47 protein-coding genes (1 of these 47 running past the window's edge) are annotated in these 57,671 nt (G+C 34.6%); 36 read left to right on the top strand and 11 right to left on the bottom strand.

What is annotated here, in order from left to right:
• The 3 genes from G634_RS0107320 to G634_RS0107310 form a co-directional block, all read left to right on the top strand.
• Positions 1 to 211, top strand: partial view of a cysteine desulfurase family protein gene (locus G634_RS0107320; protein ID WP_035799282.1) — the end only. 941 nt of this gene lie to the left of the window's left edge; only the last 211 of its 1,152 coding nucleotides appear in the window; its start codon lies beyond the left edge, outside the window; it ends in the stop codon at positions 209 to 211.
• On the top strand, positions 211 to 2,169 hold the full coding sequence (locus tag G634_RS0107315; RefSeq protein ID WP_026504742.1) for a sialate O-acetylesterase: 1,959 nt from the start codon (positions 211 to 213) through the stop codon (positions 2,167 to 2,169). The genes G634_RS0107320 and G634_RS0107315 overlap by 1 nt, the downstream gene beginning before the upstream one ends.
• 103 nt (positions 2,170 to 2,272) lie before the next feature.
• The gene (locus tag G634_RS0107310; RefSeq protein WP_026504741.1) at positions 2,273 to 5,641 is read left to right on the top strand and encodes a glycoside hydrolase family 2 TIM barrel-domain containing protein; all 3,369 of its coding nucleotides are present in this window, start codon (positions 2,273 to 2,275) and stop codon (positions 5,639 to 5,641) included.
• A gap of 101 nt (positions 5,642 to 5,742) precedes the next feature.
• Here the strand turns inward: G634_RS0107310 and G634_RS18395 are convergent, their stop codons facing one another.
• Positions 5,743 to 6,663 carry an AraC family transcriptional regulator gene (locus G634_RS18395; RefSeq protein ID WP_051233755.1) on the bottom strand — a complete coding sequence of 307 codons (921 nt, stop codon included), beginning with the start codon at positions 6,661 to 6,663 and terminating at the stop codon, positions 5,743 to 5,745.
• 357 nt (positions 6,664 to 7,020) lie between these two features.
• On the opposite strand from G634_RS18395, the gene G634_RS0107300 reads away from it, so the two are divergent.
• From G634_RS0107300 to G634_RS0107280, 5 genes are all read left to right on the top strand, one after another.
• Positions 7,021 to 9,156 (top strand): glycoside hydrolase family 3 C-terminal domain-containing protein, encoded by a 2,136-nt coding sequence (locus tag G634_RS0107300; RefSeq protein WP_026504740.1) that lies wholly within the window; start codon positions 7,021 to 7,023, stop codon positions 9,154 to 9,156.
• Between the two features lie 163 nt (positions 9,157 to 9,319).
• Positions 9,320 to 11,332, top strand: coding sequence for an alpha-glucuronidase family glycosyl hydrolase (locus G634_RS0107295; RefSeq protein WP_026504739.1), 2,013 nt, complete (start codon positions 9,320 to 9,322; stop codon positions 11,330 to 11,332).
• 357 nt (positions 11,333 to 11,689) lie between these two features.
• Positions 11,690 to 12,640 carry an ABC transporter permease gene (locus G634_RS0107290; protein WP_035799280.1) on the top strand — a complete coding sequence of 317 codons (951 nt, stop codon included), beginning with the start codon at positions 11,690 to 11,692 and terminating at the stop codon, positions 12,638 to 12,640.
• 33 nt (positions 12,641 to 12,673) lie between these two features.
• A complete protein-coding gene (locus G634_RS0107285) occupies positions 12,674 to 13,540 on the top strand; it encodes a carbohydrate ABC transporter permease (RefSeq protein ID WP_035799278.1) in 867 nt (288 codons plus the stop codon).
• A gap of 48 nt (positions 13,541 to 13,588) precedes the next feature.
• Positions 13,589 to 15,256, top strand: a complete 1,668-nt coding sequence (locus tag G634_RS0107280; RefSeq protein WP_026504736.1) for an extracellular solute-binding protein — start codon at positions 13,589 to 13,591, stop codon at positions 15,254 to 15,256.
• 169 nt (positions 15,257 to 15,425) lie between these two features.
• Here the strand turns inward: G634_RS0107280 and G634_RS0107275 are convergent, their stop codons facing one another.
• Together G634_RS0107275 and G634_RS0107270 are read right to left on the bottom strand one after the other, a co-directional pair.
• On the bottom strand, positions 15,426 to 16,943 hold the full coding sequence (locus tag G634_RS0107275) for a 4Fe-4S dicluster domain-containing protein (protein ID WP_026504735.1): 1,518 nt from the start codon (positions 16,941 to 16,943) through the stop codon (positions 15,426 to 15,428).
• Positions 16,944 to 17,053: 110 nt separating this feature from the next.
• Positions 17,054 to 18,565, bottom strand: a complete 1,512-nt coding sequence (locus G634_RS0107270; protein WP_026504734.1) for a hypothetical protein — start codon at positions 18,563 to 18,565, stop codon at positions 17,054 to 17,056.
• An 838-nt stretch (positions 18,566 to 19,403) separates the two neighbouring features.
• Here G634_RS0107270 and G634_RS18390 point away from each other — a divergent pair.
• The 10 genes from G634_RS18390 (at position 19,404) to G634_RS0107220 (ending at position 33,755) form a co-directional block, all read left to right on the top strand.
• A complete protein-coding gene (locus tag G634_RS18390; RefSeq protein WP_035799277.1) occupies positions 19,404 to 21,461 on the top strand; it encodes a HelD family protein in 2,058 nt (685 codons plus the stop codon).
• A gap of 113 nt (positions 21,462 to 21,574) precedes the next feature.
• Positions 21,575 to 23,506 (top strand): LCP family glycopolymer transferase, encoded by a 1,932-nt coding sequence (locus tag G634_RS20250; protein WP_051233753.1) that lies wholly within the window; start codon positions 21,575 to 21,577, stop codon positions 23,504 to 23,506.
• A 528-nt stretch (positions 23,507 to 24,034) separates the two neighbouring features.
• Positions 24,035 to 25,003 (top strand): nucleoside hydrolase, encoded by a 969-nt coding sequence (locus tag G634_RS18380; protein ID WP_051233752.1) that lies wholly within the window; start codon positions 24,035 to 24,037, stop codon positions 25,001 to 25,003.
• A 13-nt stretch (positions 25,004 to 25,016) separates the two neighbouring features.
• On the top strand, positions 25,017 to 26,582 hold the full coding sequence (locus G634_RS18375; RefSeq protein WP_051233751.1) for a sensor histidine kinase: 1,566 nt from the start codon (positions 25,017 to 25,019) through the stop codon (positions 26,580 to 26,582).
• A gap of 17 nt (positions 26,583 to 26,599) precedes the next feature.
• Positions 26,600 to 28,189 (top strand): response regulator, encoded by a 1,590-nt coding sequence (locus G634_RS0107245; RefSeq protein ID WP_026504733.1) that lies wholly within the window; start codon positions 26,600 to 26,602, stop codon positions 28,187 to 28,189.
• Between the two features lie 164 nt (positions 28,190 to 28,353).
• Positions 28,354 to 30,030 (top strand): extracellular solute-binding protein, encoded by a 1,677-nt coding sequence (locus G634_RS0107240; RefSeq protein WP_026504732.1) that lies wholly within the window; start codon positions 28,354 to 28,356, stop codon positions 30,028 to 30,030.
• 201 nt (positions 30,031 to 30,231) lie between these two features.
• Positions 30,232 to 31,152 carry an ABC transporter permease subunit gene (locus G634_RS0107235; RefSeq protein ID WP_330364786.1) on the top strand — a complete coding sequence of 307 codons (921 nt, stop codon included), beginning with the start codon at positions 30,232 to 30,234 and terminating at the stop codon, positions 31,150 to 31,152.
• Positions 31,152 to 32,039, top strand: a complete 888-nt coding sequence (locus G634_RS0107230; protein ID WP_026504730.1) for a carbohydrate ABC transporter permease — start codon at positions 31,152 to 31,154, stop codon at positions 32,037 to 32,039. Before G634_RS0107235 ends, G634_RS0107230 begins: the two co-directional genes overlap by 1 nt.
• A 171-nt stretch (positions 32,040 to 32,210) precedes the next feature.
• Complete coding sequence (locus G634_RS0107225; RefSeq protein ID WP_242826784.1) at positions 32,211 to 32,957, top strand: AraC family transcriptional regulator; 747 nt, start codon at positions 32,211 to 32,213, stop codon at positions 32,955 to 32,957.
• A 33-nt stretch (positions 32,958 to 32,990) separates the two neighbouring features.
• Positions 32,991 to 33,755: an SDR family NAD(P)-dependent oxidoreductase gene (locus G634_RS0107220; RefSeq protein WP_026504728.1), complete on the top strand. Its 765-nt coding sequence runs from the start codon at positions 32,991 to 32,993 to the stop codon at positions 33,753 to 33,755.
• A gap of 1 nt (position 33,756) precedes the next feature.
• Here G634_RS0107220 and G634_RS0107215 read toward each other — a convergent pair whose 3' ends face one another.
• A complete protein-coding gene (locus G634_RS0107215) occupies positions 33,757 to 34,101 on the bottom strand; it encodes a winged helix-turn-helix transcriptional regulator (RefSeq protein WP_026504727.1) in 345 nt (114 codons plus the stop codon).
• Between the two features lie 182 nt (positions 34,102 to 34,283).
• On the opposite strand from G634_RS0107215, the gene trxA reads away from it, so the two are divergent.
• The 4 genes from trxA to G634_RS18370 all read left to right on the top strand — a co-directional run bounded on the left by trxA (position 34,284) and on the right by G634_RS18370 (position 38,323).
• Positions 34,284 to 34,601, top strand: a complete 318-nt coding sequence (gene trxA / locus G634_RS0107210; protein ID WP_026504726.1) for a thioredoxin — start codon at positions 34,284 to 34,286, stop codon at positions 34,599 to 34,601.
• A gap of 354 nt (positions 34,602 to 34,955) precedes the next feature.
• Positions 34,956 to 35,513 (top strand): RNA polymerase sigma factor, encoded by a 558-nt coding sequence (locus G634_RS0107205; RefSeq protein ID WP_026504725.1) that lies wholly within the window; start codon positions 34,956 to 34,958, stop codon positions 35,511 to 35,513.
• On the top strand, positions 35,510 to 36,436 hold the full coding sequence (locus G634_RS0107200) for a hypothetical protein (RefSeq protein ID WP_026504724.1): 927 nt from the start codon (positions 35,510 to 35,512) through the stop codon (positions 36,434 to 36,436). Before G634_RS0107205 ends, G634_RS0107200 begins: the two co-directional genes overlap by 4 nt.
• Positions 36,437 to 36,550: 114 nt before the next feature.
• Positions 36,551 to 38,323 (top strand): vWA domain-containing protein, encoded by a 1,773-nt coding sequence (locus tag G634_RS18370; RefSeq protein WP_035799275.1) that lies wholly within the window; start codon positions 36,551 to 36,553, stop codon positions 38,321 to 38,323.
• A gap of 276 nt (positions 38,324 to 38,599) precedes the next feature.
• On the opposite strand, the gene G634_RS0107185 is transcribed toward G634_RS18370, so the two are convergent.
• From G634_RS0107185 to G634_RS0107175, 3 genes are all read right to left on the bottom strand, one after another.
• A complete protein-coding gene (locus G634_RS0107185; RefSeq protein ID WP_026504723.1) occupies positions 38,600 to 39,055 on the bottom strand; it encodes a hypothetical protein in 456 nt (151 codons plus the stop codon).
• Positions 39,056 to 39,176: 121 nt separating this feature from the next.
• On the bottom strand, positions 39,177 to 39,464 hold the full coding sequence (locus G634_RS18365) for a DUF6465 family protein (RefSeq protein WP_051233750.1): 288 nt from the start codon (positions 39,462 to 39,464) through the stop codon (positions 39,177 to 39,179).
• 179 nt (positions 39,465 to 39,643) lie between these two features.
• On the bottom strand, positions 39,644 to 40,771 hold the full coding sequence (locus G634_RS0107175; protein ID WP_026504722.1) for a tyrosine-type recombinase/integrase: 1,128 nt from the start codon (positions 40,769 to 40,771) through the stop codon (positions 39,644 to 39,646).
• 500 nt (positions 40,772 to 41,271) lie between these two features.
• Between G634_RS0107175 and G634_RS0107170 the strand changes: the two genes are divergently transcribed.
• Entirely contained in the window at positions 41,272 to 42,138 is an 867-nt protein-coding gene (locus G634_RS0107170) for a hypothetical protein (RefSeq protein WP_026504721.1), read from the top strand.
• Positions 42,139 to 42,142: 4 nt separating this feature from the next.
• Positions 42,143 to 42,517 (top strand): FkbM family methyltransferase, encoded by a 375-nt coding sequence (locus G634_RS18360; protein WP_155830528.1) that lies wholly within the window; start codon positions 42,143 to 42,145, stop codon positions 42,515 to 42,517.
• Between the two features lie 194 nt (positions 42,518 to 42,711).
• On the opposite strand, the gene G634_RS18355 is transcribed toward G634_RS18360, so the two are convergent.
• Together G634_RS18355 and G634_RS22100 are read right to left on the bottom strand one after the other, a co-directional pair.
• Positions 42,712 to 43,002, bottom strand: coding sequence for a DDE-type integrase/transposase/recombinase (locus G634_RS18355; protein ID WP_081676535.1), 291 nt, complete (start codon positions 43,000 to 43,002; stop codon positions 42,712 to 42,714).
• A gap of 15 nt (positions 43,003 to 43,017) precedes the next feature.
• Positions 43,018 to 43,131, bottom strand: a complete 114-nt coding sequence (locus G634_RS22100) for a DDE-type integrase/transposase/recombinase (RefSeq protein WP_442855634.1) — start codon at positions 43,129 to 43,131, stop codon at positions 43,018 to 43,020.
• A gap of 304 nt (positions 43,132 to 43,435) precedes the next feature.
• Here G634_RS22100 and G634_RS0107155 point away from each other — a divergent pair, with 304 nt between their 5' ends.
• The 10 genes from G634_RS0107155 (at position 43,436) to G634_RS0107110 (ending at position 53,936) form a co-directional block, all read left to right on the top strand.
• The gene (locus G634_RS0107155; protein ID WP_026504720.1) at positions 43,436 to 44,458 is read left to right on the top strand and encodes a hypothetical protein; all 1,023 of its coding nucleotides are present in this window, start codon (positions 43,436 to 43,438) and stop codon (positions 44,456 to 44,458) included.
• 61 nt (positions 44,459 to 44,519) lie between these two features.
• A complete protein-coding gene (locus G634_RS0107150; protein ID WP_026504719.1) occupies positions 44,520 to 46,622 on the top strand; it encodes a glycosyltransferase in 2,103 nt (700 codons plus the stop codon).
• 97 nt (positions 46,623 to 46,719) lie between these two features.
• Positions 46,720 to 46,872, top strand: a complete 153-nt coding sequence (locus G634_RS21360) for a hypothetical protein (protein WP_196805300.1) — start codon at positions 46,720 to 46,722, stop codon at positions 46,870 to 46,872.
• Between the two features lie 104 nt (positions 46,873 to 46,976).
• Entirely contained in the window at positions 46,977 to 47,726 is a 750-nt protein-coding gene (locus tag G634_RS0107140) for a 4Fe-4S cluster-binding domain-containing protein (protein WP_026504718.1), read from the top strand.
• Between the two features lie 16 nt (positions 47,727 to 47,742).
• Positions 47,743 to 48,600, top strand: a complete 858-nt coding sequence (locus tag G634_RS0107135) for a hypothetical protein (protein WP_026504717.1) — start codon at positions 47,743 to 47,745, stop codon at positions 48,598 to 48,600.
• Positions 48,601 to 48,623: 23 nt separating this feature from the next.
• Entirely contained in the window at positions 48,624 to 48,800 is a 177-nt protein-coding gene (locus G634_RS21140) for a hypothetical protein (RefSeq protein ID WP_155830526.1), read from the top strand.
• A gap of 138 nt (positions 48,801 to 48,938) precedes the next feature.
• Entirely contained in the window at positions 48,939 to 49,994 is a 1,056-nt protein-coding gene (locus G634_RS0107125) for a hypothetical protein (RefSeq protein WP_026504716.1), read from the top strand.
• Positions 49,995 to 50,005: 11 nt separating this feature from the next.
• A complete protein-coding gene (locus G634_RS0107120) occupies positions 50,006 to 51,307 on the top strand; it encodes a glycosyltransferase family 4 protein (protein ID WP_026504715.1) in 1,302 nt (433 codons plus the stop codon).
• Between the two features lie 62 nt (positions 51,308 to 51,369).
• The gene (locus G634_RS0107115) at positions 51,370 to 52,791 is read left to right on the top strand and encodes a glycosyltransferase (protein WP_026504714.1); all 1,422 of its coding nucleotides are present in this window, start codon (positions 51,370 to 51,372) and stop codon (positions 52,789 to 52,791) included.
• A gap of 47 nt (positions 52,792 to 52,838) precedes the next feature.
• Entirely contained in the window at positions 52,839 to 53,936 is a 1,098-nt protein-coding gene (locus G634_RS0107110) for a DUF4422 domain-containing protein (RefSeq protein ID WP_026504713.1), read from the top strand.
• A gap of 47 nt (positions 53,937 to 53,983) precedes the next feature.
• On the opposite strand, the gene G634_RS18350 is transcribed toward G634_RS0107110, so the two are convergent.
• Positions 53,984 to 54,946, bottom strand: a complete 963-nt coding sequence (locus G634_RS18350) for a hypothetical protein (RefSeq protein WP_051233747.1) — start codon at positions 54,944 to 54,946, stop codon at positions 53,984 to 53,986.
• A 315-nt stretch (positions 54,947 to 55,261) separates the two neighbouring features.
• Here G634_RS18350 and G634_RS20245 point away from each other — a divergent pair, with 315 nt between their 5' ends.
• Both G634_RS20245 and G634_RS20240 read left to right on the top strand, forming a co-directional pair.
• On the top strand, positions 55,262 to 55,582 hold the full coding sequence (locus G634_RS20245) for a hypothetical protein (protein WP_051233746.1): 321 nt from the start codon (positions 55,262 to 55,264) through the stop codon (positions 55,580 to 55,582).
• Complete coding sequence (locus G634_RS20240) at positions 55,560 to 55,871, top strand: DJ-1/PfpI family protein (RefSeq protein WP_051233745.1); 312 nt, start codon at positions 55,560 to 55,562, stop codon at positions 55,869 to 55,871. Before G634_RS20245 ends, G634_RS20240 begins: the two co-directional genes overlap by 23 nt.
• A gap of 240 nt (positions 55,872 to 56,111) precedes the next feature.
• On the opposite strand, the gene G634_RS0107095 is transcribed toward G634_RS20240, so the two are convergent.
• Positions 56,112 to 57,605 carry a transposase gene (locus tag G634_RS0107095; RefSeq protein ID WP_026504712.1) on the bottom strand — a complete coding sequence of 498 codons (1,494 nt, stop codon included), beginning with the start codon at positions 57,603 to 57,605 and terminating at the stop codon, positions 56,112 to 56,114.
• Positions 57,606 to 57,671 lie beyond the last annotated feature (66 nt).

Here is a 57,671-nt window from a genome sequence, read left to right as displayed (position 1 = left end):
AAGAATTCTTCTCGATATGAAGGGGATTTGCGTATCTAATGGCTCAGCCTGCAAAGAAGGCCAAAATACCTCTTCGCATGTATTAAAAGCAATTGGCAAAACTGATGCTATGGCCAAAGGTGCTATAAGATTTTCGCTTGGTAGAGAGAATACAAGACAAGATATAATTGAAGTTATAAATACATTAAAAAATGTAATGGAGGAGTTGTAATGCGTACTATTAATATGCCCAGATTATTCAGCGATGGGATGGTTTTTCAGCAGAAAAAGACAATTCATATCTGGGGAGTGACTGAAAAGTTTTCTGAGATTAGTGCTACTCTTTCTGGAAATGATGATAAAGAGACACAAACTGTAAAATCTGATGGTGATGGTTTCTTTCATTTCTATTTTGTACCGCTTCTTGCTGGAAAAGGATATGAGCTAACACTTGAAGCTTCTGATAATGAGAATACAACTGTTAGAGAAATAAAAGATATTTGTGTTGGAGATGTATTTTTTTGCAGCGGACAATCCAACATGGATTTGATGATAGAGAGAGTTAAAGACAACTATAAAGAGGTTCCTGAAACTTGTGATTGTGATGATATAAGATATTTTAAGATTGCAGAATACACTAATTTTGCCAAAGAGGAATTCGATACACAGACTGGTGAATGGGTTAAGCCGTCAAAAGATACTATTATGAATTTCTCTGCTTCAGCGTATTTTATGGCAAGGGCTCTTTACAAAGAGACAAATGTGCCAATAGGTCTTATTCATTCAAGTCTTGGAGGCAGTAAGATAACTAGCTGGATGAGCAGGGATATGCTTAGTGGTTATGACAAACTCTTAGAGCTAGCTGATATGTATGCTGATAAGAGTTTTGTTGAGAAACAAGTAAGTAAGAATCTTTCAAATTCTGCAAAATGGCATGAAGATCTTGACTCTAGAGATGAGATTTTGACAAAAGTACTTGCAGGTGAAAATGTTGAAGGATATTTCAGTCAGAATAGTAAGAAGCTTGTAGTTCCTGGGTATTTCAGAGATAGCGAATTGAAAAATTTTTGTGGAAGTGTATGGCTTTATCATGAATTTAATATGGATGATAAGTTATCATCTGATGATTATCATTTATGGCTTGGAACTATAACAGACAGTGATACTGTATGGGTTAATGGACACAAGGTTGGAGAGACTTTTTATCAGTATCCTCCTAGAAAATATGAAGTTAACCATGAATACTTATGTGAAGGAAAAAACTCGATTCTTATCAGAGTTGTAGTAGAAAACGGTGATGGACGTATTACACCTGGCAAGAAAATTTATCTTTGGAACGATGAGTATGAAATGGATTTAAGAGGTTTGTGGAGCTATGAAATTGGAGCTAAAACAACAAGAATTCTGCCTACAGACTTTATTAACTGGAAACCGACAGGTTTGTACAATGGAATGACAGCACCTGTCACTCCATATTCAATTGGTGCTATTGTATGGTATCAGGGAGAGTCTAATGCGGATGAAGCGGATGAATATTTTGAATTATCCAGACGCCAGATAGAGGGGTATCGTAAGGCGTGGGGTGATGAATCTCTTCCGTATTTGTTCGTGCAGCTTCCAAACTTTGTCGCTGATTTAAAACCAGAAGATACTTGGACCGATATTCGTGAGCAGCAAAGACAAATCTTGGAGAAAATTCCAAATACCGCTATGGTATGTGCTATTGATCTGGGCGAAGATAACGATCTTCATCCTATGAATAAACAGCCGGTGGGAGAGAGATTGTCAAGACTTGCGCTTCATTTCTTATATCCTGAGAAGAACATTGAATATTCAGGACCGGTTGTAAGTAAGGCTTTTGTTGTTTTTAGAGATAATAAGGGGAAAGTGACTGATGTTGATGATGTATTTACAAAATATGATTCCAGATATCTGATTAAATTGGAATTAGACCATTGTGACGGCAAAATAATTGCTGATGGCGAGGTTAATGACTTTGATGTTATAGACAAATCAGGGCATAAGTTTGTAGCCAGATGCATTATTAAAGGAAATACTATAATTTTATGTCCTATTGAATGCGTCGAAAGACCTGGAAAGATTTTGTATGTTAATCATGCGACTAATACAGGTGCGCTTATATATAACGAGGAAGGTCTTCCTATGGCTCCTTTCAGAATGGAGTTATAAGAAAAAGTAATAAAAATAGAATTAAAAAGTGACATCAGTTACCAAGAATAAGGCAAAGAATTCAAAAAAGTAGGGTTACAAGAATCTTAGGGGGTATAGCTTTATGGATTTATTGTGGAATGATGGTTGGAAATTCAAGGAGTTTCCGGTTGATACTGTCTACGAAGACGCTGTTAAAAAAATAGATGAATTTGAAAGTGTGGAGATTCCTCACGATTATCTCATCTATGATGTAAAAAGGTTATACAGAGACAGTTCGGGTTACTATTACAAGAAGTTTACGTTGGATTCCGAAGATAAGAAGGTATTCGTGTCTTTTGATGGAGTCTATATGGACAGTAAGGTGTATTTAAATGGAAGATGTATCTTTGAATGGAAATATGGATACTCTTCATTTACTGTAGATTTAACAGATTTTCTTATTAGAGGAGAAAATCTGCTTGTAGTTAGTGTATGTCATAAATCGCCCAACAGTAGATGGTATTCAGGAGCGGGTATTTACAGAGATGTGACGCTGCATGTATATGAAAAAACATACATTCCTGTAAATGGTGTATATGTGGTTCCAAGAGTTCTTAACAATTCTTTTTCTACTGATAGGGAAAATGATTTCTTGCTTAGAATAAGCACTGATGTTAAGGGGAAAGACAAGGATTATTCTGTATCTTACTTCTTAAATGGAGAAAAGCTCCATGCAATAAGTTGTGACGATGTAAGAGTAAAGAATACTTTTCCAGTTGAAGATGATTGTTGTGAAAAACTGGAAAATGCAGAATACTTTCTTGTAGAAAAGCCAAAACTTTGGGATGTTAGAAGTCCTTTTTTATATTCTTTAGAAGTAAGATTGTCAGTAGGAGAAGATGTTATACAGAAAAGAAATCTAAAAATAGGCTTCAAACATGCTGTATGTACCACTGATAAAGGATTCTTTTTAAACGGAAGACACATTAAACTTAACGGCGTATGCGAACATCATGATCTTGGAGCTCTCGGAAGTGCATATCACACTGATGCTATGCGCCGTAAGATGATTATGCTCAAAAAAATGGGGGCAAATGCAATCCGTCTAACTCACAATATGGCAGCAGAGAATGTATTAGAACTTGCTGATGAAATGGGCTTTATGCTTGTTTCTGAGGCTTTTGATATGTGGGAAAGTCCAAAGACTGAGTATGATTATGCAAGATTTTTCCAAAAGTGGCATAAAAAAGATGTTGAAAGCTGGATAAAGAGAGATAGAAATCATGTATCCGTAATTCTTTGGAGTATTGGTAATGAAATCTATGACACGCATGCAAGTACAAGAGGTGTGGAGATAACCAAAGATTTAGTAAGTCTTGTTCATAAGTATGATCCTTTGCAAAATGCCAAGGCTACAATAGGTTCTAACTATATGCCGTGGGAAAATGCTCAAAAGTGCGCTGACGTTTTGAAAATAGCCGGATACAATTATTCAGAAAAGTATTATGAAGAACATCATAGGCAGCATCCCGACTGGTGCATTTATGGAAGTGAGACTAGTTCGATTGTACAGAGTAGAGGTGTGTATCATTTTCCACTTTCTGCAGGTATTTTATCAGAAGTTGACTATCAGTGTTCATCGCTTGGTAACAGCATTACCAGTTGGGGAGCAAGGAGTTATGAGGCTTGCGCTTGTGTTGACAGGGATATTCCATATTCTATGGGACAGTTTCTGTGGACTGGATTTGATTATATAGGAGAGCCAACCCCTTATCATACCAAGAATTCGTATTTTGGTCAGATTGATACAGCAGGATTTCCTAAGGATGCTTACTATGTATGGCAGTCAGCATGGACTAGTAGTGATGAACATCCGATGGTGCATATTTTTCCGTATTGGGATTTTAATGAGAATCAGATGATTGATGTCAGAGTTTGCTCTAATCTTGCTTTTGTTGAACTTTTTTGTAATGGAGAAAGTTTTGGAAGGCAGAAATTAAGCCATGCTGTAAATAGTGGGAATCATCTTATAGCCGATTATAGGATTCCTTACAAAAAAGGTGTTCTTCGTGCGGTCTGCTATGATGAAAACGGAGTAGAGAAAGCTTTTTGTGAGAAAAAGTCTTTTTCAGACACAAAGTCATTTAGAGTAACAAAAGAAGATTTGCCAATTGAGTTAAAAGAAAATGGCCTTTTATTCTATGACATTGAAGCTATCGATGAAGATGGAAATGTTGTAGAGAACGCTTGTGATAAGGTCAAGGTAAGTGTTGAGAATGGTATTCTTGTAGGTCTTGATAATGGCGATAGTACTGATGAAGATGAGTACAAGGGTAACATTAGAAAGCTTTTTTATGGGAAGCTTCTTGCTATTGTAAAAGTTACAGATGTTAAAGCCGACGTGAAAGTTAATGTTGCTTCATATGGCAAAGTACCTGCAAGAAAAGTAGAACTTAAAGCACTTGGTGGATGTTTATTTACTGCTGATAAAAAGGTTCTGAAGGCAGAAGCTATGATTCATCCTTTAAATGGAGAATATAAGGATATTGTCTTTGAGGCAGTTACCAAAAAGGGTGTTAAATCAAATCTCGTTGATATTAATGTCTCTGGAAATGAATGTATTATGACAGCAAGAGGCGATGGAGAGTTTATTCTAAGATGCTTGCTTAGAGATTCTGACGATAAGGTGTATTCAATTTCAATGCTGGAGTATACTGTGGAGGGTGTTGGAAAAGGCTGCGTCAATCCGTATGAATTTGTTTATGGTATTGAATATTCTTCTTCTATCGGAGAGGTTGCCAACGGAAATGAGAAGGGATTTGCAACTGCGAGAGATGGTGAAACGGTTGTAAGCTTTGAAAATATCGATTTTGGAAAGATTGGTTCTGATGAGATTACGATACCGATATTTGCATTAAACGATGAAAGGCAGCAGATAGATATCTTTGAAGGAATACCAGGATGCGAGGAATCCAAGCTTTTGGGGACTTTCTATTATGAAAAAAAGCCAATCTGGAATGTTTATCAGGATGCAGTATGGAAACTTCCATATTCACTTACAGGGATAAAGACGTTAAGTTTTAAACTCTATAATAAGCTGCATATAAAGGGCTTTTCGTTCAAAAAGCCTGAAAAGATGTGGATGAGGTTGACTCCGAATTTGGCTGATGAAATATATGGCGATTCTTACGAGATGACAAATGAAGGCGCAATAGGCATTGGCAATAATGTGTCATTTGCTTATAAAGATATGTATAATACAGAAAATGGTGAAATCTCGATAAAGATTCTCGGAAGATGTGATATTCATAATACTATTCATTTGAGATTTTCCAGGGAAAACGGCGAAGACGAGATTAAACATGTATTAGAGTTTGATAAAACAAGCGGCTGGGAAGAAAGAGTATTTAAGCTTCCTGCTGATGACTATAGCAGATTTGATATGGTGACTTTACTGTTCTTGCCGGGTAGTTTATTTGATTTGAAAGAGTTTAGGTTCTTTAAGAAATAAGTGTTAAATAACAAAGCAATCTACTAAATGTAGCAATTAATATTTTTAATTACAGAAAAGGACTGTGAAAAATTAAGATTTTTCACAGTCCTTTTTAAGCATTACCCAAAATTTACTGAGTTTTTTCGCTTTAGCTCCCCGCTATGCTTTGATGTAAAGCCATTTTCTTTATTCATCTGTCTATAATCAGAAGGAGAGCAGTTTTTGGATGCTCTGAAAATTCTGTTGAAGGTTGAAAGCGAATTGAATCCGGATTTCATAGCCACATCTACTATCGATAAATCAGGCTCTCTTAGTAGTCTTTCTGCCACCATTATCCTTTGTTCTGTTACGTACTCATGCACAGACATATTTGTGAACTTTTTAAACAGTCTTGCGAAATGGAATTTTGAGAAACCACTCATTTCTGCAAGAAGATCCGGTGATATGTCTTCTGTACAATGTTGAGATATGTAATTGCAGATATCCATGAATTTACCGATGTATTCGTTTCTCTTATCAGAACTTTTTTTAGAAAAATTCTGCCTTTTTTCTAGATTAATACGTCCTACAGAAACGAGGAATCGTATTAAAAGAGAGTATAGACATGCGCCCGCAAATGGAACATTGTTCTCGTATTCATCAATGATTCTATGGATGTACCCCCATAACTTTTCGTTTAATTCTTTATCCTGGTCTTTCCTGATGTCACAAAAAGGCCCAAGAGAGTGAATAAGTGTTTCAAGTGAACTGACGTTTCCCATCAGACTATAATCAAACATTAGAATCCATCGTTTGCCATGTTCTGGAGCAATAAGTTCGTGGAGTGTTCCAGGAAGTATTACTCCAATGTCACCTGGGTTTAAAATGTATTGATGAGAATCAATTATGACCGTATATTCATTTTCGATTGGTGCGATGATTTCAACCGCTGTATGCCAATGAAACGGATAAGATTCATTTTCTTTGTTGTGATAAAGACGTATACCCTGAAAAATATCATATGAAACAGTTTCTCTTCCATGTTCTAATATAGGAATCATTTGTTTTCGTATCTCCCCAAAAAATAGCAAATATTGAATACTCAAAAGCAAAAAACAATAAGATATAAGATAGATTTTATCATAGTATATTTGTATGGTCAAAAATGAATTATTACTAAAATTTATTTTGGTCGATTAGGCATTGTGTTGCTTGTTTTGTGTTTTTGGCAGTAAAAAGCTGTTTTTATAACCAAACATATGGGACTTTCATATGGTGAAAGAACCTGCTCAGGAATTGCTATTTTTGAGCAATGGGCAAATAGTAAAACAAACTAAATAGGGACGTTACTGTGGAAGTATGCAGTTTTAAAAAATGTAACAAACAATTTAGTAGTTAAGAAAGGAATATTAAATTAGATGGAACTTATTCATAACGACAAAAAACAGAAAGAATACGAAGATAGAGCAAGAGAACTTGTATCCAAGATGACTCTTGATGAGAAAGTTTCTCAGACACTTAACCACGCAGCAGCTATTGAACGTCTTGGTATCAAGGCATATGATTGGTGGAATGAAGGTCTTCACGGTGTTGCAAGAGCTGGTGTGGCTACAGTTTTCCCACAGGCAATTGGTCTTGCTGCCACATTTGATGAAGATTTGGCTGAGGAAGTTGCAGATGCAGTTTCTACAGAAGCTAGAGCAAAATATAATATGCAGCAGAAGTACAATGATACAGATATTTATAAGGGACTTACATTCTGGTCTCCTAATGTAAATATTTTCCGTGATCCAAGATGGGGAAGAGGTCAGGAGACTTTTGGTGAAGATCCTTATCTTACAACTCGTATGGGTGTTCGCTATGTTGAAGGTCTTCAGGGACATGACGAGAATTACCTTAAGGTTGCAGCTTGTGCAAAGCACTTTGCTGTTCACTCCGGTCCTGAACTTCTTCGTCATAAGTTCAATGCTACATGTTCAAAGAGAGATTTGTGGGAAACATATCTTCCAGCATTTGAAGCCTGCGTAAAAGAAGCAAAGGTTGAAGCTGTAATGGGTGCTTATAACCGTACAAATGGAGAGCCTTGCTGTGGTTCCAAGACTCTTTTACAGGATATTCTTCGTGATATGTGGGGATTCAAGGGCCATGTAACATCTGACTGTTGGGCTATCAGAGACTTCCATACAGGTCATATGGTTACGTCCAATGAAGTTGAGTCAGTTTCTATGGCTATGAACAATGGCTGCGATATTAACTGTGGTGATTTGTTCGTATATCTTAAGCAGGCAGTAGAAGAAGGCAAGGTTTCAGAGCAGCGTCTTGATGAGGCGTTGACATACCTGTTCACATGCCGTATGAAGCTTGGAATGTTTGATGGAGAAGGTGCTACTCCATTTGATAATATTCCATACACTGTTGTTGATAGTGCTAAGATGCGTGAGCTTAACTTAAAGACAAGTGAAAAGTGTATCGTTATGCTCAAGAACGAGAATAACTTCCTTCCTCTTGATAAGAATAAGATTCACACAATCGGTGTTGTTGGACCTAATGCTGACAGCCGTAAGGCTCTTGTTGGTAACTATGAAGGAACTGCTTCAAGATATGTTACTGTACTTGAAGGTATAGAAGACTATGTTGGAGATGATGTTAGAGTTCTTTACTCTGAAGCATGTCATTTGTGGAAAGACAGAGTCAGCGGACTTAGCCAGGGTGATGATAGAATCTCTGAGGTTAAGGGCGTTTGCGAAGCAAGTGATGTTGTTGTATGCTGTCTTGGTCTTGATGCTGAAATTGAAGGTGAAGAGGGAGATACAGGTAACGAGTATGCTGGTGGCGACAAGATAAATCTTAATCTTGTTGGACTTCAGGAAGAAGTTCTTGAAACCTGCTATGCTTCAGGAAAGCCTGTTATCCTCGTACTCATGACAGGTAGTGCTATGTCTGTTAACTGGGCAGATGATCATGTTGCTGCAATTCTTCAGGCTTGGTATCCAGGTGCTCAGGGCGGAAAGGCTATTGCTGAGATTCTTTTTGGTGATAAGAATCCAGAAGGAAAGCTTCCTGTAACATTCTATCGTTCAGCTGAGGAACTTCCTGAGTTTACTGATTACTCAATGGAAGGCAGAACATATAGATATATGCGTAACGAAGCTCTTTATCCATTCGGATTTGGACTTTCTTACACTAATTTTGATATCAGTGCCAAGCTTTCTTCTGATCATGTTGGAGAAGATGGTATTGATATTGCAGTAAGTGTTAAGAATACAGGAAAGATGGATGGAGCAGAGGCTGTTCAGATTTATGTTAAGAGAGAAGATGACGATACTCTTAATTGGCAGCTTAAGGCTTTTGCTAAGGTTTCTGTTAAGGCAGGAGAAGTTGGAGAAAAAGTTCTTCACCTTCCAAAGAAAGCTTTTGGTCTCTACGATGAAGAAGGTACTTTCCATGTAAATCCTGGAAAGGTTACAATCTTTGTCGGAGGTCAGCAGCCAGATGAAAGAAGTAAAAAGCTTCTTGGTCGTGAAGTTTTACGCTTCGAGGCAGTTGTTGACTAATATTGAGCTTATAATGAAAAGCTTTAATTTTGAACTTATATTTACTGATAGTATCAAAGTAAATATGTATATAAGAAAGTTCACCCAAAATTTATAAAAACTATACTGCTGGCTGAATACAGTTAATAAGCCAGCAGTATTAATTTTAGGAATGAGGTATGGTATGAAAAACTGGACAGATCTTTGGCTTGGATATCATAAAGTTAATGTCAAAAAGGCTGATGAATTATATTCAAAGTCCGTTGGAAAGGTTTATCTTGAAGGCTTTTTAGAAGATGAGAGTATTTGCGCTAATGCTATTAAAGAACTTACACATGGCCTTAAACAAATGATTAAGGTTTCTGTGAAGATTATTTCTAATGCTGGCGGGGAGATTGAAGAAGAGAATGCTGTCGTGATTAAAAAAGATGACAGTATTAAAAAACAGGGCTACAGATATCAGGATAATGGAAAGAGAATTACAATTTCAGCTCCAGATGAAAATGGTATGCTTTATGGTGTATTTGCGCTTTTAAGAAATGTTGCAATGCAAAAAGAGCGTAAAGCAGATGAACTGTGTGAGCCATCAAATCCTTTGCGTATGCTAAATCATTGGGATAATATGGATGGTTCAATTGAACGTGGTTATTCAGGTGAATCTTTCTTTTTTAAGAATGGAAAGATAATGACTGGAAGCAGAATTGTAGATTATGCAAGAATGATTGCCAGCGTAGGTATCAATGGTGTTGTTATTAATAATGTCAATGTAAAGGGCGCAGCTACGTATCTTATAAGTGAGCGCTATTACCTTAATGTAAAAAAACTTGCAGAGATATTCGGAAGCTATGGCATTTCTCTTTATCTTAGTCTTAATTTTGCTGCTCCCATCGAGATGGGCGGAATGGACAGCTGTGATCCGCTTGATGAGAATGTAATTTTGTGGTGGAAGAATAAGGTTTGGGAAGTTTTTAATCATATTCCTAACCTTGGTGGCTTTCTTGTAAAAGCTGATTCTGAAGGAAGACCAGGTCCATTTACATATGGAAGAACTCAGGCTGAAGGTGCGAATATGCTTGCAGATATCGTGAAAGAATATGATGCTACCATCATTTGGAGATGTTTTGTATATAACTGCACTCAGGACTGGAGAGATACTAAGACAGATAGAGCAAGAGCTGCCTATGACAACTTCAAACCAAGTGATGGCAACTATCATGAAAATGTTGTTTTGCAGATTAAAAACGGACCTATGGATTTCCAGATTCGTGAACCAGTTTCTCCATTGTTCGGTGCGCTGAGTAGTACTAATGAGATGCTCGAAGTGCAGATTGCTCAGGAATACACGGGTCATCAGATTGATATTTGTTATCTTATTCCGATGTTTAAGGAAATTCTTAACTTCAGAACTTATTGCAAAGATGAGTGCGATACAGTGGCAGACGTTGTAAGTGGAAGAACATTCGGAAACACTTGTTGTGGTTTTAGTGCCGTTACTAATACAGGCGATGATGAGAACTGGACTGGAAATGATATGGCTGCTGCAAACCTGTATGGCTTTGGAAGACTTGCCTTTAATACAGAGCTTTCCGCAGAAGAAATTGCCAGAGAATGGGTTAAACTTACATTTAATGTGAGCAAAGAAGCTGAGGATGTAATTGTAAATATATTGATGAATTCCAGAGAAATCTATGAAGAATATACAAGTCCTTTGGGAATTGGCTGGATGGTAACACCTCAGACTCATTATGGTTGCAGTGTAGATGGATATGAGTATTCAAGATGGGGTACTTATCATAGAGCTGATCATCTAGGAATTGGTGTAGATAGAACAGAAAATGGAACAGGTTATGTATCACAGTATTTTGAACCAAATGCATCAATCTTTGCAGATGTTAACAAATGTCCTGAAGAACTTGTTTTGTTCTTCCACCACTTACCATATACTCATAAGCTTCATAGTGGCAAAACTCTTATTCAGCATATCTATGATACTCATTTTGAAGGATATGAAAGAGTACTTGAAATGCAGAAAAATTTAGAAGGTATCAAAGATGAGCTTGATCAATCTGTTTATGATAGAGTATCAGGAAGAATGAACCTTCAGGTTGCAAATGCTAGAGAATGGTGTGACCAAGTGAATTCTTATTTCTATCGCAAGAGCGGTATTGAAGATGAAAAGGGTAGAAAGATTTATTAAAAAGTAAATAGATTATCGCATAGAAATCCCATTTATGTTGGATAAAAGAAACTAGAATAAATTTCTTTTGTCTATATTAGATGGGATTTTTTGTGTTATTTGATGAAAATGACATGTATACTAAAAAATCTAAAATGGAATGTACATTTATTGCACAATAAAAAAGCATCAAATAACATATTTATGTTTAAAATGTCAAAAGTAGCAAGAAATGACGACTAAGAAGCAATTTTTGGGCAGATAATAAAAGCGATAACAAGTAGTATATTAGTACAGCTATAGCAGTTCTATAAATGTTTTTGTAAGTACTTACATTGGTATCATCATGACAATCTAAGCCTTGGAGGAGGTTACATCATGGAGAGTAAGGGAGATATTGGGACTGCTCGTAATAAGCAGTCAGTGGGAGTTTATCTAAAAAAGTATTGGCAACTGTATCTGTTATTATTTATACCAATGCTTTATCTTTTGATCTTTAAGTACATTCCGATGATTTATGTTCAGATTGCTTTTAAAAAGTACAGTATTATTGAGAGTGTCTGGACTTTGCCGCTTGCAGAGAAAAACGGATTTCAGTATTTTATTCAAGCTTTTAATGATAATGACTTTTTAAGAGCGCTTCGAAATACAGTTGTTTTGAATTTGCTTGATCTTGTAATTGGTTTCCCTGTACCGATTATATTTGCAATTATTCTTAACGAGCTAGTATTTACAAGATTTAAAAAAGCAGTGCAAACCGTAGCATATATGCCTCATTTCCTTTCATGGGTTATTATTTATGGGCTTGCACTTCAGCTTTTTGCACCTTCAACAGGTTTGATTAACAATATTTTGACTAAATTTGGCAAGGATGCGGTTCCTTTTTTAAATGATTCAGCGCATTGGGTATGGACATATATTTTCCTTGGTGTATGGCAGAGTTTTGGATGGAATTCAATAATTTATCTAGCTGCTATTGCCGGAATTAATCAGGAACTCTACGAGGCGGCAGAAGTTGATGGTGCAGGTAGATGGAGTAGAATCTGGCATATTACACTTCCTGGGATTAAGCCGACAATTGTAATTCTTCTTATTATGGCTATTGGTAATATTATGGGAAGTAGTTTTGATAGACCATATGCATTACAGAACAATCTTGTTATGGATTGGGCTAATGTTATTTCAACCTATGTATACACTCGAGGTATTAAAGGACTTCAGTTCTCATTGACTACTGCAGTTGGATTGTTCCAGTCAGTTGTCGGAGTATTCTTCCTTCTTACAGCAAATCATATTTCGCGCAAGATGGGAGAGAGAGGCATCTGGTAATCTACTAATACTTATAAGGGAAAGAGGAATATCATGGGAAGAAATAAACTACATTTTGGGGATTTTGTTATAGCCTTTATCTGTGTTCTGGTTGCAATTATCTGTCTGGTACCAATGATAAATCTGGCAGCTCGTTCACTTAGTTCTACAGATGCACTTGTAAAACATGAAGTGTACCTATGGCCAAAAGGATGGAATTTTGATGCATACAAAACTGTTTTGTCTGACGTGAAGTATATTCGTTCATTCTTTTGGACTGTGTTTTTAACAATAATGAGTATGCTTATATCACTTTTGATGACCACGATATGTGCATATCCGCTTATTTTCAAAGAACTTCGTGGAAGAAAATTGATTAACGTTATAATCACTATTACGATGTTCTTTAACGCTGGAACAATACCAAACTATTTACTTATTCAAAAGCTTGGATTGCTAAATAATCCACTTGTACTGATGATTCCGTATTGCCTTAGTGTATATAACATGATTATTATGCGAAGCTTTTTCTATGGAATCCCAGATAGCCTTAGAGAATCTGCAGAGATTGATGGAGCTTCTTATTTTAGAATTTTATGGTCCATTTATTTGCCACTTTCAAAACCTGTCCTTGCAACACTTGCACTGTTTTATGCAGTAGGAAGATGGAATGGATATTCAGATGCACTTATGTATATGAAAAAAGAAATTTTCTATCCGCTTCAGCTTCTTTTGTATAATATTTTGAACAATGTTAACAGCGTTGAAGTTGCAACACAGGAAGGTTTTTCAACTCCAGGACTGGCTGAGTCTTTAAAGGCAGCTATAGTTATGTTTTCCACTATTCCGATTTTGTGTGTTTATCCATGGCTTCAGAAGTATTTCATTGCCGGTACTATGGTCGGAGCAGTTAAGGAATAAGGTTACGCTTAGGGTATTAAAAATTATTTAATATATGGAGGATGTTCTATGAAAAGAAAGATGTTATCGGCTTTACTAATCGCTTCAACTTTTCTTTCTATGACTGCATGTGGTTCTAATCAGGGGAATGGTGCAGATGCAAAGAAAGATTCCGGTAGTGAAAATGCAAGCAGCGAACTTACAGATGGAAAGTTTGCTGATACACGTCACATTACTGTTGAAGTATATGACAGAGGAAATGATGGAGGTTCCGATCCTACCAATAATGCGTGGACAGATTACATTAAAAAAGGAATGCTCGAAAAGCATAATGTTGAAGTTGAATTTGTTAAAGTTCCTCGTTGGACTGAGGTTGAGGAGATTAATAACCTTCTTGCAAGCGGAACTGCACCTGATATATGCGTAACATATGATTATGCAACTATTCAGACCTATGCAGATATGGGTGGTGTAATAGATTTGAGTAGTCAGGTTATGGACAAAGAGAATCTTCCTAATCTTTGGAACTGGCTTGGAGAAACCAACATAACTTATGATCAGGATCCTGAAACACAGAAAATCTGGGCTGTTGAAGCAAAACTTGCTAATCTTAACAGAATCAATACTTTTATTCGTAAGGACTGGCTTGATAAGCTCAATTTAAAGGAACCAACAACTAAAGAAGAGTTCTATAAGGTAATTTGCGCATTCAGAGATAACGCAGATAAGCTTCTTGGAAAAAATGCTGACAAAATGGTTCCATATTCAGTGAGCTTTGATGTAGGTTGGAGAGCTGCTACACTAATTGAATCTTGCCTTGATCCTAAGATGACAGATAAAGAAAGCTATATTAATGGCTTTGATGATAGAAAGCTCACACAAAATGGTACAAAAGATGCTATAAAACTTCTTAACAAGTGGTATAATGAAGATCTTTTGTGGAAGGATTTTGCTCTGTATGCAGCAGGTGACTCAACAGAAGATGATATGATGAAAGCAGGTTATGTTGGTGCATTTTCACACAACTGGGATTATCCTTATAGAAATGGTGAAGACAGTATTGAAGCCAACCTTGAAAGAAACGTTGGAAAAGAAGCAGAGTATATAGCTATCGATCCATTTGAAGATAAAGATGGAACCCATACAAAGTGGGTTTCCGCGCCTATCGATCGTAAGGTATTCTTCCCTTCAACAAACAAGGAAGTACTTGCTTCGCTTCTTTATCTTGATTTCATAAGTGATCCTGAAACAATTGAATATCTCCAGATTGGCGACGAAGGTGTAACTCACAAGACACTTGATAATGGTGCAGTTCAGATTCAGGCAACAACAGACAATACAATTCAGAATTCATCACTTAATATTGACTATACTATTACATGTAATGGTCTTAATCTGAAAGATAAAGATAAGACAGCACTTTCACTTGCATACAGCTACTCAGGCATTAAACCTGAACTCGTAGAGCGCGCTGATAAAGTTGCAAAAACTGATAATCGTCCAGGTGTAAGTGTAAAGGTTGGTGCCATTTCAGCTGAGAGCGGAATGGGTGAAGCACTTTCCAGTAAGCGTGATCAGATTTATGATACTTCTGTAAGCGCAGCAGCTGACAAGTTTGACAGCACATGGGAATCTGGTGTAAAAGACTATCTTGGAGCTGGCGGACAGGCTATTATGGATGAGAGAACATCTGCTTGGAAAAAGGTATATGGTGACTCAGATTCAGTATCAAAGTAATCCTAGCGTTAAAAGATAATAAGTAGCATAAAATGTATATAAAAACAGGCTTCTACCTAACAGTGGAAGCCTGTTTTCTAGTAAATATCTTTAAATTTAAGATGATTTGTGTAGAATAATTATCCAACTATAGAAAGCTAATTATACTGGATTTATATACTGGTAGTATTTAGTCTTCCGTAGTTTTCATAACTCTTTCAAGCATCTCTGGTTCTAATTCGCCATTTCTATGCATAGAGAATTTATCCATAGGATAATTTTTAAGATTTTTAATAATCTTTCTATCGTCTGCTTTTGAAAGAAGAGCAGATCTAGCACGCATGATTTCCTGTTCGGTTTTGTGTTTGGAAGGGCCGCCTACGCAACCACCAGGGCATACCATTCCTTCGATAAAGTCAGCTGGAAGTTTACCGGCTTTAAGAAGGAGAAGTGCCTTTTTGCAATCCATTCCGCCTGCCGCACGATGAAGTTTGATTTCATCAGTATTTTCGCCGCGTTCGTGCATACATTCGATAACTGCATTTGCAACACCGCCGCTAGAAGCGAATCTCTTACCAAAGATAGATGATTCCTGATAGTTTTCCTCATCGACATGAACAAGTTCAACTCCCTTTGATCGGAGAAGAACTCTGAATTCACCAAATGTAATTACATAATCAGCATTTCCTGGTACTGTTGGATCTGCTGCTTCGGATTTCTTTGCAATACAAGGTCCGATGAAGACAGTTACGCAGTCAGGATACAATACTTTAAGATAACGTGAAATAGCACACATAGGTGAAACTGTTGTGGACATATTTTCCTTGAACTGATCAGGGAAGTGTTTTCTGAGCATATTAATGAAAGCCGGGCAACAGGAAGTTGTCATCTTACGTCCTTCTTTGAATGCATCGCTCCACTCTAAGGATTCGAATGCAGCGGTCATATCACCGCCAAGACCAACTTCTACCATGTCAGTGAAACCGAGTTTTTTGAGGGCAGCTCTTATTGAAGTCATATCAATATCTTCACCAAATTGTCCTTCAATAGCAGGAGCTACCATGGCGAACACTTTTTTGCCGGCAAGAATATTTTCAATAATAGGTACAAGATAAGACTTTGAACCTATAGCGCCAAATGGACAACTGTGTATGCAATGACCGCAGTTGATACACTTATCTTCGTCAATTTTGCAGATACCATTTTCGTCATAAGTAATAGCGTTAACAGGGCATACTTTTTTGCATGGTCGTTCGAGATGAACGATTGCTGAATAAGGACATGCGCTTGCACACATACCGCACTCTTTACATTTATCAGAATCAATGTGCATACGTGTTTCACCAGGAGTTATAGCTCCAAATTTACAGGAATTGATACATGCTTTACCCATACAGAAACGACAGTTATCTGTAACAGAGTATGCAGAGAGCGGACATCCATCACAAGCTGCGTGGATGACTTGTACAATATTCTCAGAACCTTCATTGTCTGTAGTATCGAGAGCGCAGGCTAGTCTGATTCTTTCTCTTACAATTTCACGCTCCTTGTAAATACAGCATCGGAACTGTGCCTTAGGCCCAGGAATAATCTTTTTTACAAGTTCATTCTTGGTTTCTTCATTAAGGTCATTAGCCCATGCGAGTTTACAGACTTCCTCCATGACCATGTGTTTAAACCTTACAATGCCTTCATCATTTGTAATCATAAAATCTCCTATCCTGGTAAGAAAGTTATTGAAGCTTTCTTACTTAAAAATAAATTGCCAAAAAATTAACATACATTTTTATTTTACCATTAATTTTGTCAAATAGATGATTATTCAACATAAACTAAAGCAAAAGCATAATACTGATGCGTAAAGAATGTGATAGTTGCAGGATCATCGTCTAAATCATCGAATACTGTTGGAGTACCTGTTGGGTCAACTGTTATCATTCGATATGAACGTCCACTTTCATAAACATCATCAGGTATTTCGAGCATTACTAGAGTATCAGCATTACTGTATCTAATAAGACCTTTCTTGGTTGGATAAATGCTGTATGTATTTAGAATCTTATATCTGCCTCTTGCGCTTTCTACAGATTTGAAGAATTCTGGCCCTTGAAGTGTGTTATGCATAGTGATGTCATCATAACTCTTGTCATTTCCATAATTTGCAGTCCAGAATCTTGGAGCTTGTGAACTTACGCATTCAAAACGAGATCTTTCTTCATCAGTAGGAACATAATCGTCAGGAAGTTCAAGCTCAACAGCCTTGCCGTTTTGGGTCTTTACAGTGTATTTCTTAGGTGTAGATTCTTCTTTTTTAGGCAATTTTGTGGAGCTTGGCTTTGATGTGGTAAATACATAGGAACTACAGTGGGTAATGTCAAAAGTAATGTATCCTTTATCATCAAGATAAGGAGAAAGAGATTCATTCATTTCCACTAGTTTCTCATTATCAGAATCATAAAACCATCCATGAATCTTTTTTCCGTTGAAATGCCTGTATCCATTTTTGGAAGTTAAAATAGTAATGTGAGTTCTTCCGGGAAGGATGCCGTTATCTGCAAAGTTTGCTACGCATCCATAAATGTTGTGGAGAATTTTTGAAATCGCATCGTCATTTCCTCCAGAAGGATTATTGTTAGGAATTTCTGATAATTTGAGGGTTAGGTCAACATCACCTGCTCTAATTATGTTTTGACCTTCAAAAACCCATATTGCATTTGGGGTTTCGAAACGAAGCGTTCTATTGGATTTCCAGATTGCTTCAAAAACTGAAGCTGGAATCTTAGCACCATCTTCAGCAGATATAGTGATATTGGCATTGTAAGCAGAGTTTTGAATTGTTTCGACTAATGAATCTGACTCTTTGGTATCAAATTTTACAGCTTTTGCACTACTAGAGCTGTTGTCTTTAGCGGTTCTACTGACTTTAAAAGAGTGATCGCCAGGAAGAAGACCTGGATTATTGATATTCATTATATTTCCGGCATTATCAGTTATTTTAAGGCTGTGAATCCAGTACTCGCCAATGGCAACATTTGAAGGAACATTAAAAGTACCTAACCAGTTACCAGCAGAATAAAGGAGGGTGGCGGAGAGAATCTGACCTTGCCTACTATAATTTAATACTACAGAACTAATACCATAATTATCTGTAATAGTACCAATTATTGCTACACCTAGCGTTCCACCTGGTGCTACCATAGACGCCCCCAGAGAAATCTTTGAAATGCTGGCAGTTGGCCTTTCAACATCGCCTGCAGCTTTAGAATGAATTGTCATACTCAAAAGAAGTGCAAATATGAGTATTATGGATATAATCCTGTTTTTTTTCATATACGGTGACCTCTCTTATGTATTCTTTGAGTTAAGTGACAAAAAGTCATAGGTTATTGTTTTCATCAGGAAAATCAATAACCGTACCAGACCAAAATTTGTCGTTAAGACAAATTTTGTCCTGCGAAGCAGGATTCTTGCTGATGATTATCCTAAATCTCAGCAAGAAGTCATGACTTCTTGTCGCTTATATTCATAAACTCGCATTTACTGCGAGTTTCGTGAGAACAAAAGTCAAGTGGCAAACTGGTCCAAGGCGAAGCCTTTTCAAATGGCCAGTTTGCGTAGTTTTTGGAACGCAGTGACAAAAAACTATACTTTTTTGTTATTTGAACTAATTAGATGAGTTCTGATGGCTTGTAATATTTCATGAGCAGAACTGTTTATAAACGTTGGTTCTTATGCGCTGTTTTTTAGCGCATTACGAACCATTACGTTTATAATCAAGCGAAAGCGTGTCTGCGACGAAATATACAAACATCAGAACAGATTATATAAAACAAAAAAGTATATGTTTTGCCATAAAACTCAAGGTATCTATTTTTATTTCGGATTATTTTAAAAAACTAATAATAGATTTTTATCACTTCGTTCTGGAGACTTTGCAATTATAGTTTTATCTTAAGTTGGAGGTATAGACTACCGAATAATGAGTAAAGATATAAATGTTACAATATGTAAGTATCAGGAAATACTATGATATCGAATGCTGAAAAACTGGAAGTTGTCGTGAAGTGAGTTCGAAAGCATTCATTATTTTCCTATATTTAATAGCTGTATCATGTTATACTATAAGGATGTTTTGAGGTTAATTTTTTGCTATAGAAGGATTTAGTTTATGGAAAAAGAAATATTTGAAGTTGAACAGCAACATCTTACTAAGATTTATAACAAACTTTTAGATATGAAAGAACATCTCGAAGGGGAGATTGCAAATCTTGATGAAAAAGCATCAGATGAGAAAAATGACATAAGAGATAATATAAGACTTGATTATGCTGATGATGAAACGACAATGGAAACTCTTGGAGAGATAGAAGTTTGGAATAGGTATATCGACACCTATAACATTGAAAGTAAATCACTTGGTAAACGCCTGCAGACAGTAAAAAAGCTTTTGGAAGCTCCTTATTTTGCCAAAATAACGGTTCAGTTTGATCCTTCAGAAGAACCAGAAGATTATTATATTGGAAGAGCTGCAATTTCTGAGAATGGCTATGATCAGATGGTAATAGATTGGAGAACTCCAATAGCTGAGGTTTATTACAATCAGGAAAATGGGCAGACTCACTATACAGTTGAAGACAGAGAGATTCCGGTTGATTTAAAACTTAGAAGACAGTTTGAGCTTGAGAAAAACAAGCTTAATGCTTATTTTGATACAAGCGTTGCAATTGAAGATCCTATGTTATTACAGTCTCTTTCTCAGGCTAAATCTGACAAGATGACTGCTATTACTGCAACTATTCAGAAAGAGCAAAATGAGGTAATAAGATATCCTGAAGTTCCCGTACTTCTTGTTAATGGAATTGCAGGAAGCGGAAAAACGTCAGTGTTATTGCAAAGAATTGCATATTTGTTCTACCAAAGAAGACAAACGCTTCGTCCAGATCAAGTATGTCTTATGACACTTAATCCTGTTTTTAGGGAATATATTGATAATGTACTTCCGGATTTGGGAGAGACCAATCCTATTACTCTTACTTGGAAAGAGTTCCTTGAAACAGTACATGTTCCATTTGTTGATAGTGAGTTTGACCATACGGATAGCTCAACTTTAGAGATGATTCACGACAAACTTCCTATGCTTGAGCCACAGCTGGATGATTTTTATGATATTTATCAGAAAGAAAATCTTGTTTTGTCTAAAAAAGAGGTTTTTTCTGTTATTAAACAGTTTAGTCAGTTTCCGTTTGGAGTAAGACTCATACAGACTGTTGCTGATGAACTTGATAATAGAGCCAAAAACTCTCTCAAAATAAAGGACTCTAATTTTAGCGATGATACCTCTTCATCACTTGCAAGAAGTGACGAAAAAGAGGAGAATAAGTTGGAAAATGACTTTGGAGGTGCCTTAAAGAATATCAGACGTTGCGGTTTTGTCAACGTGACCCACATAGCGCAAAGACTACTTAATAGACCAAATATAAGTGCAGCTGAATGGTTCTTCCTAAAAATGGAACTTACGGGAGAATGCGACAGAAATATGCGTTATGTAATGGTTGATGAAGTACAGGATTATACCAAAGCACAGCTTATGGTACTTAAGAAGTATTTTCCAAATGTAAGGTTTATGCTTTTAGGAGATGAATTTCAGGCAATAAGGTCGGATACAGTTTCATTTTCTCAGATAAAAGAAATGGCAAAAGAAGATGGAAAGAGATTTGTTGAACTCTTCCTTATGACAAGCTATAGAAGTTCACCGGAAATAACTGATTTATTTGCTTCAATTCTTCCAGGCGAAAAGAAGATGATGATTTCTTCAGTTAGACGACCAGGCGAAAAGACATATGTTCAAAGCTTTGCTGATGAAAAAGAATACAAGGATAAGCTTATTAGCCTTTTGAAAACTTATAAGGAAAAAGAAGGTTTGACTGCTTTAATATGTAGAAATCAGCGCAATATGGATGCAGTTCTTAACCTCCTTGGCGAAGAAGCACCAACTGTTATTTCGGGATATAGTGCTCTGCCAAAGAGTGGTGCATTCATGCTGGAACTTACCCTTGCAAAGGGATTAGAGTTTGATCATGTTATTATTGCTGATGCAGATGATAACACATATCCGGATGATGAACTCGGACATCATTGCCTGTATACAGCAATGTCTAGAGCTACATCACATCTTAATGTTCTTGCAAAAGGAAATCTTAGCAGAGCTATTAAAGTAAATGAATGATTTTTTTGAAAGATTGGTTAAGGCAAGAGAACAATAAAAAGAGTGACTACTTTTGGTAAGTATATTAAGAGACTCTCATTTATGCGAGTTTCTTAATAATAAGGGGAGAGAGTATGAGAAGAAATGTGAAGTTTATTGCTGTAACAATTGATGACGGACCAAATCAGCATGGTACTGTAAGGTTCTTACAGCTTGCAAAAAGATATGATATTGCGTTTACTTTTTTTGTAATAGGTAAACATGTTTTGGATTATGGTAACCAGATAGGCGATATGATAGATGCTGGGTGTGAGATAGGTAATCACTCAATGCAGCATCCTCATATGGAGGATATGTATATAGAAGATATCCTTGATGAATTTGCAGATGCAGATGATACAATATTGTCTGCGGCAGATGATGCAAAAATTTCTTTTTTGAGAGCTCCATATTTAGAGTACAATGAAGAAATGTACCAAAATCTCGACAGGCCTCTGATTGGAGCAAGTATCGTGGAACAGGGAAAAGATGCTGAGAATACTTATAATAAACTTATGAATGCTGAAGATGGGGATATTGTGCTTCTTCATTCATGGAATGAAGCCTCTTTGCATGCTCTTGAAAAAGCTATTCCTAATCTTATGCGTATGGGATTTGAATTTGTAACTGTGTCAGATCTTTTTGCAATAAGAAAAATAGATCCAGTATGCGGAAGACTATATAATGCATTAAGGCTTCCTTCTAATAGAGTAGCTGCAGAGAGTTCAAATATTCAAGAAAGCGCGGCACAATCAGCAATTAATAATCCTAGAGCCAATTTTGGGAATGCTCAACAGGTAAGTTCTAGTAAGGCAGCAACTAGCCATGCAGTAAACATGGGACATATGCAGCAGGCAAATTCTAACCGTGTTGAAAATTATAGAACTGCACAGCCAATGGCGGCTGGCTATGGTATAAATCAAAATTCTGTTCAGAATTCAAATCTTGGAGCAAGAAATATGCAAATTAAGGCTCCAAATCAAATGAATACTCAGAATGGATATGCAGCAGGTAATGTAGGAAGTAACAAAAATATGAATCAGACAGGATATAATCAGTCAAATATAAGGAATGGACATAAGAAAAGAAAGCATAGGTTTCTTAGAAAACTTTTAATATTTGTTTTGCTTATAGCAGCATTGTATTTTGGTGGAATCTATGCTGTAACCGGCATGGCTTATAAAAAGATGAATTATGAAAAAGTTGAAGCTTTTACAGCTGCCAGTCCTACCAGTAATGGAGTAACCAATATTTTATTAATTGGTAATGATGCAAGAGAAGGAGTGTCTGGCAGTCGTTCAGATGCTATGATTCTTTTATCTATTAGCGACAAAACAAAAAAGATTCAAATGACTTCTTTTCTTAGAGATAGTTTTGTCGATATTCCTGGACATGGACAGAACAGGCTGAATGCAGCGTTTTCTTTTGGCGGAGCTGAACTGTTGATGAAAACAATTACCGCTAATTTTGGAATAGAAGTTAACAGATATATGATTGTTGATTTTAATGCATTTGTCGGTATTGTAGATGCAGTTGGAGGAGTAGAACTGGACCTTACAAATGAAGAGGTAAAACTGGTTAATGGTTATCTTTGGGAATATAACATCATAAATAAACTTCCAGAAGGAACAGATTATTTAGATGAAACACTTAGCGGTAAGATTAAGCTAGATGGTGCACAGGCACTTGCTTATACAAGAAATCGTTATATAGGCTCTGATTTTGGAAGAACTGAAAGACAAAGAAAAGTAATAAATGCGGTTATAGAGAAACTACCAGGAGCGCTTATTACAAACGGAGATGGTGTTCTTAAAAATATGTGTACAAATATTGAGACAAACATGACCCAAGGGGATTGTTATCAGCTTGCAATCAAAGCACCATTTTTGTTGAAATATGAAAAAGTATCAGAAAGTGTTCCTATAGAAGGAAGCTGGAGTGATGCCAGAATTAATAAGATGGCTGTACTTAAAGTGGATTTTGAGAAAAACAAGGCATTTTTGCGTCAGACAATTTATGGTGAATAAAGTTTGACTTTTTGTCACTTATATTCAGAAACTCGCATTTACTGCGAGTTTCGTGAGAACAAAAGTCAAGCGGCAAACTGGTCCAAGGCGAAGCCTTTTTAAATGGCCAGTTTACGTGGCTTTTGGAACGCAGTGACAAAAATCTATATTTTATTGTTACTTATATTTGATAAATGAGTTTTGTTGGCTTGTAATATTTCATGAGCAGAACTGTATATAAACGTTGGTACTTAGGTTCTGTATTTTAGAACCTTATGTACCATTACGTTTATAATCAAGCGAAAGCGTGTCTGCGACGAAATATACAAACAGCAAAACGGATTACATAAAACAATAAAGTATGACTTTTTGCTGAGATTTATGAAAAAATTGAATGAACTTAAGTTCCACAAACTATATTATGTTTTACTTATCATGCACGCACTTGCGTTTTTAATGAGAATAAGTTTTAATAAGAAGTTGGAAAAACATATTTATAAGAACATATTTATGAATACATAAAAAGTTTTAGTAAGAAAGGAAATAAAAATGACAGCTAGCAAAATGATGGAAAAGAAATTACGTCGTGTCATTATCGACACAGATACAGGTGGAGATGATGCGGCAGCAATTATTCTTGCTGCTATGTCTAATGTTTTTGATATAGTAGGAGTTACAGTTGCAGCCGGTAATGTAAGTCTTGATCAGGCAGCAAAAAATGCTCTTATGTCACTTGAAATTGCTGGTTGCAGCGCACCTGTATATATGGGAGCGCATACTTCCATGGATGGAATCGAGAGAGAAACTGTCAGTATTTTTGGTAAAGATGGAATGGGTGATGCAGGTCTTATTCATCCACAGGGAAAAGTTGAAGAACAAAATGCAGTAGATTTCATCTTGGAAAGTGTTCGTAAATATCCAAATGAAATTGAAATTGTAACACTTGCGCCTGTTACTAATATTGCAAGAGCAATTGAGAAAGATAAAGAGACAATGAAGAAGGTTAAGTGCATATGGTCAATGGGGACATCAGGATTTGGACCCGGAAATGCAACACCAGTTTCAGAGTTTAATGTTTACAAGGATGCACTTGCATATAAGATAATGCTTGATTCTGGTATTCCTGTAGAAATTATCGGTCTTGATGCCTGTGAAATGGCAACAGTAAGTAAAGCACAGCTTGATGAAATGAAGAATGGTAACCAAGTACAGAACTTTGTAGCTGCATCACTTGATAAAATTATGGATTTTTATATTCAGAATAACGGAATTGATTTTCTTCCTATATGTGATGCTATTGCAATGTTGTGCGTTTTTGATGATGAATTTGTTCTTCACAAAACAATTTGTCATGGAAGTTGCATAGCAGATGAAGGCGAGTGCTTTGGCCAGGTGATTTTTTACAAAAAAGGTTTTGCTTATGATTCAATGCCAAAGGTAGACTCTTTTAATGCGACAGTAATAGATAAAGTTGATGGAAAGCGATTTTTCGAACTGTATAACAAAATTGTAGGATGATTTTGGATTCGATATGAAAAAATTTTTGATGAGTCAAAGAAGACTTATTTATATAATTAGTTCCATCTTTGCGCCTCTTCTAATTGTGGATGTTCTGCTTATTAATCTAATGATAAGTACTCAGAAAAATAATAATTTAAATTTAATGGAGAAGCAGGCAAACTCTGTTCAGTATACAATAACGAGCACTGTTGACAGTGCTCTTGCTGTTGCTGACAGTATTTACATGAATAAGTATATATATGAGTTTTTAAGTGCAGGTTACCGAGAACCCATGGATTATATTGATGCATATCAGAGTATGCTCAAAAGTACACTAATGGGAACGAATGGAAAAAGCGGAAGACTTAAAATCTTTTTATATGCAGCTAATGAATCTCTTATAAGCGGAGGACAGATTCACAAGCTTTCTGAAGCAAAAGAACAAAAATGGTATAAATATCTTCAGGAAAGTGGCTTAGATAGAATCTTGTATTTTGAGTATGATGACAGCAAGGTGATAACAGTAGATGACAGGAGACGTATTCTTCTTCTTCAAAAATTGAATTTTTATAAACCTAATGAAGTTGAAAAGGTATTAGCTGTTGAAATTGATTATGGTTCTTTTATAAGAACTCTCCATGAAATGAACTATACTACAGATGTTTATATTTGCCTTGGAGACAAAATAGTATTATCAAACGGTAGATATTCAAGTGTAGGGAGTAATTATTTTGATTTTGACAAATCTCTGAAAAGAAAAACAGGATTTGAGCAGGTTTATAATATAGTAGGACAAAATTTGAAAATAAAGGTAATAAAGCCGACTATTACAAGGTCAACTATAATAGCGGAGAATTTTCCTCTTATTTTTATTTTTTTGACCTTGAATGTTGTTGTGCCTGTTTTTTTGCTGGGACTTGTGTACAACAATAGACTTCGTGAACAACATATGATGGTTGCAAGGCAGAATGCAGAGCTTTTGGCACTTCGAAATCAGATCAATCCCCATTTTTTGTTTAATTCGCTAGAGAGTATTCGAATGCATAGCGTAATAAAAAATGAAACCAATACAGCTGAAATGGTTGAAAAACTCGCATATCTTCAAAGGCAGTATGTTGATTGGGGAAATGATCTTATTAGCATCAAGTCTGAAATGGAATTCGTCCAAAATTATCTTGATTTGCAGAAATATCGTTTTGGTGATAGACTTTCGTTTTCTCTTCAGGTGGATGAAGATTGTGAGAAATTTTTGATACCAAAACTTACTATTGTAACATTTGTTGAAAATGCATGCATTCATGGTATAGAGGAGAAGTCATCACCAGGATGGATTTTTGTCAGAATATTTAAAAAAAATAACAACATCAATCTGGAAATTGAAGACACCGGGAATGGTATGAGCAAGGAAGAGAAAGAAGAAATTTTAATGCAGCTTCGCGAAGCCAGTATAGATCTTTTGAAAAATCAAAAGCATATAGGCTGCATGAATGCTTCACTTCGCTTGAAAATGTATACAAAAGGACATGTTGAATTTGATATCGATAGTGAGACGGGTGTGGGAACTCTTCTTCAGATAATAATTCCTTGTCAGTCTTAGGGAAAGGGAATATAGAAATGCTAAAGGTAATGTTGGTAGATGATGAACCATTTATCCTCCAGGGACTTAGAGTTTTAATAAATTGGAGAGAACATGGAGCTGAAATTGTCTATTCAGCTCAAAACGGAATTTCTGCCTGCAGATATCTCGAAAATCATAGCGTCGATTTGATTATTTCTGACATTCGGATGCCTGAAATGACAGGCCTTGAATTATTATCAAAGATTAGAAGAGATAGTCTTTCGGATGCTTATTTTGTAATATTGAGTGGCTTTGCTGATTTTTCATACGTTCAACAGGCTATGAGAGATAATTGCACAGATTATATATTGAAACCTGTGGATGCCAAGGAGCTTTTAAGGGTTTTAGAAACAGTTCAGGGGTTATGTGATTCTCAAAACGAGAAGAGAATTAGAGATAAAAAACTTGAAGCGGCTTATCTGCAAACTAATCTTAAAGCTCTAATTCACGGTAAATTTGTTGATGCAAATTTAAATTATGTAAGAGACCATCTTCAGAGTACAACAGATGTTTGTTATGTTGAAGTTACACCTTTCCACGCAGAAGGCGTAGATGAAGCAAGTGATGATGTGCTTCAGGCAAGGCAACGTCAGATATATGAGGCATCAAAAGACTTCCTTAAAGAAGATAGTGGATATTGCATTTATGATGTATCAGGACAGGAGAGAGTTTATGATGTCGGTCTTATATGTCCTGAGAATATGTGGAAAAAGAAAGAAAGTACCCAGCAGGATTTTCTCCAGCAATATCTTGCTTTTGTAAAAGGTGCATGTGGATTCCCCGTTATTTTATTGGTAGGTAAAAAGGAAAATGATATATGTCACATTGACGTTTCATATGGTAATATCAGGATTTTAAGATCTATTATTGGATTTAGAAACAGAAAATCCATTTACTATTATGAAAAAGAAGTGCAGTATAATTCTGGAGGGATTGTATTGTGCAAGAACAGCATGGATGCGCTTATTCGTTCAATTGAGCAAAATGAGCATTATGAAATCAGGCATAGTATAGATGATTTCTACAATGAAATGGCCAGACTTGAACTTACACCAGACGGAATGAATCTAAACATAAACTATCTTTTGTTCCAATTAATCCACCTTGCCACACAGCAGGATGATGGTATAAATCAGGAAGAAATACTCAGAAATATTTCCGAAAGTTCTTTTGGCGAGGGAATAATGCGTGGAAGTAAGGAACATCTTATTAGATGTGCATATGAGTATGGTGATTATTTAAGTCAGCTTAGACAGAAAGTTTCACGAGGGGTTCTGGGTGAAATAGAGAAAGAAATAGAGAAGCATTACCCAGAAAATCTTACATTAGTGGAACTTGCAAAAAAATATTACGTAAATAATGCTTATCTTGGGCAGATTTTTAGAAAAAAGTATGGATGCAGCTTTAGGGACTACCTGAATAATTATAGAATTGAGCAGGCTGCACATATGCTTTTAAATACGGACAAGCCAGTTTATCAGATAGCAGGGGAGACTGGATACAAAGATGTAGATTATTTTGTCAATAGATTTATTGCAACAAAAGGTTGTACCCCGTCAAGATTCCGAAAAAAAGCGAATGAATAATGTGATTTTGGTAGAAATGCATGACAGATTATAAAAACATGTAATCTGTCATGTTTTTTGTTGAAATTTTTCCGGATAATATAAATCTTGAACTTGCTATTATACAAAAGGTCACGGGATAGAGAAGGTCTAGCCCGTAAACATTCATGGGAGGTAATTAACAGATGAAGAAAAAGAGACTCATCAGCATGCTTCTTGCAGGCGTAATGCTCGGATCAATGTTAACTGGTTGCGGTAGCAAAAATGGTGGAAATTCTTCTAAGGATTCCAAAGACGGAGTTAAAGAGTTCACAGCATTTTTTGCAGTACCTGGTTCTGAGCTTAATGATGATAATGAAGTTCAGCAGATTATTGCTGAAAAGACAGGTGTTAAAGTAAAAGAGACTTGGCTTACAGGTCAGACAGCATCAGAAGCTGTTGGAACAATTATAGCTGGTGGCGAGTATCCTGATTTTATCGATGGCGGTGATGGAATGAAATCACTTTATGATGCAGGCGCACTTGTAGCACTTGATGACTACATCGATAAATATCCTAACATTAAGGAATTCTTCACACAGCAGCAGTGGGATGCACTTCGTCAGGATGACGGACATATCTATTGGATTCCTCAGTTCTCCAACATCTACGGAGAAGAGAAGGTCTGCGTACACAATGATGAAGCATTCTGGATTCAGACAAGAGTTTTAAAGTGGGCTAAGTATCCAAAGATCACAACTATGGATGAGTACTTCAAGCTCATTGAGGATTATGCAAAGGCAAATCCAACAATGGATGATGGTACAAAGGTTATTCCTTATACAATCCTTTGCGATGACTGGAGATATTTCTGTCTTGAGAATGCACCACAGTTCCTTGATGGATATCCAAATGATGGTTCTTGTATTGTAGATCCAACATCAAAGAAGATTATCGACTACAATACAACAGATACAGCAGTTGCTTATTTCCGCAAGCTTAATGAAGAGTATCAGAAGGGTATCGTAGATCCTGAATCATTCACTCAGACATATGATGAATATATTTCTAAGCTTTCAACTGGTCGTGTTCTTGGTATGATCGATCAGTGGTGGGATTTCGCTAACACAGCTGGTGATGCATTGAAGACAGCTGGTCTTGATAAGAAGGGCTGCAACTACGTTCCACTTCCAATCACAATCGATGGAAGAAAGAACCAGTGGCACAACTCCGGAAGTGTTCTTAACACAAGTACAGGACTTGCTATCACAGTTGATTGTGATGACGTTGAAGGCGCACTTAAGTTTGTAGATGATCTTCTTAGCCAGGATATCCACAACCTTCGTTTCTGGGGTGTTGAGGGTACAGACTACAATGTAGATAAAGATGGTATGTTCATGCGTACAGATGAGATGAGAAAGCGTAATGCTGATACAGCTTATAAGGCATCTCATTCCTGCTCTTACTCATACTTCCCACAGTATTCTGGAACAAGCCGTGATGGCAAGAATGCTATGAAGTCTGATGGACAGGCATCTGAGTTCTTTGATGGTCTTAGTGCAGACGTTAAGGAATGCTTCGAAGCATATGGCGCAAAGACATATGTTGATATGATCGGTACAAGTGAGGCTCCTGGTGACTGGTATCCTATGTGGAGCTATTCTAACTCCCTTAAAACTGATACAGAAGGCGGTGTAGCTTGGACAAAGATGGGCGAGTGCAAGCACGAGTACCTTCCTAAGGTTGTAATGGCTAAGGACTTCGATAAGGGCTGGGCTGAATATATGAAAGCATACAAGGCTTGCAAGCCAGAAGATTTCATCAACCAGATGCAGAAAGAGCTTGATCGTCGTCTTAAAGAGGCAGCTAAGTACAAGAAATAAGTAGGATTCTTGCTGATGATTATCGTAAATCTCAGCAAGAAGTCATAAATAAGTTTATTATAGGAGATCAAAAGCCGGCCGTAAGTCTTATGGGTTCCGGTCGGCTTTCTCCTTAAATTGATTACAAACCTGAGAGCTTTTATACAGAAAAGATAGAGAGGAGTCTATATGGAGGTTTCTGTTAACATCGGGGAGAAAAGTATGGAAAAGAAGAAAAAGATAGATTGGAAAGAAATCCGTCATCAGCGAGTTCTTTTGATCTGGTCCTTGATATTCGTAGTATATGGTGTTATATTTTGTTATTTACCACTTTTTGGATGGCTTATGGCTTTCCAGAATTATAAACCAGCTAGAGGAATTTTCGCTTCTGAGTTTGTTGGTTTAAAGAAATTCCAGACATTATTTACAGATGAGACATTTATCCGAGTAATTCGTAATACCCTTGCAATGGGTGTGATCAACCTTGTTGTTACATTTGTAATGGCAATACTTTTTGCAATTCTTCTTAATGAAGTTAGACTTAAATATTCCAAAAAAGTGATTCAGACAATTTCATACCTGCCTCATTTCCTTTCATGGATTATTGTTTGTGGTATTCTCCATGATATCTTAAATGGAACAGGTATTGTAAACGAGATTCTTATGAATCTTCATATATTAAAGCAGCCAATTGATTTCTTTGCACATCCTGGCTATTTCTGGCCAATCGTTGCATTTGCAAACGTTTGGAAAGAAACAGGTTGGAATGCAATTATTTACCTCGCAGCTATTACATCAATTGATCCATCTCTTTATGAAGCAGCTTCAATTGATGGTGCTGGAAGACTTTCCAAGATCCGCTACATCACACTTCCAGGTATTAAGTCAACAATCATGATCCTTCTTCTTATGAATGTTGGTAACGTTCTTAATGCAGGATTCGAAATTCAGTACTTGTTAGGTAACGGTTTGATTCAGAGAGTATCTCAGACTATTGATATTTACGTACTTAGATGGGGTGTAAGTCAGAATGACTATGCACTTGGTACTGCAGCTGGTATTTTCAAGAGTGCTGTCAGCATTGTACTTATTGTTGTTGCTAATAGTCTTGCAAAGCGTCACGGGGAAGAGAGGTTGTACTAATGAAACTCAAGAAATATTCCACGGAAGATGTGCTCTTTAGTGCATTTATCGCCATTTTTATGATAGTGTTCCTTATTCTTACTCTGTATCCTATATTAAATACTTTAGCTATTTCATTTAATGATGGTACAGATGCATTAAAAGGTGGTATTTATCTTTTACCTAGAAAATTCACCTTGAAGAACTATGATACAGTTCTTCATAAGGATAATCTTATTACAGGTGCAGGTATAACAGTTGCTAGAACAATAATTGGAACACTTCTTGCCCTTGTAACAAATGCAATTCTTGCATTCATTGTTAGCCGTAAGAATTTCATCTTCCGCAGACAGTTATCCTTGTTCTGGGTTATCACAATGTATGTTAATGGTGGTCTTATTCCTACATTCGTATTGTTTAAGAACCTTAATCTTACAGGTACATTCTGGGTATATGTTATCCCAGGAATGGTAAGTGCTTTCAATATGCTCGTTATCAGAACATATATGAATGGTATTCCAGATTCTCTTGAAGAATCTGCTCAGCTTGATGGTGCTGGCTATACAACAATTTTCGTAAAGATCATTTCTCCTTTGTGTAAGCCTGTATATGCAACTGTTGCATTGTTTGTAGCAGTTGGTCAGTGGAACTCATGGTTTGATGCAATGTTGTACAACCGTATGAAGGGCGAGCTTACAACACTCCAATACGAACTTATGAAACTCCTGTCATCTGTAACAAACCAGGGACAGTCAGTTGAAGCTATGAAAAATGCTACAGGTACAGTAACACCTACATCAGTAAGAGCTGCAGCTACAATGGTAACAATTCTTCCTATCATTTGTATTTATCCTTTCCTGCAGCGTTACTTCGTAACAGGTCTTACACTTGGTGGCGTTAAGGAGTAATAGATTCAAGGAAGATTAGTCCTTCATCTGTTAGATTAAAAAAATATATGATAATATAAATGCCATAAACAAGAAAGAACCTGAAAAGGTAATTGATTGTTTATGGCATTTTGCTTAATTTAGAAATAGAAACTCATATTTACTGTGAACATCAATATCGGAGTTATAAAAATGGATTTAATGAAAACTAAGAAAGATAATTTTGAAATGGAAACGGACGTTGTAAAAGAGCATCGCCCACCCATGGAAGAAATAGCTTTTTACAAGGCTGTTGCATCTGGAGATATGGATGCAATTGAAAAAAACATAAATAGTAAACGATTTGTACAAACAGAGGGAGTAGGAGTATTATCAAAAAATCCTGTTCAAAACTTGAAATATCATTTCGTTGTTACGGCAGCACTTATTACTAGAATGTGTATCGAAAATGGACTTGTAGATGAAGAAGCATTTCAGCTTAGTGATTATTATATCCGTAAGATGGATGTTTTGGGAAACATAGATACAATAGAAAAGCTTCATGATGAAATGGTAATTGATTTTACAAAGAGAATGATGTTGAAAAAAGGAAGTCTCAAAACTTCTAAGTCTATCTCCGAAGCAATAAATTATATATATGTTCATAGAAACGAATACTTTAACGTAGGAGATGTAGCCAATGCAGTCGGAATATCTCAAAGCTATTTATCCAGACAGTTTCGAAAAGAAGTAGGAGTTACAATAAGTTCATATATAAGAGAAAAGAAAATGGAAATCGCTATGAATATGTTAAAATATAGTGATTGTTCAGAAATTGAAATCTCAAATAAGTTAAATTTTTCATCACAAAGTCATTTCATTCAGGTTTTTCGTCAACATGTAGGAATTACTCCAAGGCAATACAGAGAAAAAAACAGCAACAAAAAATGGTGTTACTAATAAGCTGCATAAGATAATAAAAGGAAAAAGTCTATGAAAACAGCATTAATAACAGGTGCAACATCTGGAATAGGAAGAGAATTTGCACTTCAATTATCGAAAATGTCGTATAGGTTGATATTAACCGGAAGAAGAACTCAAAGACTGGAAGAGTTAGAGAAAGAGTTAAAAACACCAGTTAGAATCATATCTGCTGATTTAGAAAAAGAAGAAGACTGTTACAGACTTCTAGAGTCGATTAAAGGAGAAAAAATAGACATTTTTATTAATAATGCAGGTTTTGGAGCGTGTGGATCATTTCTTGAAACTGATTTGAAAAAAGAAATATCGATGATTCATGTCAATGATATTGCAATGCATATTTTATTCAAAGGTGTGCTTCAAATGATGCAAAAACGTAATGACGGAAGAATTTTAAATGTAGCATCTTCTGCAGGACTTCTTCCTGGAGGTCCATATATGGCGGGCTATTATGCAAGTAAAGCCTACGTGACCAGCCTTACCAGAGCAGTAGCAGCTGAGTTATCTCAAATGGGAAGTAGTGTTTATGTCGGAGCACTTTGTCCTGGACCAGTTAACACTGAATTTAATGACAAGGCAGATGTGGTATTTGCATTAAAAGGAATATCACCTCAAAAATGTGTAAAGGAAGCTATACTAGGAATTATGAATAAAAAGATAATCATTGTTCCTAGTATAAGAATGAAATTTGCGATGTTTTTTCAAAAGATAGTTCCAACGAATCTTCTTGTTAAAATGACAGGGCATCAACAAAGAAAGAAGTTTAAAAGTAGATAAGTCAAAGATTTTCCTCGCCCCATTTTTTTAGTTCAAGGAGAATGGGGATGAGGCTTTTGGCCTTTTGTGTAAGATTGTATTCTACGCGTACAGGCATTTCATCGTATTGTTTTCTTTCAACAAGACCATCTGTTTCAAGATCTTTTAAAGAATTTGCCAACATAGTATTAGTTATTCCATGGATTGAACGGTTTAGTTCACCATAACGAACAACTTCGTTGCTGTCAATAACACATAAAATCATAATTTTCCATTTTCCGCCGATGATATCAATGACACGTTTTAAACCGCATCCCTGACCAGCAATATCTTCGCATAAAGTTTCTTTTTTTACTATTTTACTCATGGTATCATTTTCCTTACTAGATTAATAAAAACTGCGTACTTGATATATTTTTTATACTACCTATAATAAAGTTATCAGATGACAAATGCAATTGTTTTTTTACTTTTAATAAAAATCATCAAAAATGTCAACTAAAAGTAAAGAATACGAAAGCTTATTTTAAAAAGAAAGAGGAAATTAATATGGAATACAGATTTACAAATGAAAATTTTGAAGCAGAAGTTATGAATAGCAATGTGCCAGTACTTATTGACTTTTATGCAGATTGGTGTGGGCCATGTAAGATGATGGGACCAGTTGTAGAAAAGCTTGCAGAAGAATATGAGGGCAAAGCAAAGATAGGTAAAGTAAATGTTGATGAGCAGCCAGAACTTGCTCAAAAATATGGTGTTATGAGCATTCCATATTTTGCTTTTATTAAAGATGGTAAGCTAGTAAGCGATGAAATGGGAGCTGTTTCAAAGGATAAACTTGCAGCCAAAATTGATGCAATGATTTAAATCGGTAATTCATCCTGAAAAGTCAAACTAGAAAATCAAAAAGCCAAAATTGAAAAAGTGGATTAAAAACAAAATTTGAAAAGCCCAAAATAAAAAAGGGAAAAAGCACAAAAAGTAAATAAAACTATAGAAAATCATAGAGTAGAAACGTCTTTGATTGATTGGAATACATTTATTGTTTGTATATGCGACGACGTACGCAAACATTTCATTATCACAGGTATTTGATGGTAATAAGACACATATTCCAACAACTAAAGACGTTTTTATTTTTTGAAAAAATAGAGTGACCTTTTTTAGTATAATAGTGTCTGTATTATTGAAAGCGCTTGAAAACAAAATATTGGAGGAGAAATGGAAGATAAAGATATCATAGCTTTGTTCATGAGCCGGCAAGAACAAGCTATATCAGAAACAGAAAAAAAATACGGTAACTATTGTTATAAAATTGCCTGGAACGTATTAAATAATGAGGAGGATTCGAAAGAATGTGTGAACGATACATGGTTTAAAGCCTGGAACTCAATTCCACCCACTATTCCAAACTTTTTGCAAAGCTTTCTAGGTAAAATAACAAGAAATCTTTCGATAAATGCCTGGCGCGATAAGCATGCACAAAAACGAGGGAATGGCGAATCATACGTTATTTTAGATGAATTATCTGAATGCATTAGTGATGAAAAAAATATCGAACAGGAAATAATAGCCAAAGAATTAGCAGCAAAAATCAATGTTTTTCTCGAAAATATGCAGGAAGACAAAAGAAAAATGCTGGTTATGAGATATTTTTTCATGACACCGGTTAAAGAAATAGCCAAAAAACTAGGAATATCAGAAAGTCAGGTAAAAATGACTTTATCAAGAAGCAGAAAAAAGTTGCAGATTTTTTTGGAAAAGGAACAATTATTATGAATAGAGAAGATAAAGCTGATAAACTCTTGGATGCATTCGGAGAGATTGATGATAAGTTTATAGAAGAAGCAATGAATACTTCGCCATCAAAGAAGAAAATCAGAGTATTTTCACCTAGAACGGTAGGAGTTTTAGCAACCTTGGCAGCTGCAGTGCTGGCATTTGCATATATCAAGGGTTCTAATAACAATGAAAACTGCAGCACTTCGTCGCCAAACATTTATAGCGATACTGGAAATAGTCTAGTAACAGAAGGAGCAGAACATGATGAACAGGCAGAACAAGCAACTGATCAGTGCTATGAACCAGCAGAAAAAGCTGATAACAGTCAGGAAATCAAAGAAAATAGCGAAAAAGAAAATGCCAAGGTTTTAGAAGTACCTAAAGATATCAATAGGCAAGGTTCTAGCCATAAATCAAATTCAGAAACAGAGAGTATGGAAGAAAGTGCTATTCCAACAGATACTTCAGAAATAAAGAGTGATGGAGCTGAGTCAAAGAATAAGGATGGTAAAAAAGAAGAAACATCAATAAACGCCAAAACCACCTTTAGAACCTTGGAAGAAGCAGAAAAGTATGCTGGATTCAAAATATCTTATCCTGAACCAGCAGAAAATAGCATAGAAGAATATTTAGCTATAAAGAGAAAGAAAATATCAGTCTTTTTCTCTGATACGAATGGAAGAAAGCTGTATGTAATCGAAAAGTCAATATCTAAAGCAGAGCTTGACGAAGAAGAGTCAAAATATTCATACGAAAGCAAAGAACAGAAAAATGGATTGACAATAACATTAAAGGGACAGGATAAAGACAACATAAAAGTCGCTATCTGGGATAGTGAAGGATACAAGTATTTGTTCAAATGCTATGATTCTGATGAAACAAGAGCAACAATAATGGAAAAAGTTGAACAGATAAAATAATCAATTGTTACTATTATTGAATAGCAAGAAATAGTAACAAATAAATAGTAACAAGGAAATAGCAAGAGAATCGTATATTACGATTCATGAAAAAGGTATGGAGGGATAAAGATTATGAAAGGAACACTTGTTATTAGGCAAAGATTTGTCAGAGCACTTGCATGCGCTATGACATCCACAGTATTAATATCTGGATGCGGAGGTTCTAGAGAAACAAGTAGCGGCACTGCCGAGCAGCCAAAAGCTACAGAAAGCAAAATTGTTAATAATGCCAAAACTTACTCAGACCAGACAGCGGCCGAATGCGTAGAGTGTGAGGATAGCTACGATACAGAAGGCGGAGTAGAAGAATACAATAACACCGAAGGATATACCAAGCTAGAGAATAATGATTTCTTTGACGTGACAAAAAATCCGCTTTCAACGTTTGCTGCAGATGTTGATACTGCAAGCTATGCAAATGTAAGAAGAATGATTAATGATGGTGTAAGTCTTGCAACAATAAATAAGGATGCTGTTAGAGCTGAGGAATTTATCAACTATTTTCATTACGATTTGGATGATCCAAGCGGAAACAATAAGTTTGGAGTAACAACAGAAGTTGCAGCTTGTCCGTGGAATGACAAGCATCAGCTAATGTTTGTGGGGGTTACTACAAAGAAACTCAAAGCATCTGAAATGCCACATAGTAACCTTGTCTTTTTAATAGATGTATCAGGTTCTATGATGGATGATGACAAACTTCCTCTTTTGAAGAAATCTTTTGGAAAACTTGTAGATAATCTAACAGAAGATGATAGAATCAGCATTGTTACATACTCCGGCGAAGAAAAAATTGTTCTAAACGGTGCAAATGGAGGAGAAAAAGAAAAGATACAAAAGGCAATAAACAGTCTTGAGGCTGATGGATGTACTAACGGAGAAGCGGGAATTAAAATGGCATATGAAGTTGCCAAAGACAATTTCATCAAGGGCGGCAACAATAGAGTTATTATGGCAACAGACGGAGATTTGAATGTAGGAATATCTGATGAAGAAGAATTGAAGAAATTCATCACTAATAAGAAGGATTCCGGAGTATTCTTGTCAGTTCTCGGATTTGGGACAGGAAATGTCAAAGATAACAACATGGAAGCACTTGCAGACTATGGAAATGGAAACTATTCATATATAGATTCAACAATGGAAGCCAAAAAAGTTTTTGTCGAAGAAATGAGTGCAACCCTCGTAACAATAGCTAAAGATGTGAAATTGCAGATAGAGTTCAATCCTGAAAATGTTAAATCTTATAGACAGATTGGCTATGAAAACAGACAAATGAGTGCAGAAGATTTTAAAGACGATAAAAAAGATGGCGGAGAAATCGGAGCAGGACACCAGGTTATAGCTTTGTATGAGATAGTTCCTCAAGGAGTAGAAGATGAGAAAACATCTGATAGTCCAGATCTAAAATATCAGAAGAAAGATGAAGAATCATCAAGAACAAGTAAAGATGCTTCAAAACAAGATGAAGAAAAAGATAAGGCAAATAGTAATACCTCATCAAAAGAAGAAAAAAATGATCAGGTAATGAAGAATGCTGCTATTGATAATGAAGTTAAGTATGCAAGAGAACTTGCTACTATCAGGATTAGATATAAAGAGCCTGATAAAGATACTTCTGTTCAAGAGGAAAAAGTAGTAAGTAAGGATAATATCACAAATTCACCGTCTAAAAATTTCCTTTTTGCATCTTATGTTGCTGAGTTTGCACAGCTTTTGGAAGGAAATAAATATGCATCAGATCTTAGCTGTGAGAATATATATAACAATATTAAAGAATTGAATATCTCAGATGATGAGTATAAAGCAGAACTTATGTTCCTTGTAAAAAAACTTTGTGACTAAATATATGGATAAGAAATTGACAAAAATCTATAAATAAAACATCCAATAAAATGGGAGGACCCGAGCAGGATAGGGAACCTGCTCGGGCGATATGAAAAAAAGTTTTGTTGAGGGGTTCGAAGAGGGGTTCTTCGATGTAATTATAATAACCTATAATCCTAAACTGCCAAAAAAGAGAAGATAAATATTCTATAAAATACATCTAAAAAATATGTTTTAGATTTAAAAAAGAGTTTGCCTTAATATTATTATAGGCAAACTCTTTTTAGGAATGAGTTATGCAACATAGTCTACATTCATTCCTTTATATTTTATCGCATCCTGACTCTTTAAATCCTTCTGATAAGGATTATCTTCATTCCTGTATTTAATCTGTGTGTTAGTCACACCTCCTGCGACATAGGATCTTCCACATTCTGGACAAATCTCAGTTTTTATGGACACTGAAGCATTGATAACAGTTCCATTATTTTGAGCAGCTTTATTGTAGGCATTTTTAACGTGCTCGCCTTCATGTGCTCTTACAGCACCAGCTGAAGCTTCTGGAGAAATATGCTGCGCACTTTTGTACGACACCATTTCATCAGAACCGTCTTTATATTTGCGATTCTTGCATGTTTCACATTCCTGAGGAGAAGATTTTCTGCCGGCTTTTTGGATATCATAGGAGCCTGTAGATAAACCTTGTCCATTAAAGCCACCATATCCGTTTATACTACCTATTCCTGACATAGCGCACCTCCTTGTGCTTAAATACTTATTATCCTGATGACTAGAGTATCAAACAAATCTCTAACATCGTGCGATATATGAATCCGTTCATGACTAGCGTCATAGCAGTAATTCTGTATCACTAGATGTCGAAATTGCTTTCTTCCGTATCATTAGCAACAAAATAAACCTTGCCTTCTTCTGGTTTAATATATAAATCCAGTTTCTTTAAATCATCAGGCTTTTTACCAAGATTGAATTCCCAAACATTTTTTGCATTCTGAATAAATGTATCATAGCTTATACTTTTTTCGCCATATTGAAGAATAACTTTAACTTCAAGAGATTTTGAGCTGGCAGTCTTCGGCGTTTCAGCTGTAGAAGCTTTTTTGGTAGAAGCTGCCTTTGTAGTTTTCTTTGTAGCCGCCATTTCTATACCCTCCAAAACGTAAAAATGCTAACTAGTTTACTCTTTTTAGTCTAAAGCCTTTTTGATTTATTGTCAATAATTGTAAATATGATAATAAAAAAGCGTAGAAGCGTACTTTTGACTTTTTACACGATTATATTTAGGGATTTTTTACTTTGCTAAAACGAAAAATTTCTAATTCATAAGTTTAATAAATCTGAAAGAAGCTCTAATCCTTCAGCTTTTTTCTTCATATCGGCAACCACATAATAATCAAGTGTAGTGGCTATATTAGAATGACCAAGTATTTCTGAAAGAGTTTTTGGATTCATTCCACGTTCTATGCATCGAGTAGCAAATGTTCTTCTTGTTACGTGATAACCAAAATGTTTAATATTGCATTGTTCTAGTATTAAGCTGAAATGATTCTCCATAGTTCGAGGTTCTACAAATCTTTTTTTATCTCCGGTTAAAAGAAAAGCTCCTGGCTTTATAAAAGGCCGGAGCAGTTTAAGTAAATTCTTATTAATTGGAATGTCTCTGTTGGAACAATCGCTTTTGGGAATATCTATTTGAACCAAAGTCTTCTTATTACTACTAGAATAATCAGGAAGCCTTTGCATTGTTTCCCTAATATGGAGGATTCCATTAGCTAGATCTATATTGTCACATCGTAATGCACAGATTTCTCCGATACGAATACCTGTAAATAAACTAGTGAGTATACCTGTATTTATTTCATTCAGGTTGTCTTTTAGTTTTTTGATAAGTATCTTTTCCTCTTTTGGTGTAAGAACTTCATGTCTTGGCTTATTTTTTCTTATTACGATACATTCAGCAGAAAATCGAACAAAACAGTCAGTTTTCTTAGCATGAAATTGAAGTTGTTTCAAGATAGTCAAAACCATAGATACAGAACTTGATCCAAGTGGCCTTCGACCTTCATAACCTTCCTTTTGAAGCGTTAGGATAAAGTCTTCTATTTCCTTTGTACTTATATCTGATAGACTTCTATTTCCAAATTTAGGTATGATATAAGTGTTTAACTTTTCTATATAACGACATTTGGTTGATTCTTTCCACTTATAGGTATTACATTGTATCCAATCCTTAGCAACTGCTTCGATTGTGTCTGTTTTAACTTTTTTATTATCTGGAAATTTAGCCCTTTCTTCTAGAATCCTGGTTCTTTTTTCTTTAACCTCTTTGTAACTATGGCCATAGACTGATTTATAGATTGCCTTGCCATTTTCTTTTCTACCGGCGATATACCTAGCTTCCCAACGTCCATCTTTTCTTTTGCAGATATTTTCTCCTTTTCTTGGCATAATCATTTACTCCTTTTCTAATTTTGACACTGTTCATGAGGAAAAATAGGTTAGAGCTGCATAAGGCTTTCTAAAGAAATCGGATTTTTTTTACGATAAAGAATATGCAAAGAATTGGAAAATGTCGAAATACATATTGGAAAGACAGGAATAATTTATATATTGTTCAATTTCCTAAACAATAGTTGAAATTAGTGTAAAAATGTTATAAAATAACGATAACCTATTAACGAAACTCAAACAACCAAATCGGTATTTTGTTAAATGTTCTTTTGTTCCAAATAGTTCTTAAAAACCCGTAAGCATTGATAAAAAGAAAGTGGAAGTGACTCCAAAAACAGTGAAGAAAAAGACAAAAGATTTGCAGAACATTACATCAGAATAAATTTGAAAATTTAATATTTTAATACTGGATTGATTAGTATAATTTTGTTGCATTTGTTAAGTTAATATTGAAAAGAATACGGATGAATGTGTTGGTTCTGTGAGGTTTTTTGCTTATGAATGATAATGTAATTAAAACAGATGTTAGAGATACTTGGAAAAATCAATTCATTGATGTTAGTGAACAAAGTTATCGTTTAGAACAAATTCTGGAAAGTGAACAAATTGAGCGTAAATACATAGAATGTACTACAATTGGCGGAATTATTGCACCAATAATTCTTATGAATAAGTATAAAGTGTATATTTATGGCGGGAGTGATGGTGTTGAATTAGTATATGAATATTTGATGTATCTTGGATGTGATATAAAGGGAATTATTGATCAAGATTATAACAAAAGAAACAATAAAGTTTTAAATAAGATTCCATATTTACTTCCCAAGGAGTTGATAAAAACAGATTTTTTATGTGATTCATTTATTATTATAAACGTTGGAAATTTTTCTGGTATTAATTCGTTAGAAATATATTCATTTTTAAAAGAATGTAGAGTTGCTGGAATATATGTTTTGGACGAGTATGATAAATTTCAGATTTTAACGCAGAATCAATCTTATAAACAAAAGAGGTTTTCTGGGTATTTCTATGATAATAGGAGAAGATTGATAGATGTATATAGAAAGCTTAAAGATGATTTTTCAAAAGATACTATGTGTGAATATCTAAGAGTTTTTAGGCAGGCTGGAGTTTATCATCTTTCACAAATCGATGGAAAGCGGAAATATTTTTATGGTTGTGATGTTTGTGGTGGAATAGAGCAACTATATACTAAGAAAAAAGATGAAGTGTGGATTAATTGTGGAGCAAATGTTGGAGACACTATTTTTTCATATTTTGTCTATAATAAATTGGATGCAAAGAAAATCTATGCTTTTGAAGGTGATACAAATATTTTTAACAGGTTAGTTAGGAAATATTGAGTATTTGCCAAGTTCAAAGAGACAAAAAATACAAGCTGTGAACATGTATGTTGGGGAAGAAACTAATTTTATTAAAGTTATAGATGAAAAGGTTAGCTTAATTAATGCTGATATTGAAGGTGCTGAACTTGATGTATTGAAAGCATTGCGACATATTATTGTAAAAGATAGGCCAGTGCTGGCTTTTTGTATTTATCATAAAGCAGAGGATTTAATTGAAATTCCTAATTATATTGATGATTTGGTTAGTGATTATGAATTTGTAATTAGAAAATATCATGACAGTGCGGCATCGGTTAATTATGCGGCAGAATTAGTTTTATATGCGATACCATATGAACGGAAGGCTAAGCTTTGTGAGGGATATTCTAACTATTGAACACAAGAAAATTCTGACAATATAACAGGTGTTTTATTATATATATTTTCTATATATAAAAGCACTAAAATATATAAATTTGGTCTTAAGTCAATATAGCGGACACCAAAAGTGCGACTTTACGCCGCACCTTCTGCATGAACCGCAGCTGGTGTCTTGTAGCCTAAGCTACTGTGAGTGCGCTGGTGATTATACTAGGACTCGATATATTCAAAGATGCTGTTATAAGCGTCCTTTGAATCATTGTAAACATGCCTGTAGATTTCTTCCTTCTTAATCAATGAATGAAATGATTCGATACAGGCATTATCATAAGGACAGCCTTTAAGACTGAATGAATAAAGTATTTTATTTTCAGCAAGATATTGTTCAAACATTTCACTAGTGTATTGAGTTCCTAAATCACTTTGAAGAATGATTCCTTCTGGATTTGGAACTTTAAGGCAAGCTTTTTTCACTTCCTTAACAGCTAGTTCAGCAGTCATAGAAGTATTGTAGGATCAAGCTATTATCTTCCTGCTGTATAAATCCATAACAGATGCCAGATATGTCCAGCCATCCTTTTTAGTATGGATATAAGTGATATCAGTAAACCATTTTTGTTTGATTTTCATCTACTTCAATAGATGGAGCGTAAAGCTTCTTCCATTTGTAGATAGTTTGCTCGACTAAGCCATATTCTTCTGTGAGCTATGTAACTGATTTGCCAGACAAGTACAAATCTATGATTTGTCGCTTGAACTTTTCAGAGTATCGTTTACCGTTGTGGGTCATTGTGAAACACATCCTTTCTTTTAATAAAGATTTTAATGTGTCGCACTTTTTGTGCCCACTAAATCATACTAACAGCATAGAGTGTGTTTCATTGTAAGATATGACAAGGGTTAAGGAAACTAATAGTATAGTTTGGGAGTTTCTATGTTGAATAAAGGTGTAATTGCGAAAAGTGTTACTATAAGCAATAGTTATTTAATTGTAATTTCAGATGATATACCATATTTATTTATTATTGATTTGAACAAGAGAAACATAAGAAAAATTAAATGTCCAGATGGGACAATAGAAAAGAATATATTTTCAGGTGTATATGGTGAAAAAAATAACGTTGCCTTAGTGCCTCAGAAAGGTAAAAAAATATGGATTTATGATATTACTCTTGAAATATGGGTAGATATTAATATTTCTAATTATATTAAAGAAGAACAAGACTGTAAATTTTTGGGAGGAAGATTAGTTAATGGCATGTTGTTTGTGTTTGGATATAATTTCAATGGAGTTCTTGCGATTGATATTTATTCTCATGAAATTCGTGTAATATGTAGGAATGTTTCATTTGAGTATTTATCAGGAATATCTTCAGTTTTTTGGAGAAATAATATAATTCTTCCAATGAGATCTCAAAACAAGATGATTCTCATTGATACTCTATCTTTGGGTTATAAATTAGTTAATTGTAATATTGAATCAGAATTAGCTAATGATGGGATAACATTTGATGGAAATAATTTTTATATTTTAAAGAATAGTGGTAACAAAATCTTTAGGGTTAACAAAGAATTCGAGTTTATTGAAAAGATAGAATTGGATTGTTTTTTTGATAATCAAAGTAGCTATTTTTGTGGAATAGAATGGTTCAATAATAAGTTAGTTTTATTTGGAGACTGTGGATATTCCTACATTTATGATATTAAGGCAAAAAATTCTAGAATATTTCAAGAATCGGTATATCATGTAAAAAAATTGCCAGGCTTAAGATTAGCAGTATGCAAGTTTGGAAAAATCGAAGTATGGGACAGAGAGTGCAATACAATTGGAGAGTATACAGTTGAATTAACAGAAAATGAAATAGAAAACTATATGATTAGTACGGGATTAAATAAACTTTTTCATGAAAACAAAATATTCAACCTAGATGGAATGATTAAAGTTATAAATAAATGAGCTATTTGATACAAATAAATACGTGCAAACTTATTATACTAAATTTTGGGAGATGATAATTATGTTACATCCAAATAGAGATAAGTTCAGTGAAATTATATTTAGAAATGATGATGTATCAGCAGATACGAGTATAGTTAATTTTATAAAATTTTGTGATATATTTCATAAGTTCGGTTTCGTTCAAACTCATGGAATTGTTTTATGGGGGAAATGCAACAATACAACCTACTTTAAAGGAGAAGGTTGGATATATGATGAAATTACTCCTATTGAATATCACGAGTACAATAAATGTGTTTCTGTATCGAATGTATATATTGGTGATAACAAAGAATTAATTAGTTATCTAAATGATTCACCAGATTTTATTGCTTTACATGGTTTATATCATTCTGACTATTCTTGTATGAGTTATGATCAACAGGAAAAAGATATAACAGAAGGATTAAAGTTATTAAAAGAGCTTTTTCCGAAAAAAAAGGTTAGTACCTTTATTGCACCTTTTAACAAAACTAATGAATATACATATGAAATATGCAGAAAATTTGGCTTAAGAGTTAGTGCATTAGAAGGGGAACACTTAGAACTACGTATTTCACAAGGAAAAGGTCCTTTATATGATAATGAGCTTTATAGATATCATCACCATCGATTCTATGATGATAGTACATTTAATAGCTATAAACTATCTATAAATGTATTAGAAGAATATTTCAAAAAGTATTCTTTTACATATAATTTAACCTTTGGAAAGGCTATTCCATCGAATTCTATGAAACATGCATTAGAAAGTGAAAATTCATCATATTCTGAAGATGAGTTTGTCAATATGTATATAGAAAATCTTTTGCTTATTTATTTGAATAAAAAAGATAGAGTAATTGTTGACGGAAAAAATATGGGGTTAATCCATAGATTGTGGTATGCAGGTTACGAGCAAATAGTAAGAATTGATAATGGTGATAATGAGTTTGATAAAAAACTATCACATTTATTAAAATCAAATATTATCTTTAGTGAATCAATAGATGCTTTAGATAAGTGTAAAAGAAGTATAAAATCCATAATTTTCTTTTGGGAAGATAAAAACCTAAAGTTAGATATCATTATAGATAGATATGTCAAAATTATGGATAAAATAGGATATTTTTTTCTTGTTACAAATACAAATGAAGATGATGATGAAATTATTAACAGTATTGGAAAATACAATATGTTGTTAGCTTCATCAAAGATAATTGAGAATAAAAAAGTTTTTTTATTAAAAAGATATCGGCCACAAATTTGTATTTTATGTGATCGGAGAAATTGGGCATTTGATTATACTGCTAGAGAAATTAAGCATTATTTATCTGATGAATTTGATATTGATATTAATTATGTTGTTGACAATAACGTTCCTGACGTAAATAATTATGATATTTTTCATGTTTGCTTTTGGGGAGAGGAATTATATAAAAAAGATTCTTACTCTAAAAGTAGAATTATAAAACAAGTTGCCTCTCATCGATGGCAATTTGATAAACCATATGGTCCGATGACAGTCCAAGAATTTTATAAACAGTGGCTTTCAGATGCAGATACTATTAATTGTCCATCTTTGATTTTATATAATTTGCTAAGGCAAGTATGCAAAAATATTTTTTTATGTAGCGAAGGATATGATCACAATATTTTTAAATATCTGCATGAGAGAAAAGGTGAAATGGTTTTATGTTCTGTTGGACATTTAAATGATCCTGTAAAAGGAGTTAATGATTTGCTCATTCCTTCGTGTAAAGGATATACCTTAAAAACCGCGGAAAAACTAAACCATTTAGAATTATGTAAGTTTTACAATGATAGTGACATATATGTTATTAGTTCTAAACATGAATCAAATCCATTACCATTGATTGAATCCATGGCATGTGGATGTTTCCCTATTTCTACTAATATAGGTATTGCACCCGAGGTAATTAGACATAAAGAAAATGGTTATATTGTAGAAAAAAGAGATATAGCTTCTTTCAGAGCAGCATATGAATGGTGTGCTGAGCATTTATCAGAGATAAGACATTCAGCATATGATCGAAGCGAAGAAATGTATAAAAATAGAAGATGGCAATTATTGGCTGAGAATTATAGAAATATGTACAGAGATCATATTAGTAGGAGGTAATCGATGCATAATATATATATATATATATGGTGCATGTGAAGAGGGGAGTATTTTAATTGAAAAACTAGAAAAAACATTTGACACTCAAGTGCATCCAATGGGATATATTGATTCGAGAAAGAAAGGGTATATAAATAAATATCCAATTATTTCTCCTGATGATGTTGAAAAGAATTCAATAATTGTTATAGCACCTCAGTTCCAAGAAAGAGTTATTGATATTTATAACGAAATAAAAAAAGAAATATAACAAATAATATTTATTGGTATCATTTAGCGAATGATTGTTGTTATGAGGGGCTGGATTTTTTAAATGATTGTTGTACAAAGATTGATAAATGGGGCGATTGTATTATGCCACATATAGAATTTCATATAGTGGACAATTGTAATCTTAATTGTGCTGGATGTAGTCATTTTTCACCGCTTTTTAATGGTACTAAAGAAAGTTTTAATGAAAAAATTATAAATGTAGAAAAACTATTAAAAAAATTTAGTTGCATAGCAAGATTAGATATATTAGGAGGAGAGCCTTTATTATGCAAAGAATTAGATAGTTACATAATACGATTGCGAGAATTACTTCCATATACGTATATGAGGATTTTTACGAATGGTTTACTCATTCCGCGCATAAGTAGTAATACATTCAAAATAATGCGTGATAATAAAATAGAATTTTTTGTATCTGAGTATGCTCCAACACATAAAATGATAACAAGTATTGAGGAAACTTTAAAGAGAGAAAGGATGCGATATACAACGTCGGGGTTTAATAAGAGAAGTGTGTTTAATATATGTATTTCGATAAATAGTAATAGTGTTTATCCATGGTGTTGTATAAGCAAGGGGTGTTATGCATTGGGAGATGGAAAGATAGCTAAATGCCCTACACTTTTATATTTACATAAATTTAACGAAGTTTTCAAACAAAATCTTCCAACGGAAGGAATTATTGATATAGATAATAACATGGATGGAAAGAGAATAATTCAACTATTAGAGAGTAAAGTTCCACTATGCGATTTTTGTATTTCAAAACCAATAGAGTGGAAGTCGTGTAAAAGACCACTAATTATAGAAGATTTTGCAGCAAAAGAATAGAAGGTGTAGTGTCTAAATGAAAAAAGCAATTGTTTTTGGAAAGGGTAATCTTTATCAGAAGAATAAGAATAAAATCAAAAAAACATATAGAATTATAGCATTTTTGGATAATGCTGTTGATGATGTTGTTTATGATTCAAATGAAGATTGTTATATTATTAATCCTAGAAAGCTAGAAGATATTATTGGCAAAGAAGAAAAGTGTAGTTTGTTAATTGTGTCGCAATATTACATAGAGATGTTTAATCAAATAAAGAGTTTATATGATAATAAATTTGAAAGTATAGAGATTTTATCAGAGGATGAAGTATTTATCCAGAATAATGAATTGTTTTTTAGATTGAATAGTAGAATGTTTGAAACTTTTGAAAACAGAAATCAATTAATGGAATTAAAACGTAGAAAGATGATGAGTGATTTTGGTGTGGAATTTTTTATAAATGCTAAAATTCATCCGGTTTCATCCGATGGCAGTGATTTCGGAATGCCCATTGATAGGTACTATATAGAGAAGTTTATAGAAAAAAATAAAGAAAGTATTAAAGGCAATGTTTTGGAAGTTCAAGATGATAGATATAGTAGAAAGTATGGGGATGAAAAGAATACAAATATAACAATTTGTCATGTGGAAGGCTGGAATAATGCTAAATTGATTAATTTTGAAACAGGGATTGGAGTAGAGGAAGATGTTTATGATTGCATTATTTGTACGCAGACATTGCAGTACATATATGATGTTAAAAAATCAGTTGAAAATATTGTTGTTATGTTGAAACAATGTGGTTGCGCATTGATTACATTACCAGGAATTAAACCTATTAGTGATTTTCATCAAAAAAATTGGGGAGAATATTGGAGTTTTACTAATCCATAGACTCGGTAGATGAAATATGTAAATTGTTACCATATAAAATTAAATACGATCTTAATGGTTATGGTAATGTAAAAAGTGCATGTGCTTTTCTGTATGGTCTGAGTGCTGAATTACTTGATACTTCAGAATTAGATTATTATGATGAAAAATATCCACTTATTCTTGGATTAAAAATATTCAAGCATAAGCAAGGCGGCTAACACATGTGTTATTGTTAGAAAAAGAATCAAGACTACAATAGCTGTTATGATTGAAAAGAATAATAAGGCAAATTTGAAAATTACTTGGAACACTTTAGCATTGTAAAAACAATGTTGTCATGAGAGGATTGATTTGTCATGAGGAATATAACAGTTTTATATGATGGAACAAACTATACACGAGCTTGGCTTCAGCCTCTAGTGTGGGCACGAACTGAATTTGAAGAAGAAGGATTTAATATATTTTTTTTTGGACGTGAAAATTTTACTGAACGAGGAGTATATGAAGAAATAAAAATACCTATTGACAAGCTGGAAAATTTAGATATTGTACTTTGTGCATTTCATGATTCAGGAGCTTTTGGAAATCCTGAACTGCAAATTGAGCAGTTGATTAAACTTAAAAGTAAAGCTAAATATATCGTATGGCTAGATGTCGAGGATAGTACAGGTGGTTGTAAGTTTAATCTTCTTCCTTATGTAGATAAATACTTAAAGGGGCAACTTTTAAAAGATATGGATATGTATCAAAAACCATATTTTGCAGGAAGAGTATGGTGTGATTATTATCATAAATACATGGGAATAGAGGATGATAAGTATTCAATGGAATACTTTGGTATTGAAGATAAGACACATATAAACAAGATTGGTTTAAGTTGGAACTTTGGCTTGGGTAAAATGGTATATGAAACAGATTTTTTTAAAGCATCGAAGGATAGAACATATGATTTATATTATCGGGGAACAACTTTTGATTCAATAACGCATTATCAAAGAAATCTGGTAATAGAAAAGTTAAAAAAAATAACTGATTTGCGCATGGTTAACCCTGAAGAGTATGTAAGTAAGAAAAAGTATATTGAAGAAATACGTAATAGTAGATGCATGATTAGTCCTTTCGGATGGGGGGAGTTATGTCTTAGAGATTTTGAAGCATTTACCGTAGGGGCAGCTTTAATAAAGCCGGTTGTAAATCATATGGTAACATATCCAGATTGTTTTAAAGAATATGAGACATATATACCTTTGAAATGGAATTTTGATAATTTTTATGAAGTTTTAGAATTAATCAAAAATGAAGATTATACATTTTATATTGCTCAAAATGGTCAAAACAGATATATCAAATATGCAAGGTCAAAACATGCACGTATTCTTTTTGTAAAGCATTTGTTAAAACAAATGTTCTAGGAAAGGTATAGATGAACATAGTTTATGTACTTCCTGAATTTGTAACTGATAAACCATATGGAGGATTAGCTGTATATTATGATAATATATCCCGACTTCTTGCGGAGAATGGACATAATATTATGATTGTCGTTCTAGCACATAAAAATGATATTATACAGTATTATCATAGAATTACTGTCTATAAAGTAAAAGATGAAATTGAGAATGTGAATCCAAGTATTCCCGGATCATATATGCGCAAAAGAAGTTTAATATTAAATAGTTTTGTTTATAAATTGCTTGAAAAGGGAATTAGAATTGACTTAATTCAATATCCGAATTTTATGGCATTGGGTTTTGATAGATTAAAGCTTCCTACGGTGATTAGGGTTTCATCTTTCAGACCGCTATTAAGATATGCGGATAAAGAGTATTTTGATATTCATAAAGAATATAAAAGTGAAAAAATTGCTGATTTTCTTGAAGACATATCAGTGATAAAGGCTGATTTTGTATATAGTCCTTCAGAAACTACAGCAAAACTTGTGCAATTGTCAACTGGAAGGAATATTGAGGTTATTGAATCGCCATTTTATCCTAAATTTATAAGTGAGTGTAAAGAAAATAAAATAAATAATTTAGATAAATACATTCTGACATTTGGTTCTATAAAAATATTGAAAGGGATTAGACTTATTGGAGATGGTATACACGAAGTTCTTGAAGAGTTCCCAAATCTAAAATGGTTGTTTATTGGAAGAGAATGGAATTGGATTACTGATGAAGGATATGAGGTTTCTCCATCTGCTTATATTAAAACTAAAGCTGGTGAATATTCTGATAGATGTTTGTTTATAGGTGAAGTGACAAAAGAGGAGCTAATACCTTATATTCGTAATTGCCTTTTTTGCGTGATGCCATCGAGGGTTGATAATCTTCCGAATACATGTATAGAAGCAATGGCTTTGGGAAAAATTGTTATCGGAACAAAAGGAGCTAGCTTTGAACAGTTAATAGAAGATGGTAAAAATGGTTTTCTTATTGAACGAGAAAATGTTAAACAATTAGTTGATAAAATAATATATGTAAATAATCTTGACACTTCAAAAATTCGTCAGATTGAAGAAGCTGCGGTTCAAAGAATTCATAAGATGAATCCAATTAGGATATGTGAACAACTTGAAAGAATTTATGAGTATACAATTAATAATTTTCATTATGATGAATTATATAAGAATAGTATAATTTATCAAAATACTATAAAAAATCATAATGATATGTTAATGCAATCTTCAACATTTTCTGAAATCAAGCAATATATTATTGATTAGCTTTTTGTATTCAAAAAACTATCGATTATTGCTTCTATTTATCATGAGGGATATCTTATACTATGAATATTGTTCTTTTTGGCACAGGCGATTACTACAATAAATATAAGAATTGTTTTAGAGAAGATGATATTGTAGCACTATTGGATAATGATTCTAATAAGATTGGAATGATAATTGATAATAAAACTGTATTTTGTCCTCGAGATATAAATAGTATTGACTATGATATTGTTGTTATTTTAAGCGTTCATTCAGATTCGATGCGTAATCAGCTGATTAGCTATGGAGTCAAGAATGAGAAAGTGATTTTGTATTCTGATTTAGTAAAAAGGAAAGATTTAATAAAAAGTCATGTGTGGACCCAAGTGTTTGTTCAGGAAAGCCGAATAAATGACGTGATTGAATCGATGATTACGAAAAAATCTGTTCTCTTTATGTCTCATAATTTGGATTTAAATGGAGCTTCTTTAGCATTTTATTATGCTGCAAAGTATTCTAAAGAAATAGGCTATGATGTTATTTTTGTATCATGGAGTGATGGAAAATTAAGAGAATACTTGGAAAAAGATGGTATTCCTATTATTATCGAACAATCATTAGAAATCATGACGGCTAATGATATAGCGTGGATTGATAAGTTTTCTAGGATTGTTTGTAATACTTTAAATTACTATCAGTTTTTATCAGATAAAAATGAAAATCGCAAATATATTTGGTGGCTGCATGATCCTGATTTTTTTTATCGCTCAATTAATGTTGAGATAATGAAAACGATAAATTTTGATAATATGTATGTCTATGCTGCTGGATTTCCTGCTAAGCAAGCAATAAAAAAATACATACCTAATATACATGTTGAGATACTACATTATGGGTTACCAGATGTATTGTTAAATAACGACGAATTGTTAAATGGAATGCATAATCAGTTGAATATAGTGTGTATAGCCAATGTTCAAAATTATAAAGGTCAGGATATTTTGATTGATGCGATTGAACTTATGCCACAAGAAGAAAGAGAATTACTTCATATTATGTTCATTGGTAATTATGAATCAGCTTATGGAAAAGAGCAGAAAAAAAGAGCAGAAAAGTTAAAAAACGCTATTGAATTTGTTGGGGTAATGGAAAAAACAGAGATTGAAAATGTATTGGATGTAACCGATTTACTAATTTGTCCTTCAAGAGAAGATGTTATGCCAGTATCTGTTTGTGAAGCAATGAGAAAGGCTATACCGAGCATAGTTTCAAACACTGTAGGTACTGCTGAATTAATAACAGATAGTGTTAATGGTTTTGTATTTGAGTCTGAAAATTCTTTGGCTTTAAAAATCAAGATTGAATGGTGTATTAGAAATATGGAGAGATTAAAAAACATTGGTAAAGAGGCAAGAAAGATATATGAAGATTATTTTTCAATAAGTGTTTTTTGTAAAAAATGGAAAACAATGCTGAAAAAATGTTTTAATGATAAACTATAATTTGTTTTTGTATCAGATTATTAATTCTGAGCTTAAGGAATACCGTTATGAATCTTGCTATTTTTGGTGCTAAGGGCTATGCGCTTGGCGTTTATGAAGCAATAAAATCACTATATCCTAAGCGAATTGTTTCTTTTTTCATTGTTTCATCTTTAAGTGGCAATTCTAATGTTCTTGGAGGAGTGCCTGTTCGAGAGCTTTCTGCTATAGCCAAAGAACTTTCTTATAATGAGAAACAGTCTTTAGAGATTATCATTGCTACTCCCGAGAATATTCAGGCTGAAATAGAAGAAAGTTTGGAAAATAGTGGTTTTCATCATTATATTCGATTGAATTCTGAACGTTGGAATGAACTTATGAAGATGTTCCATATAAGATTAAATCGATTTTTGCCATTATCAGCATTGCCAGTTGGATATAATAAGCCGTTTGTAAGATTATTTATGGCGAAATCCCATATGGATAGTCCTTTGAACGAGCAACCTATGTTAAAAGACTTCATATATCCTTTGCAGGTAGGAGCAAGTAATGCTGTTTCCAAGATCGCAGTATTTACAGACAATAATGGTGAGAGCATTTCTTCTAAGAATTCAAACTATTGTGAATTAACAGGTCTTTACTGGATTTGGAAAAACAAATTATGCGTGGATTGTAATAACAAAGTTGATTATGATTGTGGGCAATATTATGGATTGAATCAGTATAGAAGAATGCTGGAATTTTCAGAAGATGATTTACTAAGGTTATGCGACAACGATGTAGATGTTGTGCTTCCTTATCCTATGCCGTATGAACCTAATATTAATGCACATCATCAGCGTTATCTGAAAGACATTGATTGGAAGGCAATGCTTGCAGCACTCAGAGAAATTCGTCCGGAATATGCAGAATATTTTCCAGAAGTACTAAAGCAAAAGTATCTTTATAATTACAATGTGATTTTAGCAAAGAAAGCAGTATTAAGAGATTATTGTGAGTGGTTGTTTCCGATATTAGAGTATGTAGAAGAGTTGTCAGTTCCAAAAGGAAACGAAAGATCTGATCGCTATATTGGATATATGGGAGAAACACTAGAAACGCTTTATTTTATGAAGAATGCAGATAAGTTAAATATTGTTCATACGGGATGCAAATTGTATAGCTAAATGATTAAAACAGGCTATGAACTTACGGTTCATAGCCTGAATATTTTTTATGCAATAATACTGTCTAACACTTCTTTAGCTGAATTAACTATACCAGAATCAAAACCTTCATCTATAAGAGTCTGCACAGAGTCTCCGTTTTTTAGGCGTTTTATTGCTGTAGATAATTCGGAAGTGGCTTCGTTTCTGCCTTCGAGTCTGCCTTCGAGTCTGCCTTCGAGTCTGCCTTCGAGTCTGCCTTCGAGTCTGCCTTCAAGTCTGCCTTCGTTTCTGCCCTCAATTCTAGCATCAGCTTTAGCTGCTTCTAATTCAGGTTTCATTAAATCTTTAAGAGCCTCACACATACCTGGCACCTCCTTCAATTTCTTAAACAAATCTTTGTTTTCTGCCATAGAAAGCTGTAATACAGAATCAGCATTTTCTTTATCATCTTTATCTAATAAGCTTTTAGCAGATAATACAAGCCTTTCGCCTGCTTTTTCATTCATCTTGCTGGTTAATGCTTTTAACCACTGATGTTCCTCGATATTAAGTTTGGAGGAAACAATAAGCTGTGTTGAGAAAAGAGTTTTTTCACCGGTGACATAATATATGCCGGGATATTTTTCAACGATTGTACAGCTATTGTTTTCAAACCATTTGAACAGTTCTCTTGGCATGCCTTCACGAACAAGTGTTAGAGTGATGTCATCAGCCTTTATACTGTCTGTACTAGGACAGTTTGCTTTATATAAACACGCATATGCCAGCGTTTTAAAGTACTGATCAACTCCAAGAGCATCGCTTGGAGACTTGTATTCGAATATATTATGTTCTTTAAAAATTTTTCCAATTTCGTTTTGAATATCAACATTTGTAAGTTTCTTAATTACCAATAAGTCTATTAGAATAGGTTTGGTGTTAAGTGTATGTTCAGCTTCAAAACTTAAGTCTTTCTTGTTGGCTCTAAGCTCGAGCTTAACAGCCGCACAAAATGGCGGATGCCATTGTGTCTTTTCATAATCTCCCATAAAACAATTTTCTTTCTATATATTAATAGTTCAAGAGTCAAAATACATATCAACTCATCCTCATCTTATCATTTTTGATGCGCGTAGACAAGCATCGTAATCTTTCCATTTAATTGTTTTTGCTGATACTACAGTATCTCTGTAGAAGTATAAATGCGTTTTTATATTGACGATATAACGTTAAAAATATATAATAAATATGGCTGTTTTCTTAAATAAATCATCACAATATATGCTTTAAAATGTAACTTTTGCACGTTATCGTAATAAAATAATGCTGTCGTTTTGGTTTTGGCACCTGAGAAAGGCGGAGTTATGAGTAATGCAAGATGTGATTTTAAAGTTGCTGTTCTCGTAGAAACGGAATTCATTCCTGATGAAATCAAAAAATATAAAGAGTATTTCGAAGAAAAAGGCGGAGTTGTAGATTTTTTGACACTTCTAAATGGTAATGAGCAAAGAGTTTTAGTAGGTGATGTTACCGAACCAGGCAAGAGCGTTGAAACTTTTCTGGCTACAAAAGATATTCAGGATGCAGATGCGGATAATTACGATATTATTTTATGTGCAGCTAATTATGTTGCGTGCAGACTAAGAGAAATAAATTCCTCCAATGTATTCCCTTGGATCATCTGACAAAATGCAAGATGCGCCTGCTGTCAAATTTATCAAAAAAGCTATGGAGAATAAAAACATTGTTAAAGGATTTTTATGTCATGCTCTATGGCTTCTAACACCTATTCCAGAAGTCCTTCGAGGAAGAATTGTTGTATGTCATACCGTTGTTCTTGCGGATATTATTAATGCAGGAGCAAAGTTTATTGGAGATATTTTGCTGGTAGATGCAAAGTGTGAATTCTCTGATGATTATCACATAGTTATCGATGATGATATGGTTACAGGAAGGTTAATAACTGTCGAATAATACTTATAAAACTATATAAATAGATGTTGTGTTTTATAGTTTGCTGATGTATAATAATAGGTAATTGCGAAACTCGCTCCGCGAGTTCGCAATTCTGAACAAAACAAGGTCGAAATCCGGATATACCGGATTTCACCGGAACATTACCGGCAGGTATTCTGCAGTTATTGTGGATAACTGCTCTGAACCTTGAAAATTGGCGTACTTTAATAAGCTCTTACAGTATTCAGTTCCGGCAGCCTATGCGATGAGACGCTTTAGTGAGCGGAAGTATTCAGGCTTATGGATCCTGTCCGCCACAACTACCGTTATCAGCTGGGTTATGCCGGCAAGCAGAAGGTCGGCATGAAGAGTCTTTGCATTCTGCGTCTTACGTTCTCCGAGACAGAAACTGTCCTTGATGTGATTGATGGAGCGCTCGACAGATGTGCGGATCTTATAGGTTGACTCCCATTCGTCTGTTCCCCGGAGAACACCGGGACAGAGACGGAGATCTTTTTCGGGGTAGAGGTAAATCATTCGTCCGCATTTGGAATCCGTACAGGGATTATCACAAGTGCAAACCCTGCGGGAATGGGACTTTCCATCATGGATCGTTTCCCATTTCATCTTGGGACAGACGAATTTAAACGTCTTCAGACCACAGCGCAGATGTGATGTGTTCCCTTCGGGTTTCATGGGAAGGGTTGGATCATGCGGACAGCAGGGAACGCCGTTTTCATTGACGATATAGTCCGGGCTGGTGAGTTTTGTGGCAGAGCGCAGTGGTATATAGGCTTTTTCAAAAATCCTTGGGGTTCCATCTGGTTCATAACCAAACGTATCACCGGAAAGCAGTGTTTTATAAATTTCGATGCTGTCAAATGCGGCATCACCAAGAAAGGTTTTCGGATTGATCAAAGGATGTTTCCGAAAGAAATCTTTCAGTAAAGGAAGCAGAAGTCTCGCATCACCGACGGATTTATCTTCATCTGGAGCATCGGTCTTCTTGTATCGCTCAATCTCCGGATGGGAAGCAAAGTAATCCTTGTCATAGAATTCGATGGCACGGATAATACCGAGCCCGTTAGTAAGGACACCGGCCTTGTAAGCATAGCAAAAGTGACCGTTAAGGTACTGCTGTTTGATCTCCGGATCAGCAGAAGCATGTGTCGGCATAGAGCTATAAGCTGCCTTATAAGGATCATAGGACTTATCAACCCCCATGGTTTTAGCCCAGGCTTTCAGCTGACGGATCTTCTGGTTGGCGTACTTCGGATTATTCTCTGTAACATAGGCTTCCAGACCGGTCGTATCAAACACAGACATGGAAGCTTTTTCGGCATCGATCTCCTGCAGGATCGGTTCGGTAAGATCAACAAGAGAATCGAAGAATAGCTGTAAGTCGTCGATAAACTCCTGCTTGAAACGGGTGATCTTTGATGCATCCGGAACCTTGGAAAAACCGCAGAATTCGCGAAGATCTCTGGAGTATTCAAGAAAAGTCAGGAGAAGAGAGTCTGTTGGGATGGAGAAAATCCGTTGAATAATTAGAGCCCAAAGCAAAGACGTCAATGAGTATTCACGTGGTCTTCCCGTAGAAGAATAGAAATGGTTTACGAAAGAAAACGGTATTAATTCACTGAGATCTATGGAAGATTTGAGCAGCTTCAGAAACTCGGGTTTATCAGATTCAAAAAGTTTTTGAGTTTCTGTAAAAACATCGGCCAAAGTCATCTGATGATATGGTATCATATGGGTGACAACTCCTTTCTTTGGGGCGTGGTTGATTGTTTTTCGACAACTCAATTTTACCATGAA

This window comes from Butyrivibrio sp. NC3005, from assembly GCF_000424545.1.
Lineage (GTDB): Bacteria > Bacillota > Clostridia > Lachnospirales > Lachnospiraceae > Butyrivibrio.
This window is presented reverse-complemented; position numbering and strand designations above follow the sequence as displayed.

Coding starts and splice junctions, on each gene's coding strand:
- G634_RS0107240 (WP_026504732.1), top strand. CDS start 28,354: ATGAAGAAAAAGAGACTCATCAGCATGCTTCTTGCAGGCGTAATGCTC.
- G634_RS21360 (WP_196805300.1), top strand. CDS start 46,720: ATGGGATATATTGATTCGAGAAAGAAAGGGTATATAAATAAATATCCA.
- G634_RS0107120 (WP_026504715.1), top strand. CDS start 50,006: ATGAACATAGTTTATGTACTTCCTGAATTTGTAACTGATAAACCATAT.
- G634_RS0107290 (WP_035799280.1), top strand. CDS start 11,690: ATGGAGAGTAAGGGAGATATTGGGACTGCTCGTAATAAGCAGTCAGTG.
- G634_RS18380 (WP_051233752.1), top strand. CDS start 24,035: ATGACAGCTAGCAAAATGATGGAAAAGAAATTACGTCGTGTCATTATC.
- G634_RS0107125 (WP_026504716.1), top strand. CDS start 48,939: ATGAGGAATATAACAGTTTTATATGATGGAACAAACTATACACGAGCT.
- G634_RS0107310 (WP_026504741.1), top strand. CDS start 2,273: ATGGATTTATTGTGGAATGATGGTTGGAAATTCAAGGAGTTTCCGGTT.
- G634_RS0107170 (WP_026504721.1), top strand. CDS start 41,272: ATGAATGATAATGTAATTAAAACAGATGTTAGAGATACTTGGAAAAAT.
- G634_RS0107140 (WP_026504718.1), top strand. CDS start 46,977: ATGCCACATATAGAATTTCATATAGTGGACAATTGTAATCTTAATTGT.
- G634_RS0107225 (WP_242826784.1), top strand. CDS start 32,211: ATGGATTTAATGAAAACTAAGAAAGATAATTTTGAAATGGAAACGGAC.
- G634_RS0107295 (WP_026504739.1), top strand. CDS start 9,320: ATGAAAAACTGGACAGATCTTTGGCTTGGATATCATAAAGTTAATGTC.
- G634_RS0107220 (WP_026504728.1), top strand. CDS start 32,991: ATGAAAACAGCATTAATAACAGGTGCAACATCTGGAATAGGAAGAGAA.
- G634_RS0107150 (WP_026504719.1), top strand. CDS start 44,520: ATGTTACATCCAAATAGAGATAAGTTCAGTGAAATTATATTTAGAAAT.
- G634_RS0107230 (WP_026504730.1), top strand. CDS start 31,152: ATGAAACTCAAGAAATATTCCACGGAAGATGTGCTCTTTAGTGCATTT.
- G634_RS0107110 (WP_026504713.1), top strand. CDS start 52,839: ATGAATCTTGCTATTTTTGGTGCTAAGGGCTATGCGCTTGGCGTTTAT.
- G634_RS0107175 (WP_026504722.1), bottom strand. CDS start 40,771: ATGCCAAGAAAAGGAGAAAATATCTGCAAAAGAAAAGATGGACGTTGG.
- G634_RS0107280 (WP_026504736.1), top strand. CDS start 13,589: ATGAAAAGAAAGATGTTATCGGCTTTACTAATCGCTTCAACTTTTCTT.
- G634_RS0107155 (WP_026504720.1), top strand. CDS start 43,436: ATGTTGAATAAAGGTGTAATTGCGAAAAGTGTTACTATAAGCAATAGT.
- G634_RS0107245 (WP_026504733.1), top strand. CDS start 26,600: ATGCTAAAGGTAATGTTGGTAGATGATGAACCATTTATCCTCCAGGGA.
- G634_RS20245 (WP_051233746.1), top strand. CDS start 55,262: ATGAGTAATGCAAGATGTGATTTTAAAGTTGCTGTTCTCGTAGAAACG.
- G634_RS18365 (WP_051233750.1), bottom strand. CDS start 39,464: ATGGCGGCTACAAAGAAAACTACAAAGGCAGCTTCTACCAAAAAAGCT.
- G634_RS0107285 (WP_035799278.1), top strand. CDS start 12,674: ATGGGAAGAAATAAACTACATTTTGGGGATTTTGTTATAGCCTTTATC.
- G634_RS0107185 (WP_026504723.1), bottom strand. CDS start 39,055: ATGTCAGGAATAGGTAGTATAAACGGATATGGTGGCTTTAATGGACAA.
- G634_RS18350 (WP_051233747.1), bottom strand. CDS start 54,946: ATGGGAGATTATGAAAAGACACAATGGCATCCGCCATTTTGTGCGGCT.
- G634_RS22100 (WP_442855634.1), bottom strand. CDS start 43,131: ATGAAAATCAAACAAAAATGGTTTACTGATATCACTTATATCCATACT.
- G634_RS0107300 (WP_026504740.1), top strand. CDS start 7,021: ATGGAACTTATTCATAACGACAAAAAACAGAAAGAATACGAAGATAGA.
- G634_RS18370 (WP_035799275.1), top strand. CDS start 36,551: ATGAAAGGAACACTTGTTATTAGGCAAAGATTTGTCAGAGCACTTGCA.
- G634_RS0107270 (WP_026504734.1), bottom strand. CDS start 18,565: ATGAAAAAAAACAGGATTATATCCATAATACTCATATTTGCACTTCTT.
- G634_RS0107095 (WP_026504712.1), bottom strand. CDS start 57,605: ATGATACCATATCATCAGATGACTTTGGCCGATGTTTTTACAGAAACT.
- G634_RS0107275 (WP_026504735.1), bottom strand. CDS start 16,943: ATGATTACAAATGATGAAGGCATTGTAAGGTTTAAACACATGGTCATG.
- G634_RS18390 (WP_035799277.1), top strand. CDS start 19,404: ATGGAAAAAGAAATATTTGAAGTTGAACAGCAACATCTTACTAAGATT.
- G634_RS0107115 (WP_026504714.1), top strand. CDS start 51,370: ATGAATATTGTTCTTTTTGGCACAGGCGATTACTACAATAAATATAAG.
- G634_RS20250 (WP_051233753.1), top strand. CDS start 21,575: ATGAGAAGAAATGTGAAGTTTATTGCTGTAACAATTGATGACGGACCA.
- G634_RS18355 (WP_081676535.1), bottom strand. CDS start 43,002: ATGACTGCTGAACTAGCTGTTAAGGAAGTGAAAAAAGCTTGCCTTAAA.
- G634_RS0107200 (WP_026504724.1), top strand. CDS start 35,510: ATGAATAGAGAAGATAAAGCTGATAAACTCTTGGATGCATTCGGAGAG.
- trxA (WP_026504726.1), top strand. CDS start 34,284: ATGGAATACAGATTTACAAATGAAAATTTTGAAGCAGAAGTTATGAAT.
- G634_RS0107135 (WP_026504717.1), top strand. CDS start 47,743: ATGAAAAAAGCAATTGTTTTTGGAAAGGGTAATCTTTATCAGAAGAAT.
- G634_RS0107205 (WP_026504725.1), top strand. CDS start 34,956: ATGGAAGATAAAGATATCATAGCTTTGTTCATGAGCCGGCAAGAACAA.
- G634_RS0107315 (WP_026504742.1), top strand. CDS start 211: ATGCGTACTATTAATATGCCCAGATTATTCAGCGATGGGATGGTTTTT.
- G634_RS0107235 (WP_330364786.1), top strand. CDS start 30,232: ATGGAAAAGAAGAAAAAGATAGATTGGAAAGAAATCCGTCATCAGCGA.
- G634_RS0107215 (WP_026504727.1), bottom strand. CDS start 34,101: ATGAGTAAAATAGTAAAAAAAGAAACTTTATGCGAAGATATTGCTGGT.
- G634_RS18395 (WP_051233755.1), bottom strand. CDS start 6,663: ATGATTCCTATATTAGAACATGGAAGAGAAACTGTTTCATATGATATT.
- G634_RS20240 (WP_051233745.1), top strand. CDS start 55,560: ATGTATTCCCTTGGATCATCTGACAAAATGCAAGATGCGCCTGCTGTC.
- G634_RS18375 (WP_051233751.1), top strand. CDS start 25,017: ATGAAAAAATTTTTGATGAGTCAAAGAAGACTTATTTATATAATTAGT.